Consider the following 54,764-nt stretch of genomic DNA (forward strand, 5'->3'; position numbering starts at 1 on the left):
AAGATGCTGGCGCTCGGCGAACAGAGGGTCGGCGAAACCATCAAGACGATCGGGCTCTGGCGCAACAAGGCCAAGAACGTCATCGCCCTGTCCGAGGCGCTGATCCGCGATCATGACGGGGAGGTGCCGGACGACCGCGACGCCCTCACGAAACTGCCCGGCGTCGGCCGCAAGACCGCCAATGTGGTGCTCAACATGGCCTTCGGCCAGCCGACCATGGCCGTCGACACGCACATCCTCAGGATCGGCAACCGGCTGGGGTTGGCTCCCGGCAAGACGCCCGAGGCGGTCGAGGACGAACTCGTGCGCATCATCCCGCAAGAATACATGCGCCATGCCCACCACTGGCTGATCCTGCACGGGCGCTATGTCTGCAGGGCCCGGAAGCCGGATTGCGGCGCTTGCGTGATCGCCGACATCTGCAAGGCGGCCGAAAAGACCAGCGGCATTCCGGCGCCACTGGTCGAGCTGGCGGCCGAACCGGGCTGACCGTCAGGCGCCGAAGCCGCGCGCCATGGCGGCGGCGAACACCAGCACCAGCGCGAGGAAGAAGACCTCGCCCTTGAGCCAGGAGCGGACGGCGAGGATTTCGGTGTCCGGGACGGCGTCCGCGCCGCTCCTGCGCCAGGTAAGGATGCGCATCGTCGGCTTGATCGAAAGCAGGCCGACGATGACGAAGGCGATCATCTTGCCCCAGAACGCATGGTTGGAGACATAGAACTCCCAGCCCTTGAGGCCGAAGATCACCCGGCAGACACCGACCACGATGACGGCCATGGCGACGCCGCCATAGGCGCCGTCCAGGCGCCCGACCAGGCCGAGATTGCGTCCAGAAAGCCCCGGACGGATGAGCGCCAGTTCCGCCGCGAGCAGGCCCGCCAGTGCGAAGACGAGGAAGTGGTGCAGGATGGCGAGAATCAGGTCGACGACGTCCATGTCCGATCCTTGTTCCGGTTCGCGCTGGCCCGCGGTTCAGGCCGCAGCCTCAACGTAGCCGCTTGGCCGCCGATGTCCATTCTGACAGTGGCTGTCAGTTGCCACGGCCGGTGCGCTGTCTAGAGTGGCCGGATGACAGGCTTGAGACGCGCGCTTCATCCGATGCCAGACGCCGTGCGCGCCGCGCTGAAGGCGCGCGGCCTGACGGCCGCCTACGAGGCGCGGCCGCCATACCAGCAAAACGACTATCTGGGCTGGATGGCGGCGGCGAAGCGCGAAGCGACCAGGGAAAAGCGTCTGGCTCAGATGCTGCGGGAACTGGAACGCGGTGGCGTCTACATGAACATGGCCTGGCGCGGCTGAGGCGCCCGCCCGCCTGTCATCGACGCAATTCCTGCCACCCGAAAGCGCCGCCGGTGGCCCTTGGCATCTTTCGCAGCCTACTGCAAAAGCCTCCCGGCACCGGGGATCTGCACATGACGACGCCACCGACCATCGAAACCGAGCGCACTGTCCTGCGGGCGCACAGGCTCGAAGACCTCGACGACTATGCTGCCCTCTGGGCCGACCCTGTCGTGACGCGGTTCATCGGCGGCGTGGCACGCACGCGCGAGGAAAGCTGGATCAGGATGCTGCGCTACGCCGGCATGTGGCAACTCGTCGGCTACGGCCTCTGGATCGTCGAGGAGAAGGCGACGGGCAGGCTGGTCGGCGAGGCCGGCTTCCACGAGATGAAGCGGGACATCGTCCCCAGCTTCGAGGGAACGCCGGAAGCCGGGTGGGCGTTCCTGCCGGCGGTCCATGGCCGCGGTATCGCCACCGAGGTGGTCCGGCGCATCCATGAGTGGGCACAGGACCGGCCCGGCTTCGCCAGCACGGTCTGCATCATCGATCCCGACAATGCGGCGTCGCTGGCGGTGGCGCACAAGGCCGGCTACCGCGAAAGGCAACGGACCGCGTACCATGGCGTCCCGACGATCCTGATGCAAAGGTAAGCAGTGGCTTACGCCTTGATGGCGCCGACCAGGATCTTGTTCTGCCTGCGGATCGCAGCGCGCAGCATCGCGATCGGCATCGCTTCGTCCTTCACGAACTCGGTGAACATCATGTTCATGTTGTTGAAGACGATCTCGCCGGCCGCGCGCACGTCGACCTCCTGCCTGACCAGTCCGAGCGCGCGCAACCGCTCGACCAGTTCGCAGGTCTGGTCGGTCAGGCCGCGGTCGAGCGCGGCATAGGTCTTGCCGAACGGGCTGTCGGGCTGCTGCGTCGAGGTTGCCATCGCCTGCCGCCACATCGCCTTCGACAGATAGATCAGCGAGTGGTCGATATAGATGCCGATCAGCGTGTCGATCGCGTCGGCGACGTTCGTCGGCGGCATCGCGACGACGCCACGCCCGGCGTTGAGAACCTCGTTGACCTCCATCGAGACGATGGCGACCAGGATGTCGCCCTTGTTGCGGTAGTAGTTGTAGATCGTGCCGACCGAGACCTCGGCTTCGGCGGCGATCGTCTCGATCTTGGCGCCCTCATAGCCCGACTGCCGGAACAGCACCGCCGCCGCCTCGATGATGCGGCGGTCCCTGTCGGCACGGTGTTTTTCGCGCAACCCGCTCATACGCCGAGACGATGCCCCTCCCAAACTGCAATTGACTCAAGTTTAGAACTGGTTCAGTTTTTTCGCAAACAGCCGGAACGGCAATGGGAGAACCGCAATGAACCGTCTCGTCCGCATGCATGCCCGCGCCGCCACATTCGCAGTCGCGGCGCTCGCCGTCGTCGCCGCGTCGCCGGCGCTCAGCCAGGAGCTCAACGCGCTGATCTGGTGCGACCACGCCGATCCGGCGCTCCTCCAGCCCTTCGAGGAGGCGAACGGCGTCAAGGTCAACGTCAAGGAATTCGAGGGCACGGGGGCCGGGCTCGCGCTGGTCGAGCAATCGCAGCCGGGCGACTGGGACGTCATGGTGATCGATTCCATCGACGTTCCGCGCGGCGTGGAGAAGGGGCTGTTCGAGCCGCTGCCCGAGGACCAGCTGCCCTTCGCCGACCTGTTCCCGGAGGTGAAGATGGACGCCTCGACGCTCGTCGATGGCAAGCGCTACGGCATCACCGAGAAGTTCGGCTACAATACGATCGGCTTCAACAACACCAAGGTGGACGTCGCCGACATGCAGTCGATGGCGTCGCTGACCGACCCCAAATACAAGAGCCGCATCGCCATCTACGACTACTACCTGCCGGTGATGGGCATGGCGGCGCTTTCGCTGGGCAAGAAGACCGCCGATCTCACGGAAGCCGACCTCCCGGCGCTGCGTGACGAGCTGATGAAGATGAAGGCCAACGCCAAGCTGGTCGGCGAGGTGGTGGCCAGCCAGACCGCGCTGGCAACCGGCGAGGTCGACATCCTCGTCGGCGGCGGCGAATGGGTGACGGCGGGACTGGCGAAGGAGAACCCCGCGCTCGACTTCTCGATCCCTAAGGAGGGCGCCGTTCTGTGGTCGCAGGCGCTCGCCATGTTCAAGGATTCGAAGAACAAGGATCTGGCGCTGAAGTTCATCCAGTATGTGATGAGCCCCGAAGGGCAGGCGCGCCTCGCCACATCCTCCTGCTACTGGGGCATGCCGGCGAACTCCAAGGCGGCGCTCAGCGACGACGAGAAGAAGACGCTGCGCTTCGACGAGCAGCCGGAATTCCTGGCGCGCGCGCAGGCCTATCCGGCGCCCGACGCCGACCTCGACAAGAAGATGCAGGATATCTGGACAGAAATGCTCCAGGCGCAATAATCGCGTTGTGAACGAATCGTCGCCCGGCCGGCTGGTGCCCTGGGCGCTGGTCACGCCAGCGCTGTTGTGGACGCTCGTTTTTTTCGTCCTTCCGTTCGTCGCCATGGTCGCGCTCAGCTTCCTCGACCACGGCGACGGTCGCGTCACCTTCGCCAACTACCGGCAGTTCTTCGAGAATCCGAGCTACTGGCGGGCACTGGTCAATTCGCTCGAGGTGACGCTGATCGTCACCGCGATCTCGGTCGTGCTCGCCTATCCCTTCGCCTGGATCCTCGCCGACATGGTGCCGGCGCGCCTGCAGCGGCTGGCGCTCGTGCTGGCGATCCTGCCGTTCTGGACCTCCTATGTCGTGCGCTCCTACAGCTGGCTGCTTGTGCTCGCCCAGAACGGGGTGGTCAACCAGGCGCTCACCGGTTCGGGCCTGGCCGACGCGCCGGTCCAGCTCGCCAACACGCGCACGGCCACCATCATCGGCTTCGTGCATTTCTTCGTCATGCTGCTGACGCTGACGATCTTCGCCAACCTGAAGCAACTGTCGCCGAGCTACCGCCGCGCCGCAGCCGACCTCGGCGCAGGCCCGGTGCGCACCTTCGTGCTTGTCATCCTGCCGCTGACGCTGCCGGGCATCATGGTCGGCGCCTTCCTGACCTTCGTGCTCGCCATCGGCGACTACATCACCCCGCAGATCCTCGGCGGCAACAACGAGCTCCTGATGCCGCAGCTGATCATGATGCAGATCGGCCGGCGCGGCGACTTCCCGCTGGCCTCGGCGCTCGCCATCGTCCTTATGGCCGTGGTGTCGATCGCCTATCTCTTCTGCGCCCGCTGGCTGAAGATCGAGCGGGCCTGATGCGCGCGCTGGTCAGGATACTCGCCTCGGTCTACGCGCTGGCCGTCTATGGCTTCATCTTCCTGCCGGTCATCGTGCTGGTGCTGTTCTCGCTGCAGGCGACCTCCTTCCCGATCCCGCCCTTCACCGGGCCGTCGCTGCGCTGGTACGAGGCGGTCCTCGGCGACGCGCGCCTGACGACGGCGCTGGTCAACTCGGTCGCGGTCGCGCTCCTGTCGTCCGCGCTCGCGGTGGCGCTCGGCTTCCTCGCCGCCTGGGGCCTGGCGCGGCACCACCTGCCGCGTTCCGGCCTGATGCGCGGGCTGATCACGCTGCCGCTGACGGTCAGCTACCTGATCATCGGCATGGGCCTGCTGATCCTGTTCAACACGGCCGGCATCCCGAAGTCGCTGAGCGTCGCCGGCATCGGCCATGTGGTGATCAACCTGCCGCTCTGCTTCGCCATCACCTACAGCCAGATGGGCGACCACCAGGTCAATCTCGAGCGCGCCGCGCGCGACCTTGGCGCTTCGGAATGGAAGGTCCTGCTGCTGGTCAGCGTGCCGGTACTGTGGCCGGCGATCTTCGCCGCCTTTTTCCTGTCGATGACCTTCTCCTGGGACGAATTCATCATCTCGTTCCTGCTCACCCGTTTCGACACGACGCTGCCGGTCGAGATCTGGAACCTGCTGCGCTCCGGCCTCAATCCGCGCACCAATGCGATCGGCTCGCTGGTCTTCGGCGTCTCCATCGTGCTCGCGCTCCTGCTCGAGCTCGCCTTTCTCAGGAGGAACCGAACATGACCGGCGGCCCCCTGGTCGAGATACGCAAGGTGTCGCACGCCTTTGGCGGCCACCGGGTGCTCGACGAGATTTCGCTGAACATCGAGCCCGGCAGCTACACCGTGCTGCTCGGACCCTCGGGCTCGGGCAAGACGACGCTGCTGTCGATCATCGGCGGCTTCCTGCATCCCGACGAGGGCAGCATCCTTATCCGCGGCGGCGACGTCACCAATGCGCCGCCGGCGCGCCGGCCGACCGCGACGGTGTTCCAGGACTATGCGCTGTTTCCCCATCTCACGGTCGGCAACAATGTCGGCTTCGGCCTCAGGATGCGGGGCATGCCGCGCGCCAGGCGCATGGCCCGCGTTCGCGAGGCGCTGGCCATGGTCGGACTCGCCGACGCGATCGGCAAGCGGCCGCACCAGCTTTCGGGCGGCCAGCGGCAGCGAGTGGCGCTGGCGCGCGCGCTGGTCGTGGAACCCGCCGTGCTGCTGCTCGACGAGCCGCTCGGCGCGCTCGACCTGAAGCTCCGGCGCCAGATGCAGGACGAGCTTAAGGCGTTGCAGAAGCGCGTCGGCACCGCCTTCATCCATGTCACTCACGACCAGGAGGAGGCGATGGCGCTGGCCGATCACTGCGTGGTGATGAACAACGGCCATATCGAGGATCAGGGGCCCGCCGAGCGCGTCTACGCGCGGCCGGCGTCGCGCTTCAGCGCCACCTTCATGGGCGAATCGACGCTGCTGTCGGGCAGGGTGCTGGATCTCGGCATGGACGAGATCAGGGTCGATACACAGGTCGGTCTCGTCTCGCTGGCGGCGGCCGGCGAGCCCGGCTTCGACGTCTCGCTGGCGATCCGCCCCGAGCACATAACGCTTGGCCCGCAAGCAGGCTCCGTGTCGCTCGGCGAGGCGACCGTCACGGATGTCGTCTTCCAGGGCAGCTTCAAGCGCGTCGCCGCGACCTCGGCAAAAGACCCGGAGGTCGCCTTCATCGCCAAGCTGCGGTCGAGCCAGCCCGTCACGGTCGGCGACAGCGTCGAGCTCTTCGCTTCGCCCGCCGACATGGTTCTGCTGTCGCGCTGATGCACAGGATCGCCGGACAGGACTGGTACGAGACCCTGCGCATGGGCGACGGCGTGACGCTCATCCACGAACCGTGGATCAAGCCGTTCTACCGCTGCAACATCTGGCATGTGCGCGGGCGCGACCGCGACCTTCTCTTCGACAGCGGGCTCGGCCATTTCAGCCTCAGGCGGCACGTGCCGCTGGTGTGCGAGCGGCGGCTCGTCTGCGTCGCCAGTCACACGCATTTCGACCATATCGGCTGCCATCACGAGTTTCCGGACCGATGCGTCCACAGGGCCGAAGCCGGCATCCTCGCCGATCCGCGCAACGAACTGACGCTCGCCGACCGCTACGCGACGGACGAGATGTTCATCGCGCAGCCCGAGGGCTGGGACGCCGCGCGCTACCGCGTCGACGCCGCGCCGGCCGGCCGCCTGCTTCAGGCCGGCGACGTCGTCGATCTTGGCGACCGCGCCTTCGAGGTGATCCACACGCCCGGTCATTCGCCGGGAGGCATTGCGCTGTTCGAGAAGGCGTCGGGCGTCCTGCTCTCCGGCGACATCGTCTACGACGGGCCGCTGATCGACGACGCCTACCATTCCGACGCCGGCGACTACCTGGCGACCATGGAGGCGATCCGCGACCTGCCGGTGTCGGTCGTGCATGGCGGGCACTTCCCGAGTTTCGGGCCGACGCGGTACCGCCAGCTGGTCGACGAATACCTGGCGCGGAAGCGCAGGCCCGGCTGTCATCTTTAGGGCGTTGATGCGCCGTGCGACATCGGCTATGAGACGCAAGCCCTCCGGCCCGCCCATATCGGCGGTGTGCACCCGTAGCTCAGCTGGATAGAGCGCTGCCCTCCGAAGGCAGAGGTCGTAGGTTCAAGTCCTACCGGGTGCGCCACTGGAAGCCCTTGAAACACAAGGGTTTCGAGCCGCGTTAATAGCCGTGGAAATACCCCTTTCCGCAGTCGGTGCCAATCTGGTGCCAACGGAAGGATTTTTCATGGCTTCCCTACAGAGACGAAACGACAAGTGGCAGGCCCGTGTTCGACGCCTTGGACACACGCCCCGAACAAAGAGCTTCATAAACCGAACCGATGCGCTGCGCTGGATACGGCAGACCGAACAGGAGCTAGACCGTGCCGCGCTTGCCTATGATCCATCCAGCTTGGAGCGCACGACCGTTGCGGACCTGTTGCGCCGCTACGTACGTGACGTGACACCGGGTAAGCGCGGTCATGCGTCAGAAGCCAAGCGGATCGAAGTGTTCCTACGCTACGACTGGGCGAACCTAACCTTGGCCCGGATTACGCCACAGGCATTCACCCGGCACAGGGACAAGCGGCTTAGGGAGGTTGAGGCCGGAACGGTGATACGGGAATTGGGTCTGCTGCGTACCGTGTTTGAAGTCGCACGGCGGGAATGGGATGTGCCCTTGCACGCGAACCCGCTTGCTAACGTACGCAAGCCGAAGGCCGCCAGCGGACGGAATAGGCGGCTTCATGCCGATGAACTCACGGCCCTGCTAGCTGCTTGTGCAGACAGCCGGAACGATTGGTTAGAGCCGGGCATCAGGCTTGCTATCGAAACCGGCATGCGTCGTGGCGAACTTCTCAACATGCGGCGTGCAGACCTCGACCTAGCCAACCATCTGTTGTCGATACCAGAAACAAAGACGGACATACCGCGCACCATTCCCTTGTCAGTGAACGCGGTTTCGATCCTGCGCAGCATGCAGGCCACCGGGACCGATGACCGATTGTTACCTGTCACGGCGAACGCTTTCCGTCTCGCATGGGAACGATGCAAGCACAGAGCCGCGAAGCAGATGCCGGGCATTGCTGATCTAAGGTTCCACGATCTTCGGCACGAGGCGGTAAGCCGGTTCTTTGAACTAGGTTTGAACGTGCCGGAGGTTGCAGCGATCAGCGGGCATCGGGACCCGAGGATGCTGTTCCGCTACACGCATCTTAAGCCGGAGGACATCGTAGCGAAACTACGGGGTTTGAATGCGAGGGCGGCAGCATGACCAATCGCAAGCTTCCAATGCCGGATTACGTCGCAGAGTTGGTACACATGCCGCTGACCAGAATGGGCCTGCTTCCAGTCAGAGGTGACAACTCGATTATGTGCCCGCTTTCTTACCAAGATGGCACTGACCTAGTTGTAGCTTTCATATGCGTATCGAAACGCAAATGGTTCCGAGAGAGGCCGGCGCTGTTGGTATCGTTAGTGCAAGTTCATCACGATACCGGAGCCATAACTACCTATACGAGGAACACCATTGATTGCCCTACGGGGCCGCACGATTTGGAGTTCATCGCGCTGCTCCCGAAGCTGGTCAGCATCATCGCTTGGACGCATGCCGCAAGGGGCGGGATGGGAGAGTGTGTGGACCTTCCAAGGCCGGAGAAATAGCAGCCTCGGCTAATTCCCGCCCTATTAGGAACTAGGTCGGCTTCGGTTTCTGGAGCCAGTCAAAAACTCCCGCATTTCTCCCATAATAATTCTTTGGGATAGCTGCGGGACTTTCACAAGCAGGGCCTGCCGGTGTGACAGCCGGTGGGCCTTTTCGCATTTCCAATCAGCAAGGATCAGATGCAGACTACGTTCACAGACCGAATGAACCGACACTGGACACAGACCCTTGGGCTAGCCAGTTCGGAAGCCCATATCGAGGGCTGGCAACAGCTAGAACAAGCAACAATCCGGCTCAATTCCAACCCGGGACACTGGCAGGTCTACCAGCTACCTACGGGGTCAGGAAAGACAGAAGCCCTGAAGGTGCTCTGCTCACTACAGCACCCGATAACTCACCCTGGCATCCTCATCGTGACGAAGTTCCAAGATGAGGCAGATAGGATTGCGAGAGACATCAACAGACTGGCGGGCTGGAATATGGCCCGGTCGGTGCACCGGAAGGCACCAGCCCAGGGTGCAGAGTTGGGTCTAGTTCCTGCTCTGGTAACTACGCATGCTGCCTACAGGCTCGCATTGCAAGAACTGGCCGACAACTGCGAACAAAGCCCCAAATGGGACCGGCTACTGACCTACTACGTTGGAAAGCGTAGGTGGGTATTCATCGACGAAGCCCTCGACTGGGTTGATGCCTACAGCGTCAATCTGGGCAATCTACGGGCTTTGTCAGGCGATCTGTGCGGTGCGTTACCGACTGAACTACGGACTATCGCCCGACGGTTGCAGACCTTCGCTATCGGCTTGGCCGATGTCGGGCCCGAATGCCTGTCAGACCGTACCCTGAACAAGGAACAGCTTTCGGTGCTTGAACCTACGGACCTCTCTCGCTTGCGTGAGGCCGTGGAAAAAATACCCGAGCACGTATTTGCGGAATGGGTTGATGCCGACCAGAAGCCGGACCAGCGTACCGACCGGAAGCCGGTTTCGTACAAGGCGAGCTACCTCGATCTGTTACGAACCTTGCATGCCGTCGCGAACATAGGGCACGGGTGGATTAGCTACCGGAAAGGCAAGGCCCTTCTACATAGCTCGCGATCGTTGCTTGGTATCGACGGCATACAGGGCATCATTCTTGATGCAACCGCAGACGTGGACCCGGCCTATGCACTTATGCCGCGTCATGTGGAGCTACTGCCCCGACCACAGGGCATCCGCAATTATAGCAACGCCACGCTGCATGTTTCGTACGGACATGCGGTAGGTAAGCGCTACCTGACCAATCACGCAGCAAAGGCATGGCCGTTCATCTGGGGCGATCTACAGAAGCGCTTGAACGGCAAGAACGTACTTGTGTGCGCGCATAAGGACGTGCTGCCGATCGTATCGGGTTACGCGTTGCGAAACGGTCATGTCCAGTTTGCGAACTGGGGCAAGCTCGACGGCAAGAACGATTGGAATGCGTGCGACGCACTCGTTCTGTTCGGATTGCCATACCTAGACGACATAGCCCCGGTACATAGCTTCATTGCACAAGTAGGGCCTCAACCTGATGACTGGTTTGCTGGCGTCCGCAACTACGGTGGACACCACGACATATGCAGCGCTCTTGGTACCGGCTTCATCGCCAGAAGCGTCGTACAGGCGATCAACCGTATCCGGTGCCGCAACAGCATCGACATTCAGGGAAACTGCTCACCCGTTGACCTCTACATGCTCCTGCCCAAGGGCAAGATTGCGGAGGTTGTCTTGCGGGCCATTGGGCAGCAAATGCCCAGAATACGGATTAAACAATGGGAAGCCGGAGCGGCGAAGCGCAAAGCGCTCAAGGTGCCCACAGAGGACAAACTGACGAGATACCTCGCGGATGCGGACCCTGGCATCTACACCAAAGCTGCGGTTCTTGCGGAGCTTGGTATGCACCCGGCTAGCTTGGATAGGCTAACGGCCAAGCTGCGTGACTGCCGGTCGCCCCTGACCCAAAAGCTCACCTCGCTTGCAGTTCAATATCTCTACCAAACAGGGCGCGGAAGGGAGGCTTGTTTTATCAAAGACTAGGAACACAGAATGTCGTTACAGAGTACCGGCACGCCTATCGTGCTGGACAGGAAAGAGGCCGCCAAGCGCGGCCTTTCGCGTTTCTATACGGGGCAGTTGTGCAGGGAAGGCCACCGGGCCGAACGATTTGTCGGCAATCGGCAGTGCGTCGTTTGCAATGCCCGGCAGGCTCGCCAGCGCGAGGTTCTAAGGGGCCTCTGGGAGCCGTCCTATCGCATGTACCGCAATACCCTCCGGCGCACCGGAATGGCCCTCCAAGGCCGCGCTAGCCCCGCGTATGCGGTCGGCTGCGATCACGTCAAGCTGCGCGATCACATTCACGCCCGGTTCCGTCCCGGCATGACATGGGGGCGGTACCGGCAATGGGAGGTTGACCACATTGAGCCGCTGGGGCTGGCATCCGATCTGGATGACCTGATCCGGCGCTGCCACTACACAAACCTGCAGCCTCTATGGAGGCGGGAGAACCGAATGAAGGGCGGGGCCTAGTGCCCCGTCTTCATCCGCGCATCTATCTTCGTTGTATCGATGGGAAAATGAAGAACGTGATGGTATTTGGTGAATAAGTAGCGAAATCCGGATCATTGTCCTAAGTTAATTAGCAACGTTCTCGGGGGGCGATTTCTACAAAAATGATAGATTGGCGTAGAGGGGGACCGGCTGGCAGTTTGAACAAGTGGGTGCGACGCGAAGTTCGCGAGCACATGGAGAAAAATGTTGCCATAAGGAAGGCGAGACCACCGCTGCTCCGTCGAATGATTAATTGGTTATTCGTCGGTCGCAGCTTTTCAGATTACTTACTAATTTACATAGCGATCAATCTGGTATGCGTACTAATTGAGTTTATCGCTGGACGATATTTCAACGATAGCATTCCAGTATGGAGTTTGACAAATCAAGACGACATAAATCTGAAGGCTTTCATCTTGGCCGTTGGTGGGTACCTAGTGACCGCACAGGTGGGCGTTCTAGGAGTAATATCGATTGCGATAGGTTTAGTATCTCTTATCGCACAGCGAGAAGATGCTAGCACGGACGTAAAATTGTATTATCACCAATCACTTTCTGTGGAAGTGGTGAGTAGCTGTATCGCATTGCTATTGGTAGTGTGCATACAGTTGGTATGGCCAGCGCAATTTGTACTGCATCGAATGGGCGCGGGAACTCACCTCCAATTTTTCAAAGTTGTATTGATGTGTGTGCATATAGGGTGGCTTTCGGTAAATCTTGTTGCACTTGCGAACTTTATATCGACTACATTCTTCTTTGTACAACGCGTGCACAGAGAACGGATACGAGAGCAGTACACCGCCTATTTTGTTATTCCCGCACAAATGACAAAGCGCCTCCGCGAACAGCTCTACCATTCAGCGGCAAACAGTCTGGCGAGCACCAGCGGTACGGAAGCCAAGCACGTGCAACTCAGTTTCGGCTATGACTTGGGGTCGCCGGAGACGGTTGAGGTGCAGCGGACTTTCAACACTACCGTCGCGCTCCACGACGTCCGCATGCTTTGGATCGGATGGGTCGTTAGGCGTTGGACAAAGCGGTGCCGCAGTGCGAGCCTCCCACAAGAGGCTGAACGAGGGGAGGATCAGAAGCCGCTATTGTCGTTCTGCATATTCCTGGATCAGGCTATGACCGGGACGTTTGCGATTTGTAAGCGCCGTGGTGGCGTACCTCTTACAGGCATTGAACGCTGGGTGTTAAAACGTGCGTTCATATTCCAGAGGCGCGTTCGCGATGAATGATCTGCCAAGCCCAAGCCAGATACTGGAAGAACTAGCTGACAAAGTAGCCGCTCAAATTCAGCGACTAGCACCAGTTTCGTTCGAGGCGGCCCTTGGCGAGTTGATTAGCTATCACCGCTTTCTGCTATCGGCCAACGCTTCTACAGGGCCTGACGGGGTTCCGTTCAACTACGCTGAAGTGGCTGGAATGGAATGGAACGCTCCACACCATCAGTGGAACCGTCAGTACAGACGACTGTACGAAAACGCCGTTGACCAATTGATGACTGATCAAAGCTTTTTCCGTTCGTTGACCCACGTCCCCAGCAGACTTTTGCCGCACCGGGGCGAACCGGCGCTGTCAGCGGCAGTTCTTCGTTCGATCCTCGACATTGGTCCGATGTATGCCCACAGGTTGGAGGCATGGGTAACGCGCCATGCGGTTTCCGAAGAAGGCCATAAGCGCCGCCCTTCGCTGCAGGGATTGCAGAGGAAGGTCTACAGCGACGTCGTGACAGATGTAGTGGGAACTTGGGAAAGCCTGCTTGACCACGCGCCTACGCTATTTGACTGGAGGGATCGAGAAGCCAAATCGGACCACGAACAATGGGAGAGGCTTCGTGCGAGTTGGCCGTACCTGTGGCAACATTTGACCAATACAGCATATCTACTGGCTGTGGCAGTTTGGAATGACGACGAGATTGGTTCAAAATTCTATAGAGATGCCCTCGTGCGTTGGGGGATGCACCTCGGGGAAGAGGGCCATAGCGCCTACCACCTAGCAAGACCTCGGCTGTTATTTCCGGACGTGTTTAGTCACAAGTGGAACGATGCGCTGCTGTCCATAGAGCCTCTCGTGCATCCACGTATGCCTCCTCCAACACCTTCGGGTCTGTTCAAGCTAGCAAAACGAAATGCGCACAACGACACAGTCCTAATTACGTCAGCTCTCGTTGCGTATTGGTCGATGGGCAAGAAGCAGGGCAGCGAGTTAGCCGCTAACACTTCGTGGGCATTGCTAAACCGTCAGGCAAGCGAGCCCGACGACGAAGACGATATGCCAGGAGTGGGCAAAACATCGTTTAGGCACATACTTTTGGACCTAATGAGATTGGAACAAGCTGGGCGTCGTTTTGAAAAGGATACATATGGCGCACAACTCGATGGCCTTGTTTCGTCCCTCGATAATATGACCGAACGCCGAGTAGTTGCAGGACGTGTATTTACGCCATCGACACTGCACGGTCGACACGGCCTTCTAACTGCCTTTGTAGCCTTCCTACTTGCCCTTGTACCTGCGTCGGGCGATGACGGCTTGGGCGATCAGATTGTGGGGATTTCCCAAAGCCCGGACGTGCTGCCGGAAGGCGACTTATCTCTCCGAAACGCAGTGCACGAGTTGCAAAGAATTGTAGGTGCGCTCAGTCCGCCAGCAGAGAGCGTTCAGCAGGCCGCTCGGTTTTTCAACGATCAGTTCGACAACAGCAAATCAGTTGCCGCCTTGGACCAAATCTTGAACACGTCAATTAATGCGATTGAGGCTGCTCGTTCCGCGCGGCTGGAGGCCGCGCCGATCGACGAAAGCAAAGTTGAAAGGATAAGGTCACGAGCCCAATCGAAGATATTAGCTCCGCGAGAGCAAATACGCTTGTTTCGCGACTTCAAGATAGAGAAGGCAGCGGCGGACCATACCGTCAAACCATTCGTGGCTCGTTTTACTGGTGTCGATAAGGCCCAATTTGTAGAGCCTCCAATGGATGATCCGTCAGCGTCGTATGATGAGATAGTCGTCAGTAGGATTGAGAACGCTGCCGGGGCACATCTGTGGGGGCTCTTTTGTCAAAAGGGCAAGGAAGGCTTCGCGATAGATCATAAAATCGAGGATGAGGCATTCTGGAATGGCATTCGCTCCGTTGCCGCAAAGGTTGGTCCAGAACCCATATTGCTTGTTTCGCGTCGAGCAGAAGGGCGTTCCCTACGGCGCTTTGTATATGCTGAAAGAGGTGACGTTCCGCCGCCAATGTCAATCTCAACTACCGGCTTTGGGAGCGGCCTTCCCTCGTATCTGGCTACAGTAGAGGGCATCCACGTTTGCGGTGCGGATTTTCCGGAAGGGACTGCTTGGCTGTTTTCCTCAAAGCACCTTAGCACCATTCGCTATCACGCATTGGATGAAGCAGAACATTACGTCTCAGTAGCCTACGAACCAGTGGCCAAAACCAAAGGCGAAATTGTTGCTAAATTTAGTCAGACAGCAGTGTGGAAGGAATTTCCTATTTTCGAGTTGCAAGTGACCGATCCGGAAGATGTCTAACTGCAGTCCAAAATCGACGAATTTTTTCGTGCGGGTATCTAACAAACATCGACCGCGCGTCTCCCCCGTGGCCTAGCCTAGGCAGAGGCTTCCCGTGCCTACCTGGTGCCAATTTGGACACAAAAAAGGGTTGACTAGCCAACTGGGATCAAAATACCAATGTGCCGCTAACCGACTGTATGAACGGGATTATTCGAAGAACCTATCGAGCTTTCATCAAGCTCTGACCTAGCTAAAGCTGCCCTCCGAAGGCAGAGGTCACAGGTTCGAATCCTGTCGGGTGCGCCATCTCTCTCGGCCGGCTGTGCGCGGCACTGAAGGTGCCAAATCGAGGCGCACCGCCAGACTGTCGGGACTGTCGCAGCCCTACAATCGGATGTCGTCGGCGCCGAACAACAATGCGCGCTGGAAACCCACGCCAAAGATTTGCGTCTTGCCAATCTCGAACGCACCTGCGTCACGGCTTTCGACGGTAATCATCGACCCGTTGGCGAGCAAGACATGCGCGTAGGTGACGCCGCCGAGGTGCTCGACAAGGGAAATCTTGCCGGAAAGCGTTCCAGCCGCACCTTCGGCAGGCACGAAATGCTCCGGACGAATGCCGAGGCTGACGGATGTTCCCGGTTTCGGCGCCTCGCCGCGCGTAGCCACGGCCAAGCCGGCGAGCCCGGCTTCCGGCGCCGCCACCACGGCGCGCCCGTCTTCGACAGCCGTGACCGTGGCCGGAACGAAATTCATGCGTGGTGAGCCGATGAAGCCTGCCACGAAACTGTTGTCGGGATTCTCGTAGAGTTCCAGCGGCGCGCCGACCTGCTCGATGCGGCCTGCGCGCAGCACCACGATGCGGCTCGCCAGCGTCATCGCCTCGACCTGATCGTGGGTGACATAGATCATCGTCGTGCCGAGTTCCTGATGCAGCCGCGCGATCTCGATGCGCATCTGCACGCGCAGTTCGGCATCGAGGTTGGACAGCGGCTCGTCGAACAGGAAGACGCCCGGCTGGCGCACGATTGCGCGCCCGATCGCCACGCGCTGGCGCTGGCCACCGGAAAGCTCGCGCGGCTTGCGTTGCAGATAGGGCTCGAGACGCAGGATCTTGGCAGCTTCCGCCACCTTGCGGTCGATCTCTTCCTTGGGCCGCTTCGACATTTCGAGCGGAAAGCCCATATTGGTCGCCACGGTCATATGCGGGTAGAGCGCATAGGTCTGGAACACCATGGCGATGCCACGCTTGGCGGGGTCTTCGCCGGTCACGTCCCGCCCGCCGATCTCGATGCGCCCGTCCGAGGTGGTTTCGAGCCCGGCGATCATGCGCAGCAGCGTGGACTTGCCGCAGCCGGACGGGCCGACGAAGACGACGAATTCACCATCCTTGACGTCGAGATCGACGCCGCCGATCACCTCGGCCTGGCCGAAGCGCTTCTTCACTTTCTGGAGCGACAGGCCCGCCATTTTTCTACCTTCGAACTATTTGACCGCGCCGTCGGTCAGGCCGGAAACGAACCAGCGGCCGACAAGGGCGAAGAGGGCGACGACCGGGATGATCGCGGCTGTGGCGCCGGCAAGCAGCAGGCCCCAGTCGATCTGATACTGGCCGATGATGCCGGCAAAGCCGACGGGAATGGTGCGCCGCGCGTCCGACACGATCAACACCGAGGCGAACAGATACTCGGTCCACGACGAGATGAAGGCGAAGATCGCGACGCTGGCGATGCCCGGCGCGATCAGGGGCATCAGTATGCGCACGAGAATGGTCGTCGGCGGCGCGCCGTCGACCACCGCCGCTTCCTCGATCTCGCGCGGGACCGTGGCGAGGAAGGAGCGCATCATCCAGATCGAGAAGGGCAACGCAAAGGCGACATTGACGAGGACCAGCGCCACGGGGCTGTCGATCAGCCCGACCTTGGCGAACAGGCCGTAAAGCGGGATCAGCACCACGACGCCGGGAAAGGCATAGGCAAGCAGTATGGTGCGGTAGAGCGCGTTGCGGCCGGGAAACTCCATGCGGAAGAAGGCGTAAGCGGCGGGCAAGGCGAGCAGCACCGTGAACGCCGTCGAGAACGAGGCGACGATCATGCTGTTGATGAGATAGACCGGGAAGTCGGACGCCTGCAGCAGCTTCTCGAAATGCTGCAGCGTGAAGCTCTCCGGGAACATCGTCGGGACGCGCTGGATGATTTCGCGCGGCAGCTTGATCGAGCCGGTGATCACCCACCAGAACGGCAGGCCGATCAGGAGTACGATCAGCAAAAGCCCGCCGTAGAGCGACAGCGCCTGTCCGAATGTGCGTTTCATCTGGCGGCCTCCTGCGCGGTCATGGCGCGCGTGGCGAGGAAGGCAAAGCCCATCAGGAGGATGCTGGTCAGCACCGAGATGGTTGCCGCCTCGCTCAACCGATAGCCCTTGAAGGCCGTGTCGTAGATCAGCACCGGAAGCGTCTGCGTCGCACCCGACGGTCCACCCGCCGTCAGCAGCCAGATCACGTCGAAGACGTTGAAGGAAAGCAGCGTGCCGACGACGCCAAGCACCAGCAGCGTCGGCTGCAGCAGTGGCCAGGTGATGCGCTTGAAGCGCTGGAAGGTTCCGGCCCCATCGATCCGGGCGGCCTCGTAAAGATCGCCCGGAATGCGCGTCAGCCCGGCCAGCATCATCAACGCGGTGAAAGGAAACCAGCGCCAGGAATTGATCAGGATGAGCGTGGTCATGGCGCTTTCGCGGGTGGCGAAGAAGCCGACCGGGCGCTCGATGATGCCGGCCTGAATGAGCAGCGGGTTGATCATGCCGCCCGACGAGGACAGCAGCCAGCGCCAGATGATGACGACGACCACGGTCGGCACGATCCAGGTGAGGATGACCCAGGTGCGGGCGATGCGGACGCCGGGAAATTTCTGATTGAGGATCAGCGCGGTTGCCAGCGCCAGCGCGGTCTGCACCACGGCGTTGCCCAGAACCCAGACGATGCTTCGCCCGAGCGCACGCCAGAAACCGGCGCCGCCGAGGATCGCTGAATAATTCGCAAGGCCGACGTATTGGCCTTGCGAGCCGATCACGCCGACATCCTGAAAGCTCAGGATGACGGCCTGAACCAGCGGCCAGCCGAGAATGGCCAGCAGGAACAGCAGGGCAGGCGACACGAACAGGAAGGCCAGCGTCGTGTTCTTCATTGGGTCCGTCCCCGCCCCGCCTGTCGCCTACTTCTTGGCGATTTCGGACATACGTGCCTGGCCGCCCTTGACGGCATCAGCCGCGCTCTGCCCGTCCACCACTATGTGCTGCAACGTCTCGGCGATCACGTTCTGCGCGGAAATGGCGCCGATCGACGGGAACACCTTGCCGGTGGTGAAGCCGAACAGCTTGCCGTGCTGCGAGTTCGAAATCATCGTCTCGACCTGGCCCTTGTACTTGGTCACGGTCTTGTCGCTCCAGAACGACTCAGCCTTGGCGCCGTCACCGGTCACCGGCAGGAACAGGCCGGGCTCCATGGTCAGGAAGCGGCCATAATTTGCCGGCTCCATCAGCCAGGCAAGGAACACCTTGGCGGCGGCCTGCTTGGCCTCGTCCTTGGTCGTCAGCATGATGGCGTTGGAGTAGGAAATGGTCGCCGATTCGCCCTGGTCGTCGGCATGCGGGACAGGCGCCACGCCAAGATCGGCGGCGTCGCCTTCGGCCTGCGTGTCATAGGTGTTGATGACGCCGAACTGCAGGATCATGCCGCAGGTATTGCTGGCGAAGCAGGCTTCGGCCTCTCCCCAGGTCCACGAGCCGTTGTCGGCCGGCGAAAGCTTGGCGAGCTTGCTGTAGAAGTCGTAGGCGTTGACCGTTGCCGGCTTGTCGAAGTCGATCGAGCCGTCGTCCTTGTAGATGTCGGCAGCGCCGCTGTTGACCATGAAGCTGTATACGGTCTGGTCGGTGTAGAGCTGCTTGTTGGCCGGCAGGCCGATGCCGTATTTGCCATCGGTGCTGAGCTTCTCGGCTGCGGCCAGCCACTCGCTCCAGGTCTTAGGCACTTCGACGCCGGCAGCCTTCAGCACGCTGTTGCGGTACCACAGCGAGATCGCCATGTTGTAGGCGGGCACCGCCCAGACGTGGTCATCATACTTGTAGGGCGCCAGCGTTGCCGGCACGAAGCCGTGCTTGGCATCGAGATCCTTGACCAGATCGTCGACCGGCACGACCGCGTCGATGCCCTTCAGGACCGTGGTGAAATCAGGAATGGTGAAAAGCAGGTCCGGGCCGTTGCCGGCGGCGAAGGCGGCGGGCGCCTTGGCGTAGACTTCGCCCCAGCTCTGCGGCTCCTGCTTGACCTGGATGTCGGGATGGGCGGCGTTGAATTCGTCGAGCAGTTCCTTCATGCGCTGCACCCGATGCGGCGGCTGCTCCATGTGCCACAGCGTCAGGTCGACCGGCGCGGCATAGGCGGTGCCGGTCAGAAGTGTTGCCGCAAAGCCGGCGATAGTCAGAAGTCTAGTAGTCCCCATCGTCATAGTCTCCCGTTGATCCGAGGCTCCCCTTGAGCCCTCGAAATTTCCTCAAAGATGCGGATTGCGCGGCCGATAGCGGGCGATCAGTGCTTCGTTGGCCTCCTTGGCGCCCGGCATGTTGGCACTGAGATAGATCGGCGCGCTGACGCCGCTGGATTGGAGCCGTACAGCGGCTTCCACGAACACCGCGTTCATCAGGGCGGCGCCGATCGAGGTCGATATCGGCCCGACGCGCAATTTGCTGCCCGGCACGCTCATCGTCGCGTCGCCGGGAGGCGCTCCATTGTCGAGTATGATGTCGGCGATGTCGGCCAACCGCGTGCGTCCATTTGCGGCCTGCTTCGAATAGATTTCGGAGGTGATGGCAATGACGGTCGCGCCCTTCGCCTTGCCGATCTGCGCGGCCTCCACCGTCGCGGTGTTGACGCCGCTGTTGGAGACGATGATCAGCACGTCGTTCGGCCCCATCGGGTAGCGCTCGAAGATCGGCGCGACGATGCCCGACATACGCTCGAAGACCGTTCCGGCAACAGCGCCTTCATGCACCATGGTGGTGGAGGACAGGATCGGCACGGTCAGCGCCAGCCCGCCGGCACGGTAATGCGCCTCCTCGGCCATTGTGTGGCTGTGGCCGGTGCCGAAGACATAGACCAGCCCGTCGGACTTGGCGGTTCGCTCCACCGCGTCCGCTGCCGCCGCGATCGACGCGGCGTTTTCCTCGATCAGCCGGCCGATGCGCGCGGTCAGGTCGGCGAGATAGGTGGCGGCGTGCGGGGTCTTGGTCATGCGTCTTTTCCGAGTGCCAGGTTGACCCGCATCACAAAACAGTCGCCGCGATAGACCGAGCGGACATATTCGATCGGTCGGCGTGTCGCGTCGAGCGTGCGACGGGTGAGGATGAGGACCGAGCTCTGCGTCGAGATGCCGAGCGCGGCAGCGCTCGAGGCATCTGGATGCGCCGACCACAGCCGCTGCTCTGCCTCGCTCGGATAGATGCCGTAGTCCTCACGAAGCACGCGGTAGAGCGAGTCCGTGGTGAAGTCGGCGCGGTCGAGCAGCTTCGGCGCAAGCGCGGCCGGGATTTCGGTGCGTTCGAGGCCGACCGGCTTGGCATCGGCAAGGCGCACGCGCACCAGCCGATGGACCGGCGCATGCTCGACGATACCGAGAGCGTTTGCCGCCTCCAGATCGGCGGCGCCTACGCCGGCGTCCAGTACGATCGAGGAGGCGACGCGGCCGTCGCGCTGCATGTCTTCGGTAAAGCCGCTTAATGTCGAAAGCCGCTGCTCGATCTGCGGATGGGCAACGAATGCCCCGCGGCCGGTGCGGGTTTCGACCAGCCCGCGCCGCTCGAGGACCTTCAGCGCTTGGCGCGCCGTCATGCGGCTGTAGCCAAGATCGTCGGCCATTTGACGTTCCGAAGGCAGCCTTTCGCCGACCTTCAGCGCGCCGGAAGCGATCTGCGCCGCAAAGTCATCCGCGATGCGCTGGTAGAGCGGTTGCTGGTCGGCGGTGATAGCCGTCATGGGTACTGGTATATTCCATTTCTATCGGTGGTATACACCACTCCGCGGCGCCCTGTAAAGTGCTTGCCGCCTATTTCCCCAAAGCGCTGTCGCGACGGTCGCGATAGGCAGCAAACGCGCTGTCCCAAGCGGGTTTGACGGCGCCGTCCGACTCATGCCGGCGCTGTATTTTCCGCGTTGAGACTGACGCCTCGCGGATCGATGAAAAGCGGCCGATGGCGGTGGCGGCAAGCAGGGCGGCACCGCGCGCGCCGAATTCGGTTCCTGCCGGCACCAGCACGGTCTTGCCGAGGCAATCGGCGATCATCTGCGTCCACGTCGGGCTGCGCGCGCCGCCGCCGGTCAGCATGATTTCGTGGCCCGTGCCTTCCAGATCCTGGAACAGGTCGCGCAGCGCCAGCGCCACGCCCTCATAAACGGCGCGGATCATATGCGGTCGTCCATGCCGGGGCGAAAGGCCGTGGAAACCAGCGCGCGCCTCGCGGTCCACCACCGGCGCTATGATGCCGCTTTCGCTGAGATAGGGGAGATAAACGACGCCCTCGCTGCCGATTGGGATCGGCGCTATCATCGTCTCCATGCGGGCATAGAGGTCTGGTTCCTTCGCCAAGTCGGGCAACAGTGTTTCCACAGCCCAATCGAGATTGAGCGTACCGGCAACGTTGACCATGGCGCGATACCAGGTTTCGCCCGGCAGCGTGAACAGCAGGCCGAGGTCGGGCGGGGTGAAGACCGGATGGTCCGAAACGACGCCGACCATGCAGGTCGTCCCAAGAACGGCCATAGCCTTCCCTGTTTCGAGCGCGCTGGCGCCGATGACCGTCGCCGGGACATCGCCAGCACCGATCGCCACGGGCGTGCCCTCGGCGAGGCCGGTGGCGGCCGCGGCGATGGCCGTGACGAAGCCGCCTATGCTTTCGGAATCAGCCACTGGCGGCAGCTTGTGCGCCAGATCGGCGACATCGAACAACGCAAGCATTTCGGGGCTGCGGTCGCGCAGCCGCGCGCTGCCTGGCGCCACGGCGGCTTCCGTTCGATCGGCGGCGACCCGCCCGGTCAGCTTCAGGCGCAGGAAATCCTTATAGCTGAAGACATGCGCTGCCCGATCCAGCACATCCGGCTCATGTTCCCGCAACCAGGCAAGGAGCGGCAACGTGCAGCCCTGCTGCACTACGCAGCCGTCCGACTGGAATATCCTTTTGTAGAAATCCGGAACTTCGGTCGCCCGTCGCTCCAGCAAGCCTTGAGCTCGGCTGTCTTCCCAAACAATACCAGGGCGCAAGGCGCTGCCACTGTCATCGACCAGCCATGCCCCCACCATGGCAGCCGACAGGCCCACAGCGGCAATGTTGCTTCCCATGACACCTGCATCGTCGAGAGCCGCACGGATCGCCGCGCTGACCGCACTCCATGCAAGGTCGGGATCGATCTCCGACCAGCCCGGATGCGGTCGTTGCAGACGGATGCGACGAAAGCCCATGCCGAGCTGCTGGCCATTTTCGTCAAACACCGCGACTTTGGTCACGGACGAGCCGGCGTCGATGCCTAGGAAATAGTTGGTCATGAATTGGTCTTGTCTCTGATTTGACATGCAATGCTGGCGATTCACGGACGCGCCTGCGTCGCCGGGGTGTCGATACTGTGCCCCCCAGACGTCAGTCCGCATTTTTCAGATATTCATGAAGGACCTTGCCGGTGTCGCCGGAAACGGCAGGCACCCTCCCGCACACGTTTCACCTGCCCAGCCCGAGCTCGGCAACAAAATCGTAGGCGTCGCCGCGAAAGATCGACCGACTGAATTCAACGACGGCCCCATCTTCCCTCCTGGTTGTCCGATAAATGTCGAGCGCAGGGGCGCCTCTAGGCACCCTGAGAAGGTGTGCGCTTTCATCGTCGAGGTTAATCGCCGAGAACCGTTGCACGGCCCTGGTTGGAACATGACCAAGGTCACGCAATGTCTGGTAGAGGGAGTCCTCGATCTGCTTCGGGTCGGGCAGCATCGCAGCCGGGATCAATGAGGTTTCCAACGCGATCGGCTCTTTGTCAGCCAGCCGCAGCCGGCTCATTCGAACGATAGACTCGCCGTTGGCGATTTCGAGCCGCCGCGCCTCGTCGGCATTGGCCACACTAAGCTCGCGTCCCAGCCACCACGTACCCGGGATGCGTCCGCGCGACGTCATGTCTTCGGAAAAGGAATAAAGTCGGCTCAGGCTTTGCACGACGCGCTCGGGCGTCCCGGACACAAAAGTCCCGCTGCCGTGTCGCTGGACAACGAGACCCTCTTGCACGAGTTCGGCCATCGCTCGGCGGACGGTAACCCGCGAAATACCAAGTTCAAGGGCCAGTTGACGCTCGGCGGGAAGCGCCGCCCCTGGCTTCAAGGCGCCTGAGGCGATCGCATCGCCCAAGGCTGCCTGCAAACGTCGATAGGCCGGTAAAGCACCACCCAAATTGCTCCTGGCCGCAGCGAAAATTTGTAGGAATGTCACGCCTGCAGTCCATCGCGAGAATAATACCAACACAATACCAATTTTCACGATGGCCGCAACAGTCGGCGTGGCATGCAGACTTTTCGCTGGGGCCGGAAACATGGTGAGCAATTTGCTGCCGTGGCGGCGATTGCAAGGGCCGTTGTCGAGGAGCTTCAATGGCTGGAGCCTTCGTCGCGAATCCCGTCCCCGTCTTGAGCGATGTGGCCGCCACCTGTCCGACAACAGAGACAAGAGCCGGCGCGCCAAGCCTGCGCCGCGGGGTGACATCAATGATCGATCAGACCCGTGCCGATGCCTGAGGCCGTTGGGCGACGACGGGGCCGGCCGGCAATGTTGGTTTCCCGCATCGACGGCTTCACGCGCGATGGCTGCGACTGCTATGGCTGGCGGATGAGACTGAAAGCAGACGGATGCGGCGAAGCGGGCGGTACGATGCCGCACGTCGCCGGCCACGAGGCGGCATAGGCAGCATGACCTCCGCCGCTCCGATCCTCGTGCTCTTCAGGAACGACCTGCGCGTCGCCGACAACCGGGCGCTCGCCGCGGCGACGGACAGCGGCAGGCCGGTCGTCCCCCTCTTCATCCTCGACGAAAACGGCTCCCGGCCGGCCGGCGCGGCCAGCCGTTGGTGGCTGCACCATTCGCTCGCCGCATTGGGCGCGTCGCTGGAACGGCTTGGCGCGGGGCTGGTGCTGCGGCGGGGCGGGACGCACGAAATCGTCGCCGAAATATTGAAGGCTACCGGCGCGACGAGCGTGTTCTGGAACCGCCGCTATGCGCCGCCGCATGTCGAAGTGGATCGCGCGCTGAAGGCAGGTCTGCGCGAGGAAGGGGTGGAAGCCGAGAGCTTCGACGGTTTCCTCCTGCACGAACCGACGCGCCTGGCTACGGGCGCGGGCGCCTTCTACAAGGTGTTCACGCCATTCTATCGCAGGCTCGCCGCCGAGGGGGACCCGCGCGACCCGGTCGATGCGCCGACCGGCCTGACCGGTTGGAAGGGCAGGCTGCCGGCAGGCGACCTTGCCGCGTTCGGCCTGCTTCCCGACAAACCCGACTGGTCGGGCGGCCTCGCGGAACGCTGGCGGCCCGGCGAGGCTGGCGCGGCCGCGCGGCTGGACGACTTTCTCGAAGAGCACCTCGACGGCTATGCCGACAGCCGCGACAGACCTGCCGAGGCCGGCACGTCTGGCCTGTCGCCGCACCTTGCCCATGGCGAGATCTCGCCGTTCCAGATCATGGCGGCCCTGCGCGCCAAGCAGGGCCGCGACGCCGAGACCTTCCGCAAGGAACTGGCGTGGCGCGAATTTTCCTACCACCTGCTGTTCCGTCGGCCCGAACTTCACCACGCAAGCTTCCGGCCCGACTTCGATGGCTTCGGATGGCGACGCGATCCGGGCGGGCTGAAAGCCTGGCAAGGCGGGCAGACCGGCTATCCGATCGTCGATGCCGGCATGCGCGAACTGTGGCAGACCGGCTGGATGCACAATCGCGTCCGCATGATCGCGGCCTCGTTCCTGATCAAGGACCTGCTGATCGACTGGCGCGAGGGCGAGGCATGGTTCTGGGATACGCTGGTCGACGCGGACGCCGCGAACAATCCGGCCAGCTGGCAATGGGTGGCCGGGTCGGGTGCGGATGCCGCGCCGTATTTCCGCATCTTCAACCCGGTCCTGCAGGGCGAAAAGTTCGATCCCGACGGCCGCTATGTCCGGTGCTACGTGCCGGAACTCGCCGAACTGCCCGACCGCTATATCCACCGACCCTGGGATGCCCCCCGGTCGGTCCTTGCCGGTTGCGGAATCGAACTCGGCAGGGACTACCCCCTGCCGGTCGTGGATCACGCGAAGGCCCGGGATCGCGCGATGGACGCCTACCGGGCGATCCGCGGCTGACGTGTCGTCGGCTACGCAATTCCGTTGCTTGGCCGGCCCGCCGTATTTCGTTGCATATATGGGTTTCTGAAAACGTTGCGCGCTTCTCATGATCGAGCGCCAAAAAAGTCAAAATTTGCAATTCATCCGTGATTTTCTTGTTCGGATCGACGACACCTTGACAATTCTTTTGAATTTGCCGCTCTTGGCCAGCCTCTTGAAGAAAACGCGGAGGCTCTTCCATGAAACATTTCTCATATACAGGGGCCGGCCCCTACTGCTATTCGAATTCCCTGGCGATGATGCTCGGCCGCGAGGCGCCGGCGATTGAAGTCATCGAATTCGCGACGGGAAGCCCCTTCGGGATGCAGCTCGTCGGCGGCGTCATGCCGTTCTTCGATCCTTACGGATGGACCCCGGAAGCCGGCGTCGAAGCCGCCCTGGAGGCGATGGGGTGGGAATCCGCCGTCGCCCGGGGCGGGGATGTCCAGGATGCCCTTTGCCGGCTCAGGGCCGCACTGGGCGACGGCCCTGTCTGGATCGGCCCCGTCGAGATGGGCTGGCTTCGCCACCAGCCCGGCAGGAACGGACCGATCGGAGCCGACCACTACCTCGTCGTGCTCGGCCTCGAGGACGACAAGGTCCACATGCATGATCCCGAAGGCCACCCCTTTGCGCGGCTGCCCCTGGACGACTTCCTGTCCGCCTGGGGCGCGGAGACGGTCGACTATGGCGGAAGCTACACCATGCGGAGCGATTTCCGGCGGGTCCGCGCGGTCGACGAGGAGGAGATCATCCAGGCCTCCGTCTCCTATGCCGCAAGCCTGCTGTCGATGGAATGCGGCCGGCACCTGCCCGACGGCACCATCGGCAACGAAGAGGCCGCCGAGGCCCTCGCCAGGATGATCGAGGCAGGTTGCAGCGAGGATCTGCGCGGTCACCTCATTCATTTCGGGGTGCGCGTCGGCGCCCGGCGACTGGCGGATGCCGCCGCATGCCTCGATCGTATCGGTCTGGCGGCCGCGTCGCGCATCGCCAGCGACCAGGCGCAACTGGTAGGGGCGCTGCAATATTCGCTGGTGGCCGGACACGACGCCGAGGCGGCCGCCCTTCTGAGGGAACTCGCCCCGACCTATCGGCAACTGCTCTCGTGTCTTGCCGCGCGATGAACACCCTGGGCCGCCAATCGAGCGGCGTTCTGGAGCGGGGGCGGATGTTCGCCCCGGAACCGCTTGCGCATCCGAAAGGACAAAAGATGCGAATTTCGATCCATACGCTGGGCACGCGAGGCGACACGCAACCCTATCTCGCGCTCGCCCGCGGGCTCAGGCGGAGCGGCCACGATGTCCTGCTCGTAGCGCCGGACCAGTTCGCCGCAATGGCGGCAGCGGAGGACATCGACTTTGCGCCGCTGCCACAGGAGTTTCTTGCAATCCTCGACTCGCCGGAGGCGAAGGCCATCCTCGGGCGATCGGGCGCCGGCTTCGGCGCCGGACTGAAGCTCCTGAAATTCTATCGCGAGATTGGCCCTCGCCTCCTCGACGCCGAGTGGGACGCGGCGCGCGTGTTCGGCCCGGACGCCATCATCTTTCACCCGAAGGCGCTTGGTGCGCCCCACATCGCGGCGAAGCTTGGCATCCCGCTGTTTCTGGCGTCGCCGCTTCCGGGCTTCACGCCGACATCGGCCTTTGCGTCGCCGGTGCTGCCCGTCTGTTCGCTCGGCCCGCTCAACCGCTTGAGCCACGCCTTGATGATCCACGGTGGCGGCGTGCTGTTTGCCAAGTCGATACGCGCATGGCGCACCGACGTGCTCGCGCTGCCGGCCCGCGGCAACGCCGCTTCCCTTTCCGGCACGCTCTATGCGTATAGCCCGCATGTGCTGGCCAGGCCGCGCGACTGGGGGCCGGACGTTGCGGTGACGGGCTACTGGTTTCTCGAAAAGGGAGACTGGACGCCGCCGGTCGGTCTCGCCGAATTCCTTGCGGCTGGCGAGCCGCCGATCTACGTGGGCTTCGGAAGCATGCCCGGTTCCGATCCGGAAAGGCTGACGGGGCTTGTGCTCGACGGGCTGCGTCAGGCCGGCAAGCGCGGCCTGCTCGCCACGGCCGGCGGCGCGCTGACGACGGATGTTTCGGACGACCGCGTGCATGTGATACGCGAGGCGCCGCACGACCGGCTGTTCCCATTCGTCGGCGCCACGCTGCACCACGGCGGGGCCGGCACCACTGGCGCTGCGCTGCGCGCCGGCAAGCCGACGGCGATCTGCCCCTTCCTGGGCGACCAGCCCTTCTGGGCGCGCCGCGTTGCCGCGCTAGGCGTGGGGCCGCAACCGCTCGATAAGCGTGCGATGTCGGCCGACGACATTGCTGCCGCCTTGCTTGCGATGGACGACCCCGGCATGCGTTCGCGCGCAGCCGACCTCGGCAGGGCTGTCCGCGCCGAGGACGGGGTATCCGACGCGGTCAGGTTCATCGAGGACCGGCTTGCCCGGACCCTCCACATTCATACAAATTTTGCATGAAGTAAGGCGAGATCATTGTAATTCAGTGCCGATCGCCGGCGCTATAGGGAGTTCTGCGCATCAAGTTGCCCAGCCACTGACGTGATCGGAAAGCCCATGCCAGCCAGTCCCCTGATGTCCAGCGACGCCATCCGCGACGCTTTTTCGGCGGCGATGTCAGCGATGTATCGGCAGGAAGTGCCGGCCTACGGAACGTTGATGGAGCTTGTCGCCGACGTGAACGAGGCGACGCTCCGCCGCGACCCGACGCTGCGCGCCAGCCTTCAGGCTACGGAAACCCTGGACCGCATCTCGCAGGAAAGGCATGGCGCCATCCGCCTCGGCACCGAAGCCGAACTTGCCATGATGCGCAGGGTGTTTGCCGTGATGGGTATGTTTCCCGTCGGCTACTACGATCTGAGCGAGGCCGGCGTACCGGTCCACTCGACTGCCTTTCGGGCCGTCGACGCGGCGGCGCTGACGGTCAACCCGTTCCGCGTGTTCACCTCGCTGCTCCGGCTCGACCTGATCGCAGATCCGGACCTGCGCGAAGCGGCGCGAGAGACGCTTTCGGCGCGCTGCATCTTTTCCGGGGGCGCCGTTGCCCTGGTGGAGAAGGCCGAGCGCGACGGTGGGCTTTCGCACACGGACGCCGCGCGCTTTGTCGCCGAGGTGCTCGACACCTTCCGCTGGCACGAGGTGGCGAGCGTCAACCTCGCAATGTATCAGCGCCTGCACGCGGCCCACCGCCTGATCGCGGATGTCGTCTCGTTCAAGGGGCCGCACATCAACCATCTGACGCCGCGCACGCTGGACATCGACGCCGTGCAGGAAGGCATGCCGGGCCGCGGCATCACGCCGAAGGCCGTGGTCGAGGGACCGCCAAGCCGTGCCTGCCCGATCCTGCTGCGCCAGACGTCGTTCAAGGCAATCGAGGAACGCGTCTCGTTCCCCGATGACGCAGGCGCGCTGGCGACCGGTTCGCATACCGCCCGCTTCGGTGAGATCGAGCAGAGGGGCATCGCGCTCACGCCGAAGGGCCGCGCCCTCTACGACCGCCTTCTCGGCGAGGCGCGCGCCCATGTCCGCCCTGCCGCCGACGGCTCCAATGCCGAGGCCTATCGCAGCGCGCTGGAGCACAGTTTCGCGGCGTTTCCCGACGATTGGGACGCACTCCGCCTGGCCGGTCTCGGCTATTTCCACTATTCGGTCGCGCCGGACGCCGATCTCTCGAATCTCGGGGCGGCCGATATCGAGACGCTCATTAAAGTCGGCGTCGTCAGGTTCGACCCGATCGTCTACGAGGATTTCCTGCCGGTCTCGGCCGCCGGCATCTTCCAATCCAACCTCGGCGACCAGTCGGTTCAGGACTTCGCGGCGAGCCCCAACCAGAAGCTGTTCGAAACGGCGCTCGGCGCAACCGTCCTCAACGAATTCGATCACTACGCCAGGATCGAGCGGGCGTCGATCGAGCGGTGCCTCGCCGCCGTCAGGGTGCTGGCCGCCTGATGGCGCTCGCCAGCCACCATATCGAGGCGCTCGGCGCCATTCTCGGGCCGCAGGGCCTGCTGACGGCCGCCGACGAGATGGCGCCCTATGAAAGCGGCGCCCGCTACGACCGCGGGCGCGCCGCCTTCGTCGCGCGGCCGCGCACAACCGCAGCGGTGTCCGAGGTCGTCGCCTATTGCACCGGCAATGCGATCGCGCTGGTGCCTCAGTCGGGCAACACCGGCCTAGTCGGCGGCTCGACGCCGGACGAGAGCGGCGAGCAGGGCATCCTCAGCCTCGACCGGCTGCGCGCCACTTTCGACCTCGACATGGACAACCGCAGCCTGCGTGTCGACGCCGGCTTCAGGCTGTCCGAGATCAACGCGCGGCTCGAACCGCACGGGCTGTTCTTTCCCGTCGACCTCGGCGCCGACCCGATGGCCGGCGGCATGGCGGCGACCAACACCGGCGGGGCGCGGTTCCTGCGGTTCGGCGACGTGCGCCGCAACACGCTCGGCCTCAAGCTGGTGCTCTCCGACGAAGCCGGAACCGTGATCGAGTGCGGCTCGGGCCTGCGCAAGGACAACACCGGGCCGGACTGGAAGCAGCTCTTCATCGGCACCGGGGGCGCCTTCGGCATCGTCACCGAATGCACTTTCAGCCTCGAGCGCCTGCCGAGGCAGATCGCCACCGCCTTCCTGGTGCCGCGCGACGGGGCCGCCGTTGCTGTTCTGCTCGCCGAAATGGAGGAGCGGGCCGGCGCCTATCTCAGCGCCTTCGAGGGCATGTCCGGCGTCGCGATCCGCCACGCGCTTGCGCATGCGCCATCGCTGCGCAATCCGTTTCCGGGCGGCGATGTTCCCGGCTATGTCATCCTCGTCGAACTGTCCCGCTCCTGGCCGAGGCGCAAGTCTGAGCAGCCGCTAGACGCAGTGCTCGAGGAACTGCTCGGCGACATCTGGGAACAGCCCGGCGGGCCGCTCCACGACGCCTTCGTCGGCGCGGCCCCCGAGATGTGGGCGCTCAGGCATGCGCTGTCCGAAGGCGCAAAGTCGGCCGGCTACGTTGTCGGGCTCGATCTCTCCTTCCGGCGCGGCCGAGTGATGCGGTTCCGCGACGAGATGGCGGCGGTGCTGGCAGCCGAATTCCCCGAGGTGGAGATCTGCGACTTCGGGCATGTCGGCGACGGCGGCGTTCACTTCAACCTTGTCATGCCGCGCGACCCCGACGGCGGCGTCGACCTCGATCTGGCCGCGCGGCTGCGCTCGCGCGTCACCGACGTGGCGGTGGAACGGTACGGCGGCAGCTTCAGCGCCGAGCACGGCCTCGGTCGCCGCAACCAGCATATCTATGACCGCCTTACGCCGGCAAAATTCAGGCATATGGCGACGAGTTTCAAACTGGCGACGTCTCCGGCCGCGACCGGCGCCGTGAGGCTCTGACCGAGCTGCCGCCTCCGAAATCCAAACTGAAAGGTGAAGTCATGACGCTCGTGAACGAAACTTCGGCGCTGCTTTCCAAGCTCGGCGTGTCCGCGGCAGCCCTGTCCGCCGGCGACCTCGCCGTCTCAAGCCCGGTGACCGGCGAGACGATCGCCACGGTGGCCCAGGTCTCGGCCGCCACCGCCGCCAATGCCATCGACGAGGCGCATGCGGCGTTCCTCGAGTGGCGCAAGGTGCCGGCGCCGCGCCGCGGCGAACTCGTGCGGCTGCTCGGCGAGGAACTGCGCGCTCACAAGGACGAACTCGGCCGGCTGGTGTCGATCGAGGTGGGCAAGATCCCGTCCGAGGGTCTGGGCGAAGTGCAGGAAATGATTGACATCTGCGATTTTGCGGTCGGGCTCTCCCGGCAGCTCTACGGCCTGACCATCGCCACCGAGCGGCCCGGCCACCGCATGATGGAAACCTGGCACCCGCTCGGCGTGGTCGGCGTAATCTCGGCCTTCAACTTCCCGGTCGCCGTTTGGTCCTGGAACGCGGCGCTCGCGCTCGTCTGCGGCGACAGCGTGGTGTGGAAGCCGTCCGAAAAGACGCCGCTCACGGCGCTGGCCTGCGAGGCGATCTTCGCCCGCGCCGTAAAGCGCTTCGGCGACGACGCGCCCCACGGCCTGCTCAAGGTGCTGGTCGGCGGCGCTGACGTCGGCGAGGCACTGGTCGACCACCCGAGGGTGCCGCTCGTCTCGGCGACCGGCTCGACCCGCATGGGCCGGGCGGTTGGCCCGCGCCTTGCCGGCCGGTTTGCCCGCGCCGTGCTGGAGCTCGGCGGCAACAATGCAGGCATCGTGTGCCCGTCGGCCGATCTCGACATGGCGCTCAGGGCGATCGCTTTCGGCGCCATGGGAACCGCCGGCCAGCGCTGCACCACGATGCGCCGGCTGTTCGTCCATGAAAGCGTCTACGACCAGATCGTGCCGCGCCTGAAGAAGGCCTATGAAAGCGTGACTGTCGGCAATCCTCTTGAGGGCAAGGCGCTGATCGGACCGCTGATCGACAAGGCCGCGTTCGACGGCATGCAGAAGGCGCTTGAAGAGGCCAAGGCCGCCGGCGGCTCGGTGACGGGCGGCGTGCGCGTCGATGCGGGCCATGCCGAGGCCTTCTATGTCCGCCCGGCCATCGTCGAGATGCCGTCCCAGACCGGCCCAGTGATGGAAGAGACCTTCGCGCCGATCCTTTACGTGATGAAGTATTCCGACTTCGACGCGGTGATCGCCGAGCACAACGCGGTCGGGGCCGGCCTCTCCTCCTCGATCTTCACCCGCGACATCCAGGAGGCGGAACGCTTCCTGTCGGCGGAAGGGTCGGATTGCGGCATCGCCAACGTCAACATCGGCACGTCCGGCGCCGAGATCGGCGGCGCGTTCGGCGGCGAGAAGGAGACCGGCGGCGGCCGCGAGAGCGGCTCCGACGCCTGGAAGGCCTATATGCGCCGCGCAACCAACACCGTGAACTACTCGAAGGCCTTGCCGCTCGCGCAGGGCGTGTCCTTCGACATCGATTGAGCGCAGGCATGCTCGCGAGCCTCGCCAGGACAGAAGCCGCCGAGCCGTTCAGGCCGGCGGCACGCATCGCCGAAATCGGCGTCTCCGAGATCCTGCAGATCGGCGCGCGCGCGGCTGCCATGCGCAGGGACGGCCAGGACGTCATCGTCCTCGGAGCCGGCGAGCCCGACTTCGACACGCCGGACAACGTGAAGGATGCCGCCGCCGCGGCGATGCGGCGCGGCGACACCAAATATACCGCGCTCGACGGATCGCCCGCGATGAAGGAGGCGGTGCGCGAGAAGTTCAGGCGCGACAACGGCATCGAATTCTCGACCGCCGAGATCAGCGTCGCGGCGGGCGCCAAGCAGGTTATCTACAACGCCTTCATGGCGACGCTCGGCACCGGCGACGAGGTCATCGTGCCGACACCCTACTGGACCTCATACGCCGACATCATCCGCATCGCCGGCGGGACGCCGGTCCTGGTCGACTGCGGTCCCGCCAACCGTTTTCGCCTGACCGCGGCGCAGCTTGAAGCCGCCATCACCCCTGCGACCCGCTGGCTGATGCTGAACTCGCCGTCAAACCCAACGGGCTCCGCGTATTCAGAAGCCGACTACCGACCACTGCTAGACGTGCTCAGGCGACACCCTCATGTCTGGCTTCTGGCCGACGACATCTACGAGCACATCGTCTATGATGGGTTCCGCTTCGTCACGCCAGCCGCGCTGGAGCCTGCGCTGCGCGAGCGCATCCTGACCGTCAACGGCGTCTCCAAGGCCTATGCGATGACGGGCTGGCGCATCGGCTACGGCGCCGGGCCGGAGGCGCTGATCAGGGCGATGGCGGTGGTCCAGAGCCAATCGACTTCCAACCCGTCGTCGATATCGCAGGCCGCCGCAATCGAGGCGCTGACCGGGCCGCAGGACGTGCTGGCGGCGCGCCGCGAAAGCTTTCGGGCGCGCCGCGACCTGGTGGTGGATGGCCTCAACGCCATCGACGGCATCGACTGCTCGCGACCCGAGGGCGCCTTCTACACCTTCGCCGGTTGCGCCGGGCTGCTCGGGCGCGTGACGCCGGATGGGCGACGGCTTGCAAGCGACCGTGACTTCTGCGCCTATCTGCTGGACGAGGCGAAGGTTGCCGTGGTGCCGGGATCGGCTTTCGGGGCTTCCCCCTTCTTCCGAATCTCCTACGCAACATCGCAAGACGAGTTGCGCGAGGCGCTGGCGCGTATAGCCATGGCCTGTGACGCGCTCAGGAACTGAAAGCCCGAAAGGTGGACGCGACATGCTGAACGACCCTCGCTCGCACGGCCTGTGGGAAGCGTCGGCGCCGCGCGCGCCCGCGACGCGCCCGCTCGAGGGCAGGGCGAACGCCGATGTCGTCATCGTCGGCGGCGGCTACACGGGCCTTTCCTGCGCGCTCTATCTCGCCGAAGCCGGGAAGTCGGTGATCGTGCTGGAGGCGCATGAGATCGGTTTCGGGGGCGCTGGCCGCAATGTCGGCCTCATCAACGCCGGCCTGTGGCTGATGCCGGACGACGTCTCGGCCGCGGTCGGCCCGGTCCATGGCGAGCGCCTGCTCGCGGCGCTGGGCGACGGCCCGGCCCTGGTCATGTCGCTGATCAGCCGCCACGCCATCGACTGCGAACTCGAGGACAACGGCACGCTGCATTGCGCCTCCGACGCCGCCGGGCTCGACGAGTTGAAGCAGCGCGAGGCGCAATGGCTGAAGCGCGGCGCGCCGGTCCGCCTGCTCGACGCGAGTGAGACGGCCGAGCGCATCGGCACCAGCGCCTATCGCGGCGCTCTGCTCGACCGCAGGGCGGGCACCCTGCAGCCGCTCGCCTATGCGCGCGGCCTCGCCGATGCCGCAATCGCCGCAGGCGCAACGATCCACACGGCGAGCCAAGCGACGTCGGTTGAACGGCGCGACGCAGGGTGGACGATCGCCACCGCGGGCGGGCAGGTTGACGCCGACTGGCTGGTGGTGGCGACGGACGCCTATGGAACGGGCCCCTGGCGCGGCACCCAGGAGGCGCAGGTGCGGCTTCCCTACTTCAATCTCGCCACGCAGCCTCTGGATTCTGCCCTGCTGGAGTCCATCCTGCCCGGCAAGGAGGGCGTCTGGGATACGAAGACCATCCTGTCCTCGTTCCGGCTCGACCGCAGCGGCCGGCTGGTGTTCGGTTCGGTCGGAGCCCTGCGCGGCGGCGGGGCCGGCGTCCACAAGGCCTGGGCGCGGCGCGCGCTCGCGCGGCTTTTCCCGCAACTGGGCCGGGTCGATTTCGAGTACGAATGGTACGGGCAGATCGGTATGACCGACGATGCCGTGCCGCGCCTGCACAGCTTCGGGCCCAACGCCATCGGAGTGTTCGGCTACAACGGCCGCGGCATCTCGCCCGGCACCGTGTTCGGCCGCGAAATGGCGCTCCTGATCCTCGGTGAGAAGACGGCCAACGACCTGCCGCTGCCGATGGTCGGCATGTCGCCGGCGCCGATGCGCGGGATCAAGGAACTCTACTACGAGGCCGGCGCCCAGATCGCGCACCTGGTCGGCGACCGGCTCTAGACTGGCAAGTCAGGAGGCCGCGAGCAGCTTTTGCATCGTTGCCTCGGTGCGGCCCGAGAGGGACCGGACAAGGGCCGCGAGGTCAGGCTCGTCGACGAGCGATGCCGCGTCCTCCGGCGGTAGCCATGCACGGGCTCGTTTTCCCGACTCTTCCCAGTCGGCCAGGATCTTTTCGACCGCCAGCAGGTACACCTTGACGTTTACCTGCACGAAGCTGTCGGACAGCCGCTTCCAGTAGGAATAGGCCCCAAAGGCTTTCCCGGACGGCGTTCCGGCGACGCCGGCTTCCTCTCGCGCTTCCTGCACGGCCGTCGACTTGCCGCTCTTGCGTTTCATCGGCCAGCCCTTGGGCACGATGAAGCGGCGCGTCGTGCGCGATGTCACCAGCAGAACCTCGACTTTGCCATCGTCGCCAATCCGAAAGGGAATCGCCGCGACCTGCCTGATCGGCTTGTTCTTGCGCGCGCGGCTGACGAGGCGCTTTTCCCTAGGCATGAGCGACAATTCCCGGACTGCTGCGCGGCCGAGGCGCAAAGCGACCGTCCGAGCCTCATCTGCATACTACGTCCGTCTGCGATTCGTCTTGCGACAGCGCAGCTGACCCGCAGGTACACGCGTCGGGCTCTTGCAAAATATCCCCATATGTGAAAATACTATTTATAAAAGAAGATCGGGAGGACGTCATGCCGTGTTTCGAGGCGCGGGCCAGGCTGCGCGAAGAAGGGCGCCGGAGGCGCGGCCGGCCGTGACCACGCACGCCCCGACCGTTGGCGTCTCCTCGACCAATCCGTCCGACATGCCGGCGGAGCACGCCGCCATCCCGGTGTGGAATGCCGAGAACTGGTTCTACGAGGACTGGCCGGCCGGCCAGAAGATCCGCTCGCTGCGCCGGACCATGGCCGAAGGCGACAGCCACCTGTTCAACCTGCTGGTGACCGACATCCACCCCTATGTGCAGGACCAGATGTTCGCCGAACGCGAGGGCGTCTTCGGCAGGCGGCTGGTGGCTGGCGCCTTCGTGTTCTCCGCCGGCCTCGGACTGGTCGCCACCAACTGCGTGAACGCCTTTTCCTACGGCTACGACCGGCTGCGCTTCATCAAGCCGGTCTTCGTCGGCGACACCATCTACACCGTCCGCACCAACCTCGACAAAAAGCCGCGCTATCGCGACATGGGCCTGATCCGCGCGAGCTACGAGGTGTTCAAGGGCGAGGGCGAACTGGTGCTCTACTGCGAGCATCTGCAGACAGTGAAATACAGGAACCCGGCCGATTTTGCCGGACAGACGGAGAAGTAGCAGGCAATGAGCGACGATACCGCACCACCGCTTTCCGGCCTTGTCGTGCTCGACATGAGCCAGTTCCTGTCCGGTCCCTATTGTTCGCTAAGGCTGCTCGATCTCGGCGCACGCGTCATCAAGGTCGAACGGCCTGACGGCGGCGACCTCTCGCGCCGGCTCTATCTCAGCGACACCGAGATCGGCGGCGATTCTACGATCTTCCACGCCATCAACCGCGGCAAGGAGAGCTTTGCGGCCGACCTCAAGGATGCGGCCGACATGGCCGCGCTGAAAAGCCTGATCGCCAAGGCCGACGTGCTGATCCAGAATTTTCGGCCGGGCGTGATCGAGCGGCTAGGCCTCGACTATGCGCGGGTGAAGGAGATCAACCCGCGGCTCGTCTATGCCTCGATCAGCGGCTATGGCGAAGAGGGTCCATGGGTCAAGCGGCCCGGCCAGGACCTGCTCGCGCAGGCGCGTTCCGGCGTCATGTGGCTGAACGGCGACGAGGACCAGGGTCCCGTGCCGTTCGGCCTGGCGGTTGCCGACATGCTGGCTGGCGCCGCCGCCTGCCAGGGCATCCTCGCCGCGCTGGTCAGGCGCGGCGTCACCGGCAAAGGCGGCCTGGTCGAGACCAGCCTGCTCGAGGCGCTGGTCGACTTCCAGTTCGAGGTTCTGACGACGCATCTCAACGACAGCCGGCGGCTGCCCAGGCGTTCGAGCTTCCGCAGCGCGCACGCCTATCTGTCGGCGCCCTACGGCGTCTATCCGGCAGAGGACGGGTTCCTGGCGCTGGCCATGACGCCCATCCCGAAGCTCGCGCCGCTGCTCGGTCTCGACGTGGAACTGGCCGGCTACGCCGATGACCCGTCGAGCTGGTTCAGCGCGCGCGACGACATCAAGGCGATCATCGCGAAACGCATCGCCACCCAACCGGTCGACCACTGGCTGTCGATCCTGGAACCCGCCGACATCTGGTGCGCCAAGGTGCTGACCTGGCCGGAACTGATGGAGCACGACGGATTCCGGCTGCTCGACATGCTGCAGACGGTGACGCGCGACGACGACGTTTCCATCGAGACGACGCGCTCGCCGCTGCGCATCGACGGCAGGCGCGGCAAGGCTGGCAGCGCGGCGCCGCGCATCGGCGAGCACAGCGACCGGATCCGCGCGGAGTTCGACCTGTGAGCGGGGCGGTTCTGAAGGGCATGACCTGGAGCCATCCGCGCGGCTACGACCCGATGGTCGCCTGCTCGGCCGCCTGGAAGGTGCGAACCGGCGTCACGATCGAATGGGACAAGCGTTCGCTGCAGGACTTCGAATCCTATCCCGTCGAGGATCTGGCGCGCGCCTACGACCTGATCGTGATCGACCATCCGCATGTCGGACAGATCACCGCCGAAGGCTGCCTCGAGCCGCTCGACGTGGCTGGTCGCGAAGGCGAGCGCAGCGCTTTGGCCGCCGGCTCGGTCGGGCGATCCTACCCGAGCTACACGTGGCAGGGCCGGCAGTGGGCGTTTCCGATAGATGCGGCGACCCAGGTGCAGGCCTATCGGCCCGACAGGCTGGCCGGACCCGTGGCGACCTGGGACGCGGTGATGGCGCTGGCGAAAGATGGCGGCGTCCTGCTCTCGCTGCGCCCGCCGCATTCGCTGATGTCCTTCTATTCGCTGTGCGGCAATCTCGGACAACTCTGCGCGGCAACCGGACCGGGCGACCTGATTTCCGTGGCGCATGGCGGGCGCGCCTTCGACATGCTGCGGGCGATCGCCGCGCTCGTCGGCCCCGACTGCTTCGACATGGACCCGATCGCCGTGTCCGAACGGATGGCGGAGGCTGGATCGCCGGTCCTCTGCTCGCCTCTGATCTACGGCTATGTCAGCTATGCGACGGACGGATTCCGGCCGCACCGGCTCGCATTCGCCGACATGCCGGTCGCCGGCAGCCAGGGGCCGGTCGGCTCGGCGCTCGGGGGAACCGGCATCGCGGTCTCGGCCTTCTCCAGGCACAAGGATGCGGCGATCGACTTCGCCTACTGGGTGGCGGGCAGCGAGGCGCAGGGCGGCCTCTACTCTGCATCCGGCGGCCAGCCCGGCCATGACGCCGGATGGACCGACGCGGCCGTCAACGCCGCGACCGGCGATTTCTACCGCAATACGCGGGCGACGCTGGAGGGTGCCTGGGTTCGTCCGCGCCACAATGGGTACATGGCCTTCCAGCAGGAGGCGTCGGACCGCATCAACGCCGGGCTGAGGCGCGGCGAGGAGAGCCGCTCGGTGGTCGCCGACATCAACCGGCTTTTCCGGACGAGCTTCTCGGCCCATCCGGCGTGAGCCGTGGGCGGCTGCGCATCAGGGCGGGCCGGACGCGCTGAGCAGCGCCTGCGCCACGTCCGAGCCTGCGAGGTGCGACAGCTTCTCTGCGGTCTCGAGGATCAGCTGGATGGTGCGGGTGATGTCGGGCGCCCCCGGCGCGTTGACCAGCGTGATGTACGGCACGGTCAGGGCGGCGATGGCGCGCCCGTCGGCGCCGAGCACCGGTGCCGACAGGTTGTAGACCCCGGCCGTCTGCAGGCTGGACATCATCTCGTAGCCGCGCTCGCGCACCTGGTCGAGGCGCGCGAAGAACTCGTTCACCGGCTTGGGGATGTCGACGTCGCGTACCTGCTCGGCGATCATCATCTCGCGCTCGGGCTGCGGCCGGAACGCCAGCAGCACATGCCCGGAGCCGGTGTCGAACAGGCTGATATGCGAGCCGACGCGGATCGAGATGCCCCAGTAGCCGGGCGCCTCCTGCTGCGCGATCACCACCGCCGCGCCGCGGTCGAAGACGACGAGCTGGTTGGCCTGCAGCGACTTCTCCGCCAGTTCCCGCATCAGTGGCGTGGCGTAGGAGACCAGTCGCCGCACCGGCGCATGAAGCTGTGCAAGACCGAAGAGTTTGAGCGTCAGTGAATAACGGTCGCCTTCGAGCCGGGTGACATAGCCCCGCCGAACCAGCCGGTCGAGCATGCGGTAGAACTCGTTCGGGCTGCGTTTCAGGCGCTTGGCGATCTCCGCCTGGGTCAGGCCGCCGTCGACGCCTGCAAGCAGTTCGAGAATGTCCAGGCCCTTGTCCAGCGCGGGCGCGCGGTATCGCTCGGCGTCCGACTCCGTCTCGCTGTCCGACAAGCATGCCTCCCCTGTGAATTTCGGCCTGCATATACGCATGGGCGCATCCGAATTGGAAGCGCTGCGCGCTGCCCGGCGCTCGCTTGACTGAATAGTGAAGATGTGATTTACATATGAATGACGCGCACGGGCGCGGTCGGAAGCCGATGGCGCGTGCCCTCGGCGTAGGGAGGAAACTCATGAACGGATTGCGATCCGGCGTCTGCGCCGGTGCATTGCTGCTGGCGCTTGGTACAGGCGCGGCTTTCGCCCAGGATCTTCCGGGCAAGTTCGAGGGCGTCACAATCGACGCCAAGCTGATCGGTGGGCAGCAGTACGAGGCCCTCTACGCACGCATCCCCGAATGGGAAGCGGCGACCGGCGCCAAGGTCAACGTGATCTCCAAGAAGAACCACTTCGATCTCGACAAGGAGATCAAGTCGGACATCGCATCGAACAGCATCACCTGGTGCGTGGCGTCGAACCATTCGTCCTTCGCGCCGCAGTACCCGGGCATCTACACCGACCTCAACGCCCTTCTGCCGAAGGCCGAGGTCGAGGCGTTCGTGCCCGCCAACGTCGCGGCGTCGACGCTCGGCGGCAAGCTGGTCATGCTGCCGCGCGCGCAGTTCGACGTGTCGGCGCTCTACTACCAGAAGAGCCTCTATGCCGACGAGGCCAAGAAGGCCGCCTACAAGGAGAAGACCGGCAACGATCTCGTGCCGCCCGATACCTGGGAAGAACTGGCCCGCCAGGCCGAATTCTTCGCCTCGCCGCCCGACTTCTACGGCACGCAGTTCGCCGGCAAGGAAGAAGCGATCAACGGTCGCTTCTACGAGATGCTGGTGGCCGAGGGCGGCGAATATCTCGACGCCGACGGCAAGCCCGCCTTCAACTCCGAGGCCGGAGTGCGCGCGCTCGACTGGTTCGTCAACCTCTACAAGGCGAAGGCGGTTCCCGCCGGCACCACTAACTACCTGTGGGACGATCTCGGCCAGGGCTTCGCGTCGGGCACCGTCGCGCTTAACCTCGACTGGCCGGGCTGGGCCGGCTTCTTCAACGACCCGGCCTCGTCGAAGGTCGCGGGCAATGTCGGCGTCAAGGTCCAGCCGATGGGCTCGTCGGGCAAGCGTACCGGCTGGTCCGGCCACCACGGGTTCTCGGTGACCGAGGCCTGCGCCGACAAGGAGGCCGCCGCCTCGCTCGTCTGGTTCCTCACCAACGAGGACAGCCAGAAGCTCGAAGCCGCCGCCGGCCCGCTGCCGACGCGCACCGCGGTCTGGGCCTGGGACATCGAGCAGGCCAAGGACGATCCGTACAAGGCCGAAGTGCTGACGGCCTTCCAGGAAGCGGCGGCGAACGCCTTCGCGGTGCCACAGACCGCGTCGTGGATCGAGATTTCCAACGCGGTCTATCCGGAACTGCAGGCAGCCATCCTCGGCGACAAGACGAGCAAGCAGGCGCTCGACGACGCCGCCGCCAAGGCGACGCAGATTCTCGAGGACGCCGGCGAACTCTGAGCCGGCGCATCGCGGCCGGGCGATAGCGTCGCCCGGCCATCGCCCCTTTCCACCCCTCGGGTCCTTGAGCCCGAGGGGCAAGAACCAGCGCGCGACACCATGAAAAACTGGAAGCCCTCGGCGCCGACGCTGCTGCTCATGCCGGCCATCATCGTCCTGGCCGCCGTGGTCATCGTGCCGCTCGCGCTTTCCTTCTATTCCAGCTTCACGCCGTTCCGGCTGACGCGGCCCGAGACGTTCTACGTCTTCGTTGGGTTCCGCAACTACGCCAACCTGTTGTCCAACTGGGACTTCTGGATTGCCTTCGGGCGCACCGTGCTCCTGCTGACCGTCGCGCTCAACCTCGAGATGCTCCTCGGCCTCGGGCTCGCCATGCTGGTCGAGAAGGCGACGCGCGGCCAGCGGCTGCTGCGCACGCTGATGATGTTCCCGATGATGTTCTCGCCGATCCTGGTCGGCTTCCAGTTCAAGTTCATGTTCAACGACAATATCGGCCTGGTGAACAACGCGCTGCAGTCGCTCGGGCTCGCCAGCGACGCCATCCCGTGGCTGATTGACGGCCGCCTCGCCTTCATCGCCATCACCACCGCCGAGGTCTGGTCGTCGACCTCCGTCTTTGCGATCCTGATCCTGGCCGGGCTTCTGGCCATGCCGAAGGAGCCGATCGAGGCGGCCCGCGTCGACGGCTGCACGCCGTGGCAGACCTTCCGCTATGTGACGCTGCCCTTCGTCATGCCGTTCGCCTATATCGCCATGACCATCCGCTCGCTCGATGTTGCGCGCGCCTACGACATCGTGAAGATCATGACCGACGGCGGCCCGGCCGGCCGCACCGAACTGTTGTGGACGCTGGTCGCCCGCACCTCCTACAGCGATGCGCGCATGGGCCTCGCCAATGCGATGGCCTACTTCTCGATCCTGCTGTCGATCCTGTTCACGGTCTACTTCTTCAGGAAGCTCGCGGCTGCGCGCAACCAGATCGGCGCGGAGTGGTAGGGATGTCGAGAATGGACGAAAACGCGACCGCCCGCCTCAAGCGCCAGATCCTGCGCCTCGCCTACTGGGTCGGCCTCTTCCTAGCGATGCTGACGATCTGCCTGCCCGGCCTCTGGATCGTGCTGTCGTCGCTGAGGCCGACCGTCGAGATCATGGCCAAGCCGCCGGTCTGGATTCCGAACGAACTGTCGTTCGACGCCTATGTCGCGATGTTCTCGGGCATCGGCAAGGGCGGCATCCCTGTCATCGACTATTTCCGCAACTCGCTGATCATCTCGGTCACCTCGACCGTGATCGCCATCGTCATCGGCATGTCCGGTGGCTACGCCTTCGCGCGCTACCGATTCCGCGGCAAGTCCGGCTGGTTCCTCGGCCTGATGCTGACGCGCACCGTGCCAGGCATCGCGCTGTCGCTGCCGCTGTTCTTCGTCTATGCGCGGCTCGGCATCATCGACACGCATTTCGGCCTCATCCTCGCCTATGTGGCGCTCAACATCCCGTTCACCATCTGGCTCATCGACGGCTTCTTCCGCCAGGTGCCGCGCGACCTCGCCGAGGCCGCGCAGATCGATGGCTGCACGCGCTGGCAGGCGTTCTGGCAGGTCGAGTTCCCGCTCGCCGGGCCCGGCATCGCCTCGGCCGGCATCTTCGCGTTCCTGACGTGCTGGAACGAATTCGCGCTGGCTTCGCAGCTCACGCGATCGGTCAATTCGAAGACGCTTCCCGTCGGGCTGCTCGACTACACCGCGGAATTCACCATCGACTGGCGCGGCATGTGCGCTCTCGCCGTCGTGATGATCGTCCCCGCGCTGACCCTCACCTTCATCGTCCAGAAGCATCTCGTCGGCGGCCTGACCTCCGGCGCGGTGAAAGGATAGGCCATGGCTACCGTATCCCTGAAAAAGCTTGAGAAGCGCTACGGCCCGGTCGCCGTCGTGCACGGCATCGATCTCGAGGTCGCCGACCGCGAATTCATCGCGCTGGTCGGCCCCTCAGGCTGCGGCAAGTCGACGACGCTGCGCATGATCGCCGGCCTCGAGGACATCTCGGGCGGTGAAATCAGCATCGGCGACCGCGTCGTCAACGACCTGCCGCCGCGCTCGCGCAACATCTCCATGGTGTTCCAGTCCTACGCGCTCTACCCGCACATGACGGTCCGGGAGAACATGGGATTCTCGCTGAAGATCGCCGGCCGCCCGCAGGACGAGATCGAAAGGCGCGTGGCCGAAGCGGCGCGCATCCTCGACCTCGACCAGCTCATGGACCGCCGCCCTTCGCAGCTTTCCGGCGGCCAGCGCCAGCGCGTGGCGATGGGCCGCGCCATCGTCAGGAGTCCCGACGTCTTCCTGTTCGACGAGCCGCTGTCCAACCTCGACGCGAAGTTGCGCACCCAGATGCGCACCGAGATCAAGAAGCTGCATGCCAAGGTGCAGTCGACCGTCATCTACGTGACGCACGATCAGGTCGAGGCGATGACGCTGTCGGACCGCATCGTCATCATGCGCGACGGGCATATCGAGCAGGTCGGCACGCCTGACGAGGTGTTCCGGAAGCCTGCGACCCGCTTCGTCGCCGGGTTCATCGGATCGCCGCCGATGAACCTTGTGGAAGCAACTGTCGACGACGGCGCCCTGCGTTTCGAAGGCGGCCAGGGCCTGCCGGTGCCGCGCCGGTTCAGGGATCATGTGAGTGCCGGCCAGAAAGTGGTGTTCGGACTGCGTCCGGATGATATCTATCCGAGCGGGCACGGCATCCATGCCGGCGAGGCGCAGGACCTGCACGAGATCGACCTGCCGGTGTCGATCACCGAGCCGCTCGGCAACGAGACGCTGGTCTTCGTCGAGTTCAACGGGCGGGACTGGGTGTCGCGCATGCTCAACCCGAAGCCGCTTCGCTCGGGCGAGCGGGTCGGCATGACATTCGACTTGTCGCAGGCACACCTGTTCGCCGCCGATACGGGCAAGACGCTGAGGAAGGACTGACGCCATGGCGAGGATCGAACGGGTCGAGCTCAGGATGGTGGACCTGAAGCCTAAGGTCCGCCGCACCGACGCGATCCAGAGCTTCGTGTCGCAGGAGACCCCGATCGTCACCATCACAGATTCGGACGGCGCGACCGGCACCGGCTACTCCTACACGATCGGGACCGGCGGTTCCTCGGTCATGCGGCTGCTCGCCGACCATCTGGCGCCGCGCATCGTCGGTGACGACGCCGACATGATCGAGGCGATCTGGCACAAGCTCGAATTCGCCACCCACGCCACAACGATCGGCGCGATCACGGCGATTGCGCTTTGCGCGATCGACACCGCGCTGTGGGACCTGCGGGCCAAGAAAAAGGGGCTGCCGCTCTGGAAGCTGGCCGGCGGCGCCAGGGAGAAGGCGCCGCTCTACACCACCGAAGGCGGCTGGCTGCACATCGAGCCGCAGGCGCTTGTCGATGATGCCCTCCAGGCCAGGGCGAAAGGGTTCCGGGGTTCCAAGGTCAAGATCGGCAAGCCGACCGGCGCGGAGGACTTTGCGCGGCTGGCGGCAGTGCGCAAGGCGCTTGGCGACGACTACGAGATCATGACCGACTGCAACCAGGGTTTTGCGGTGGACGAGGCGATCCGCCGCGCCGGACGGCTGCGCGAACTCGACCTCGCCTGGATCGAGGAACCGCTGCCGGCCGACGACATCGACGGCCATGTCCGGCTGTCCAACTCGACCTCAACGCCGATCGCTGTCGGCGAGTCGCTCTATTCGATCCGCCATTTCCGCGAGTACATGGCGCGCGGCGCCTGCAACATCGTGCAGGTCGACGTCGGCCGTATCGGCGGCATCACGCCGTGGCTCAAGGTCGCCCATGCCGCCGAAGCCTTCGACATCCCGGTCTGCCCGCACTTCCTGATGGAACTGCATGTCAGCCTCGTCTGCGCCGTGCAGAACGGCAAGTATGTCGAGTACATTCCGCAGCTCGACGACCTGACAGGCAAGCGCATGAAGATCGCCGACGGCCATGGTTACGCGCCGGACGAGCCCGGCATCGGCATCGACTGGGACTGGGACAGGGTCAACAAGGCCGCGATCGCCGAGTTCGACACGACGATATCAGCGTAGGGAGGCAGGCATGCAGCGGATGGGAAACGTACTCGGCATCAAGCCGGAAGCGATCGTCGAATACAAGCGCATCCACGCCGCCGTCTGGCCCGAGGTTCTGGCCATGATCGCGGCCTGCAATATCCGCAACTACACGATTTTCCTGAAGGAGCCAGAAAACCTTCTGTTCTCCTATTTCGAGTATCACGGCAGCGATTTCGCCGCCGATGCCGCGAAGATGGCGGCCGATCCGAAGACGCAGGAATGGTGGGCGATCTGCATGCCCATGCAAGCGCCGCTTGAGACCCGCAAGGAAGGCGAATGGTGGGCGGCAATGGAAGACGTGTTCCATGTCGACTAGCACGGCCTTCGATCCCACTTCGCTGGCCCAGTCGTGGCCGGCGCCATCCAGGCCGTGCTCGGTCGTGACGTTTGGCGCGGGATCGATCGTCGGCGACGCGCACTACCCCGCCTACAGGAAGAGCGGCGTTCCGATTGCCGGCCTCTACGATCCCGATCGCGACAAGGCGCGCCGGCTGGCGGACGCATGGGGAACCGTCGCCTTCGCGAGCGTCGAGCAGGCAGCGTCGGTGAAGGGCGCGATCTTCGATCTCGCCACGCCGCCCGCGGCGCATGCGAAAGTGCTCGAGGCGCTGCCCGACGGGGCGGCTGTGCTGATCCAGAAGCCGATGGGCGGAGACCTCGACGCGGCGACGGAGATCCTTCAGATCTGCCGGCGCAAGAACCTCAAGGCCGCCGTCAACTTCCAGCTTCGCTTCGCGCCGATGATGCTGGCGCTGAAGGACGCCATCGCCAGGGGCTGGCTCGGCGAGGTCGTCGACGTCGACGTGCTCCTTGCGCTGTCGACGCCCTGGAGCCTCTGGGAGTTCGTCGCCCGCGAACCGCGCGTCGAGATCGCACTTCATTCGATCCACTATCTCGACTTGATCCGCCAGCTTCTCGGCGATCCCCGGGGCGTCCACGCCAAGACGCTCGGCCACCCCAATCACAGGATCGCGCAGACGCGCACCAGCGCCATCCTCGACTATGGCGATGTCGTGCGCTGCAACCTTTCGATCAACCACGACCACGCCTTCGGCCGCAGGTACCAGGCCTGCGAGTTCCGTGTCTGCGGCACCGAAGGCGCCGCCTACCTGAAGCTCGGCGTCAATCTCGACTATCCCAGGGGCGAACCCGACATCCTCGAGATCCATCCGAAGGGCGGCGACGGCTGGGTCGAGGTGCCGCTGAAGGGAACCTGGTTCCCCGACGGCTTCGCGGGGCGCATGGCCAATCTCCAGCGCTACGTCGCCGGCGAGGACGCCGAGCTCGTCGGCTCGGTCGAGGACGCCTGGAACACCATGGCGCTGGTCGAGGCCGCCTACCGGTCGAGCGCGTCGCCGGCCACGCCGATTGCCCCGAAACCCTGAACCCCAGAGCCTGCGATGGAACAGACAACCTATTTCGAGGACTACGAGATCGGCGCGGGCCGCACCACCTTCGGGCGCACCATCACCGAGACCGACTTCGTCGTCCACGCCGGCCACACCGGCGACTTCTTCCCGCACCACATGGACGTCGAGTTCATGAAGACGACCCCGTTCGGCCAGCGCATCGCGCACGGCACGATGGTGTTCGCCATCGGCGTCGGGCTGACGGCGAGCGTGGTCAATCCGGTCGCCTTCTCCTACGGCTATGACCGGCTGCGCTTCATCAAGCCGGTCTTCATCGGCGACACGATCAGGACCAGGACCAGCATCGCCGCCAAGGGGGACGATCCGAAGCGACCGGGCCACGGACGCGTCGTCGAGCGCGTCGAGGTCGTCAACCAGCGCGACGAGGTCGTGCTGGCCGCGGACCACATCTACATTGTCGAGCGTCGCCCGAAGACATAGGACGGATGCCGTCCCGAAGCGGCGCGCCGTCTTCGTCGACTTGCAAGGAACAAAAGCAGGAAAGACCATGAGCGATCTCACCGGAAAAACCGTTCTCGTCACGGCGGCGGCGCAAGGCATCGGCCGCGCAACCGCGCTGGCCTTCGCCGCAAGCGGCGCCAAGGTCGTGGCCACCGACATCAATATCGACCGGCTCGCCGATCTCGACGGCAAGGGCAACATCACGACCGGCAAGCTCGACGTGCTCTCGGATGAGGCCGTGAAGAGCTTCATCGGCGGGATCGGCCGCATTGACGTGCTGGCCAACTGCGCCGGCTTCGTGCATGCCGGCACCATCCTCGACATGAAGGACGAGGACTTCGACTTCGCCATCGACCTCAATGTCCGCTCGATGGTCCGCACCATCCGCGCGGTGCTGCCCGGCATGCTCGAGCGGGCCGACGGCGCCATCGTCAACATCGCCTCCGTCGCCGGCAGCATCAAGGGCGTGCCCAACCGCTTCGCCTACGGCGTCTCCAAGGCGGCCGTCATCGGCCTGACAAAGGCGGTGGCCGCCGACTATGTCGCGCAGGGCGTGCGCTGCAACTGCATCTGCCCCGGAACCGTCGAAAGCCCGTCGCTGGACGACCGCCTGCGCGCGCAGGGCGACTACGAGGCGGCCCGCAAGGCGTTCATCGCGCGCCAGCCGATCGGGCGGATAGGTACCCCCGAGGAGATCGCCGACCTCGCCGTCTATCTGGCCGGCGCGACCTACACGACCGGCCAGGCCTACGCCATCGACGGCGGCTGGACCATCTGATCCCCCGCGCTGCAATCCGCACAGAGACATACGCCATGACCCGAGTAACCGGCCTCCGCGTCTTCGATCTCCGCTTCCCGACGTCGCAGCATCTCGACGGTTCGGACGCGATGAATCCGGATCCGGACTACTCGGCGGCGTATGTCATTCTCGACACCGACCGTGACGGCCTTGCGGGCCACGGCCTGACCTTCACCATCGGCCGCGGCAACGACATCTGCTGCGCCGCCATCGAGGCGATGCGCCATCTCGTCGTCGGCCAGAACCTGGAGGACATGAAGGCCAATCCGGGCCGCTTCTGGCGGCATCTGACCGGCGACAGCCAGCTGCGCTGGATCGGACCGGACAAGGGCGCCATGCACCTTGCCGTCGGCGCCGTGGTCAACGCGTTCTGGGACCTCTGGGCCAAGGAGGCCGGCAAGCCGGTGTGGCGACTGGTCGCCGACATGTCGCCGGAGGAAATCGTCGACATCGTCGACTTCCGCTATCTCACCGACGCCATCACGCCCGACGAGGCGCTGGCGATCCTCAAGCGGGCCGCGCCCGGCAAGGCCGAGCGCATCGCCATCCTCGAGAAGGAGGGCTATCCCTGCTACACGACGTCCGCGGGCTGGCTCGGCTATGACGACGACAAGCTGCGCCGCCTCTGCAAGGAGGCGATCGACGCCGGCTTCGACCATGTGAAGATGAAGGTCGGCCGCGACCTCGCCGACGATATCCGCCGCCTCACCATCGCGCGCGAGGTGATCGGGCCCGACCGCTACCTGATGATCGACGCCAACCAGGTCTGGGAGGTTGGACAGGCGGTCGACTGGCTGAAGGAACTGGCGTTCTGCAAGCCCTTCTTCATCGAAGAGCCGACCAGCCCCGACGACGTCGCCGGCCACAGGGCCATCCGCCAGGCGGTCGCGCCGATCAAGGTGGCGACCGGCGAGATGTGCCAGAACCGCATCATGTTCAAGCAGTTCATCGCCGGCGGCGCGATCGACATCGTGCAGATCGACTCCTGCCGCATGGGCGGGCTGAACGAGGTGCTGTCGGTGCTGCTGCTGGCGGCGAAATACGACCTGCCGGTGTGGCCGCATGCCGGGGGCGTGGGCCTGTGCGAGTACGTCCAGCACCTGTCGATGATCGACTACGTCGCCGTCTCGGGCACGAAGGAGGGCAGGGTGATCGAGTATGTCGACCACCTGCACGAGCATTTCCTCGAGCCCTGCGTCATCGACAGCGCGGCCTATATGCCGCCGAAGGCGCCGGGCTTCTCCATCGAGATGAAGCCGGCCTCGATCGCCGCCAACACCTTCGGCGGCTGACGAGGCCGGACGTTCAGCGCTGGATGGCGTCCAGCCCGTCGCGCATCGCGTGCATGATCTCGTGTGCCGCTTCCGGATCGCCCAACATCGGCACCGTCGGCACCAGGCTGCCGCGCCGCGCGTCGGTTTCCGCGTCGTAGACCACCTTGTCGTCCTTGATGGTCGCCAGAACCTTGAGATCGGCAAGCGTTTCTGGGTCGACCGACGTAGGATCCGCCGACAGGAGGACGAAGTCGGCGATCTTGCCCACTTCGATCGAACCCTTGTCCTTCTCCTCGAAATGCTGCCAGGCCGGCCAGATGGTCATCGCCTTCAGCGCCGTCATGACGTCGACCCGCTGGCTCGGTCCCAGGATGTCGCCCGACCTGGTGCGCCGGGTCACGGTCGCCGAGAGGATGCGCATGCTGTCGGGGAAAGCCACCGGCGCATCGTGGTGCGATCCGAACATCATGTCCCGTTCCCTCACCCAGCCGGTCGGCGAAATGTTCTCCGCGTTGACGGGCCCGACCGTGTGGTCGCGGTGCCAGTCGCCCCAGTAGAACGTGTGCATCGGGAAGAGCGACATGAAGACGCCGAGCCGCTTGTAGCTGTCGACCTGGTCCTCGCGCAGGAACTGGCCGTGCACCAGCACCGGGCGGTTGCCCGGGTCGCCGTACTTTTCCTGGGCTGCGCCGAGCGCGGCGATCAGCATGTCTGAAGCGCCTTCGCCATTCGCATGGGTGAGGATCTGCATGCCGTTCCCGTAGCACCAGTTCACCGCGTCCTGGACCTGTTGCGCTGTGACGGCGGCGTAGCCCGCATAGCCTGGAGGATAGCTGCCGACCGGATCGTAGTAGGGCCGGTCCCTCAGCGCCGTGAAGCCCTGCGGCGAGCCGTCGATGGTGAGCTTGCAGCCGCCGACCCGGACATGGCCGGTGTACTTCTTGGAGACATGATCCTTGATGTAGTCCCGGCTTTCGAGCACGTCGGGAAAGGCGACGACGTCGATCGGCAGATCGCCTTTGGAATCGACCACCTTCAGCGCCTCGACGAACCCGCCGGACGATCGGCCGTCCTGCGCTGTGGTGTAGCCGAACCGTGCCCACAGCTCGGCGCCGGCCTTGGCGAAGGTCTGGATTCCCTCGGGGCCGAGACCGGACAGGAGCGGGACCAGGGTCCGGAAGAAGGCGTACTCCTCAAGCACGCCGTTCGGTTCCCCATCGGCGTCGCGCCGGATCACGCCACCCTCGGGATTCTCGCTGGCGGCATTGATGCCGGCCATTTCGAGCGCCTTGGAATTGGCGACCCCGAGGTGGGCGGACTGGTGGACGATGACGATCGGGATATCCGTCGAGACGGCGTCGAGATCCTGGCGCGTCGGATGACGCAGTTCAGCAAGCTGCGCGTTGTCATAGCCGAAGCCGATGATCACGTTGACCTTTTCGACCGCCGTCCGGTTGGCTTCCAGCCATGATCTGAGCGAGGCCTGCAGGCTCGCAATGTCGGTCACCTCGCCGTCGGGCGGCGCCAGCAGGTTGGCCGAAAGCGCCTGAATGCCGCCGAGGACGACATGTCCGTGGCTGTCGACAAAGCCCGGCAGCATGGCGCGACCCTCGAGGTCGAACATCCGGGTCTGCTCACCCTTGCGGGCGTTGACGTCGGCCAGCGATCCGATCGCGACAATCCGGCCGTCCTTGACGGCGACCGCTTCCGCGGTCGGAGACGAATCGTCGATCGTGAGGATGGGGCCGCCGGAATAGATCGTATCGGCGATCTCCTGGGCGCATGCCAGGCCGGGCATCATCAGAAGCGCCGATGCAGCCGCAATGAAGCTGTGTCTCACGATAGTCCTCCATCGATTGTCGCGGAAATCACCGTTGAGAAAGACGCGCGGCAAGTATTTTGCGCTGGCCGTTTCAAGCATGAACGACGAGGTTGCAATGGCGCGCTTCATGCCAGGCTCTCAACATAAACCCAATACAAGCGCGGACTATCCCGCCCTTGCGCATAGCAACGCCCCATTCGGTCGCCAAAAGCGACGCCCACCCCAAGCCATCGTTTAGATATGCCGCCAAGCTGTCAAGACGATCGGCTCAGAGGTCAAGGTTCGGCGAAGGTGGAAGAGGCTCTCGACGACTTCGAAGCCGCAGGCGGGATCAGCAATTCAGGCGGTTCGAAACTCAAACCACTCTGCGTGAAAAAGCGGGCCGGATGCGATTTGAGGGAGGATTTGGTGGGTCGAGCAGTCCACGGCTAACAAGTCTCTGCTCACGCTTTCCCTGATAACAGGAAAAAAAACAGGGAAAATCCGCATCTTTTGAGTGGATGGCGCTGTCAGCGCCAGATATTTCCGCGTTATATCAACTGGTTACGATGAAATTCCCTGCACAGGCTATCAGGGAATTTTGTCGGAAAAGCAAGGAAACGCGCCGGCAAAACAGGGAAAATAGCCTCGAAAAGTTGCCGGAAGCCGGGAACGGATTGTCGGTATCCGGGATTTGATTGCCGACAGGTGGGATCGGAGTGCCCACCGCCGATTGCGCGTTGTTGTCGCGCGGTTGCGAAATGATCCAGGCCGGGATGCGATTGCTCGTGTGTGGGACGAGATTGTCGAAAGCTCGGTCCTGCGGCACGCGCTCTCGATCGCCGGAGGCGGCAGAAAAGTTCGCTGAGTTCGCGTTGCTCGACGGGGCGATGAGCCTCGTGACGGCTTGTCCCATCAGCCCGAGGCGATCGAAGCGCTCGATCGCATGGCGGCCTATCTCCGAACCTTGTCGCAGTTCCAACTGACCGCCGACTTCACGGTCGACGAGGTCACCGAGGACGGCCAGAAGATCCAGACCGCCGGCGTCAGCACCTATTATGTGCGCCCACCGGATCGGCTGAGGCTCGAATTGCGCTCCGATGGAGCGGCGCCCTTGACCTCTGGCTTTGTCTCTCCTTCAAGCACTGAACTCNTCGGCTGAGGCTCGAATTGCGCTCCGATGGAGCGGCGCCCTTGACCTCTGGCTTTGTCTCTCCTTCAAGCACTGAACTCAACGTCACGCCGCCTCCGACTATAGAGGCCAGTTTGGCGCAACGGTTGTAGCGGAAATCGAACTCGGCAAGGTAGCGGTGCAGATGCGCTTCGCCGCAGTGCTGATAGACGCCGACCATGCCGCGCTTGAACACCGAGAACACGTTCTCAATTGTGTCGGAATGGATCGACTCGGCGCCTTCGTAGCGAACATATTCGCCAGCCGCTTGGTTGGCTGTCATGTGCGAAGCGGATTCTTCGCCCATCAGCGCTGACGTCGGACAAACGCCTTGACTCCGGCATTTTTTACGGGCCTGCTTCGGTGCCCCAATCCGCACGATCTAAGTCTGAATGGATCAAGCCAGCTAATTTTCTGAGCGAGCTTACTCAAGACCTATCAAATGACATCTACGAATTCCATTTTAAGACTGGTCATCAACCTCGACAGCTCTCTGGATCGCTTGGAATGGATGAAAGATGCCTTCGAAGATCTTGGGCTCGATTTCGTCAGGGTTCCGGCGTCCAGCCCGGAAACGTTTGGCGACATTGATGACTGCGTCCTAATGCCGAATGGACTTGGAGTTGAATGGACCGCCGGAGAAATCGGTTGTTTCCTAAGCCACAGGCAATGCTGGAAACGAGCTGCGGTAGCAGAGGAGGATTTCACAGCAATCTTTGAGGATGATCTCCACTTTGCACCTGGCGCCAAGAAACTCTTGCGGACGGCAGAATGGATACCCGGTGGCATCGAATTGTTGCGGTTCGAAACCACCCTCCAGAAGGTAATGTTGTCAACAACGGCAAAAAAAGTCGACGAATTCAATATCCATGAACTCAGATCCAAGCATTGGGGCACAGGCGGTTACCTGATTTCCCGGTCCGGCGCGATCAAACTAATTTCCCGGTCTCATGAAATAAGGTGGCCGGTTGACATATTCATGTTTGATCCGGTGCGAGTAAAGAATGATCTCACGTCTTGGCAGATCAACCCGGCAATTTGTATACAGGATAGTGTTCTCTTTTCGGAAGCGGCGCGCTTTAGTCCCACTATCGTCCGCCCCGGAAAGGTGGCTCGGCGGCTTGAGAAACCAAGGGGCAAAGCTAAATTCCAGTCTGAGATTAGCCGGCCGTTTCGCAGGTTTGCGGAAAAGCTTGGGCGAATTGTCAGACGTGAAAGCCAACATGTCGTACCACTTAAGAACCAACAAAATCTGGCTTCCGATAAGCGCCGTCAAACATCCTTGTGTCCTCCCCATCGCAAAATCGCGCCTTGCTCCCAGAAGGACTAAAAATCGTCCGCGAAAACGAAACCGAGATAACTTTATGAAAATGCGCCTGTTATGGCACTGGAGCCTTTTTCAGACCGATTGCGAGGCGTTAATCGAGCTCGGTGCAAATGAAATGGGCGTGTGTTCGGCGAAAAATGGGGTCACGATTGGAACGCGAAGGGATGCAGGTTGGGTTTCAAAATAGCAGTCGTGGTGGATGAGTTTGACAAGCCAGGACAGACGTTCGTCAATCGTCATATCAACTCTCTTTTTCAGGGAAACACAGTTGTCATCAGTAGAAGACCGGTTGGTTCCAATGATCCGATCAAGCCGGTATTCGTTTACGATAAACCCCGTCTACGCTTAAAGACGGTGTTGCGCCCAATGTCTCTTATTTCAAAGGTGTGGCAGTCTGCAGGTCTCGAGGATTTTCTCCGCGGCAACAATGTTGAAGTCATACTGGCCGAATTTGGATATTGCGGCGTCAATTTGTATCGCGAGGCCGAAAAATTCGGTATTCCAATGTTTTGTTACTTTCGCGGGGCAGACGCATCTCGTTGGCTAAACTATCCTAAATATGTCGGCAGATTGCGCGAGATGATAGGCAGCGTCGAAGGCATATTCTCCGTTTCTCAGTTCCTGCTTGACCAACTTGCAAGCAGGGGGATCGTACACTCGAACGCAGTCGTTATTCCGAGCGGAGTAGATACAGAACTTTTCGCCCCCGGCATGAAAGATCCCAATTTGCTTTGCTCTGTCGGGCGCCTCATCGAAAAAAAAGGCCACTTGGCCACGCTCGAGGCGTTCCGGCGCGTTGCATCGGAATTTCCCAATGTTTGCCTGGAAATAGTAGGTGATGGGGAATTGCTCGGCCGATGCCAATCTTTTGTTAAAACGAACGGATTGGCGGAACGAGTGCGTCTTCACGGATATCGCGACCATGAATTTGTCCGCGAGTTGTTGTCTCGCTCAAGCGTGTTTTTGCAACATTCTGTCACAGATGAACACGGCGAGACTGAAGGGATGCCAACTTCAGTGCAGGAGGCGATGGCTGCGGGAAATGCAATCATCGCGACCGCGCATGCCGGTATTCCTGAACATGTGACTGATCATGTGAATGGCTTTCTAACGCCAGAAAATGATGTTGAGGCTTACTGCGACAGATTGCGGACCGTTCTCGCTTCCCGGGCCTTGTTGTCGCAATTGGCAAACAACGCCCGTACCTATGCAGTTGAAATCCTCGATTGCCGGATTGGCCTGCAACGCCTTGAGTCCCAATTGCTGAAGGCATTATACGATCGGAAATCATAGTTCCGGGGTTCATTGGTTTGATCGGTTGAATTTTGAAGGGCTCGGCGAACTGCAGCGATGGCAGACAACCCTCAGCCGTCTGCCCTCCGGCGTCAGAACTGTTTGGACGAAAGTGGCTTAACTGAGAACGGAGGATTTCTAGCCTATCGTAGCCTTTCATGGACGGGGCCAGCGTCGCCAGGGCGCTGGAACGGCTGGAGGCGATCATGAACGGCGCGATTGCCGAAGAATTGCGCAGCCGGCCATAGGGCGCTAGGGAATGGTTTCGCCGCCGATCGCAAGCGCCTGGTTCGCCCCGCCGCCCTTTTCGGACGGATTCAGCTTTAGGTTTTC

General features: G+C 63.6%; 51 protein-coding genes, 1 tRNA gene and 1 pseudogene (1 of these 53 only partly in view). 38 read left to right on the top strand and 15 right to left on the bottom strand.

Translation table 11 applies throughout. The features are described from left to right. Window positions 1–489 carry the 3' portion of an endonuclease III gene (gene nth, locus ABUE31_RS10660; protein ID WP_367723506.1) on the top strand. The gene continues 279 nt to the left of window position 1, outside the view, so only the last 489 of its 768 coding nucleotides appear in the window; its start codon lies off the left edge, out of view; its stop codon occupies window positions 487–489. Window positions 490–492: 3 nt separating this feature from the next. On the opposite strand, the gene ABUE31_RS10665 is transcribed toward nth, so the two are convergent. Next, a complete protein-coding gene (locus ABUE31_RS10665) occupies window positions 493–936 on the bottom strand; it encodes a DUF2214 family protein (RefSeq protein ID WP_367723507.1) in 444 nt (147 codons plus the stop codon). Between the two features lie 132 nt (window positions 937–1,068). On the opposite strand from ABUE31_RS10665, the gene ABUE31_RS10670 reads away from it, so the two are divergent. Both ABUE31_RS10670 and ABUE31_RS10675 read left to right on the top strand, forming a co-directional pair. Then, complete coding sequence (locus ABUE31_RS10670) at window positions 1,069–1,299, top strand: YdeI/OmpD-associated family protein (protein WP_367723508.1); 231 nt, start codon at window positions 1,069–1,071, stop codon at window positions 1,297–1,299. 113 nt (window positions 1,300–1,412) lie between these two features. Next, on the top strand, window positions 1,413–1,931 hold the full coding sequence (locus tag ABUE31_RS10675) for a GNAT family N-acetyltransferase (protein WP_367723509.1): 519 nt from the start codon (window positions 1,413–1,415) through the stop codon (window positions 1,929–1,931). Window positions 1,932–1,939: 8 nt separating this feature from the next. Here the strand turns inward: ABUE31_RS10675 and ABUE31_RS10680 are convergent, their stop codons facing one another. Continuing rightward, window positions 1,940–2,554: a TetR/AcrR family transcriptional regulator gene (locus tag ABUE31_RS10680; RefSeq protein WP_367723510.1), complete on the bottom strand. Its 615-nt coding sequence runs from the start codon at window positions 2,552–2,554 to the stop codon at window positions 1,940–1,942. A gap of 97 nt (window positions 2,555–2,651) precedes the next feature. Between ABUE31_RS10680 and ABUE31_RS10685 the strand changes: the two genes are divergently transcribed. The 11 genes from ABUE31_RS10685 to ABUE31_RS10735 all read left to right on the top strand — a co-directional run bounded on the left by ABUE31_RS10685 (window position 2,652) and on the right by ABUE31_RS10735 (window position 14,916). After that, window positions 2,652–3,719 (top strand): polyamine ABC transporter substrate-binding protein, encoded by a 1,068-nt coding sequence (locus ABUE31_RS10685; protein ID WP_367723511.1) that lies wholly within the window; start codon window positions 2,652–2,654, stop codon window positions 3,717–3,719. A 7-nt stretch (window positions 3,720–3,726) separates the two neighbouring features. Next, on the top strand, window positions 3,727–4,569 hold the full coding sequence (locus ABUE31_RS10690) for an ABC transporter permease (RefSeq protein ID WP_367723512.1): 843 nt from the start codon (window positions 3,727–3,729) through the stop codon (window positions 4,567–4,569). Further along, entirely contained in the window at window positions 4,569–5,351 is a 783-nt protein-coding gene (locus ABUE31_RS10695) for an ABC transporter permease (RefSeq protein ID WP_367723513.1), read from the top strand. The genes ABUE31_RS10690 and ABUE31_RS10695 overlap by 1 nt, the downstream gene beginning before the upstream one ends. Next, window positions 5,348–6,415: an ABC transporter ATP-binding protein gene (locus ABUE31_RS10700; RefSeq protein ID WP_367723514.1), complete on the top strand. Its 1,068-nt coding sequence runs from the start codon at window positions 5,348–5,350 to the stop codon at window positions 6,413–6,415. Before ABUE31_RS10695 ends, ABUE31_RS10700 begins: the two co-directional genes overlap by 4 nt. After that, window positions 6,415–7,155, top strand: coding sequence for an MBL fold metallo-hydrolase (locus ABUE31_RS10705; RefSeq protein ID WP_367723515.1), 741 nt, complete (start codon window positions 6,415–6,417; stop codon window positions 7,153–7,155). The genes ABUE31_RS10700 and ABUE31_RS10705 overlap by 1 nt, the downstream gene beginning before the upstream one ends. 68 nt (window positions 7,156–7,223) lie before the next feature. Continuing rightward, window positions 7,224–7,300, top strand: a tRNA-Arg gene (locus tag ABUE31_RS10710). Between the two features lie 102 nt (window positions 7,301–7,402). Further along, a complete protein-coding gene (locus ABUE31_RS10715; protein ID WP_367723516.1) occupies window positions 7,403–8,428 on the top strand; it encodes a site-specific integrase in 1,026 nt (341 codons plus the stop codon). A 569-nt stretch (window positions 8,429–8,997) separates the two neighbouring features. Next, window positions 8,998–10,872, top strand: a complete 1,875-nt coding sequence (locus ABUE31_RS10720) for a hypothetical protein (protein ID WP_367723517.1) — start codon at window positions 8,998–9,000, stop codon at window positions 10,870–10,872. A gap of 9 nt (window positions 10,873–10,881) precedes the next feature. Next, window positions 10,882–11,361, top strand: coding sequence for a hypothetical protein (locus ABUE31_RS10725; RefSeq protein ID WP_367723518.1), 480 nt, complete (start codon window positions 10,882–10,884; stop codon window positions 11,359–11,361). Between the two features lie 179 nt (window positions 11,362–11,540). Further along, window positions 11,541–12,623: a hypothetical protein gene (locus tag ABUE31_RS10730; RefSeq protein WP_367723519.1), complete on the top strand. Its 1,083-nt coding sequence runs from the start codon at window positions 11,541–11,543 to the stop codon at window positions 12,621–12,623. After that, a complete protein-coding gene (locus ABUE31_RS10735) occupies window positions 12,616–14,916 on the top strand; it encodes a hypothetical protein (protein WP_367723520.1) in 2,301 nt (766 codons plus the stop codon). The genes ABUE31_RS10730 and ABUE31_RS10735 overlap by 8 nt, the downstream gene beginning before the upstream one ends. Window positions 14,917–15,282: 366 nt before the next feature. Here the strand turns inward: ABUE31_RS10735 and ABUE31_RS10740 are convergent, their stop codons facing one another. The 8 genes from ABUE31_RS10740 to ABUE31_RS10775 all read right to left on the bottom strand — a co-directional run bounded on the left by ABUE31_RS10740 (window position 15,283) and on the right by ABUE31_RS10775 (window position 23,571). Then, window positions 15,283–16,368 carry an ABC transporter ATP-binding protein gene (locus ABUE31_RS10740; RefSeq protein WP_367723521.1) on the bottom strand — a complete coding sequence of 362 codons (1,086 nt, stop codon included), beginning with the start codon at window positions 16,366–16,368 and terminating at the stop codon, window positions 15,283–15,285. 15 nt (window positions 16,369–16,383) lie between these two features. After that, window positions 16,384–17,211 (bottom strand): carbohydrate ABC transporter permease, encoded by an 828-nt coding sequence (locus ABUE31_RS10745; protein WP_367723522.1) that lies wholly within the window; start codon window positions 17,209–17,211, stop codon window positions 16,384–16,386. Then, entirely contained in the window at window positions 17,208–18,080 is an 873-nt protein-coding gene (locus ABUE31_RS10750) for a carbohydrate ABC transporter permease (protein WP_367723523.1), read from the bottom strand. Before ABUE31_RS10750 ends, ABUE31_RS10745 begins: the two co-directional genes overlap by 4 nt. 27 nt (window positions 18,081–18,107) lie before the next feature. Further along, on the bottom strand, window positions 18,108–19,394 hold the full coding sequence (locus ABUE31_RS10755; RefSeq protein WP_367723524.1) for an ABC transporter substrate-binding protein: 1,287 nt from the start codon (window positions 19,392–19,394) through the stop codon (window positions 18,108–18,110). A 51-nt stretch (window positions 19,395–19,445) separates the two neighbouring features. Beyond that, window positions 19,446–20,183 carry an SIS domain-containing protein gene (locus tag ABUE31_RS10760; protein ID WP_367723525.1) on the bottom strand — a complete coding sequence of 246 codons (738 nt, stop codon included), beginning with the start codon at window positions 20,181–20,183 and terminating at the stop codon, window positions 19,446–19,448. Then, window positions 20,180–20,923, bottom strand: coding sequence for a GntR family transcriptional regulator (locus tag ABUE31_RS10765; RefSeq protein ID WP_367723526.1), 744 nt, complete (start codon window positions 20,921–20,923; stop codon window positions 20,180–20,182). The genes ABUE31_RS10760 and ABUE31_RS10765 overlap by 4 nt, the downstream gene beginning before the upstream one ends. Before the next feature lie 70 nt (window positions 20,924–20,993). After that, entirely contained in the window at window positions 20,994–22,487 is a 1,494-nt protein-coding gene (locus tag ABUE31_RS10770; RefSeq protein WP_367723527.1) for an FGGY-family carbohydrate kinase, read from the bottom strand. Window positions 22,488–22,656: 169 nt separating this feature from the next. Continuing rightward, window positions 22,657–23,571, bottom strand: a complete 915-nt coding sequence (locus ABUE31_RS10775) for a GntR family transcriptional regulator (protein ID WP_367723528.1) — start codon at window positions 23,569–23,571, stop codon at window positions 22,657–22,659. Window positions 23,572–23,885: 314 nt separating this feature from the next. Between ABUE31_RS10775 and ABUE31_RS10780 the strand changes: the two genes are divergently transcribed. From ABUE31_RS10780 to ABUE31_RS10815, 8 genes are all read left to right on the top strand, one after another. Further along, the gene (locus ABUE31_RS10780; protein WP_367723529.1) at window positions 23,886–25,307 is read left to right on the top strand and encodes a cryptochrome/photolyase family protein; all 1,422 of its coding nucleotides are present in this window, start codon (window positions 23,886–23,888) and stop codon (window positions 25,305–25,307) included. 221 nt (window positions 25,308–25,528) lie between these two features. Continuing rightward, window positions 25,529–26,455 (top strand): YobF C-terminal domain-containing protein, encoded by a 927-nt coding sequence (locus tag ABUE31_RS10785; RefSeq protein ID WP_367723530.1) that lies wholly within the window; start codon window positions 25,529–25,531, stop codon window positions 26,453–26,455. A gap of 86 nt (window positions 26,456–26,541) precedes the next feature. Then, window positions 26,542–27,807 (top strand): glycosyltransferase, encoded by a 1,266-nt coding sequence (locus tag ABUE31_RS10790; protein ID WP_367723531.1) that lies wholly within the window; start codon window positions 26,542–26,544, stop codon window positions 27,805–27,807. A 96-nt stretch (window positions 27,808–27,903) separates the two neighbouring features. After that, on the top strand, window positions 27,904–29,295 hold the full coding sequence (gene hglS / locus ABUE31_RS10795; protein WP_367723532.1) for a 2-oxoadipate dioxygenase/decarboxylase HglS: 1,392 nt from the start codon (window positions 27,904–27,906) through the stop codon (window positions 29,293–29,295). Continuing rightward, on the top strand, window positions 29,295–30,716 hold the full coding sequence (locus ABUE31_RS10800) for an FAD-binding oxidoreductase (RefSeq protein ID WP_367723533.1): 1,422 nt from the start codon (window positions 29,295–29,297) through the stop codon (window positions 30,714–30,716). The genes hglS and ABUE31_RS10800 overlap by 1 nt, the downstream gene beginning before the upstream one ends. A gap of 41 nt (window positions 30,717–30,757) precedes the next feature. Continuing rightward, the gene (gene amaB, locus ABUE31_RS10805; RefSeq protein ID WP_367723534.1) at window positions 30,758–32,272 is read left to right on the top strand and encodes an L-piperidine-6-carboxylate dehydrogenase; all 1,515 of its coding nucleotides are present in this window, start codon (window positions 30,758–30,760) and stop codon (window positions 32,270–32,272) included. Window positions 32,273–32,280: 8 nt separating this feature from the next. Beyond that, window positions 32,281–33,522, top strand: a complete 1,242-nt coding sequence (locus ABUE31_RS10810; protein ID WP_367723535.1) for a pyridoxal phosphate-dependent aminotransferase — start codon at window positions 32,281–32,283, stop codon at window positions 33,520–33,522. A 22-nt stretch (window positions 33,523–33,544) separates the two neighbouring features. Beyond that, on the top strand, window positions 33,545–34,828 hold the full coding sequence (locus tag ABUE31_RS10815) for an NAD(P)/FAD-dependent oxidoreductase (RefSeq protein WP_367723536.1): 1,284 nt from the start codon (window positions 33,545–33,547) through the stop codon (window positions 34,826–34,828). Between the two features lie 9 nt (window positions 34,829–34,837). Here ABUE31_RS10815 and ABUE31_RS10820 read toward each other — a convergent pair whose 3' ends face one another. After that, window positions 34,838–35,323, bottom strand: coding sequence for an NUDIX hydrolase (locus ABUE31_RS10820; RefSeq protein WP_437344109.1), 486 nt, complete (start codon window positions 35,321–35,323; stop codon window positions 34,838–34,840). A gap of 301 nt (window positions 35,324–35,624) precedes the next feature. Between ABUE31_RS10820 and ABUE31_RS10825 the strand changes: the two genes are divergently transcribed. The 3 genes from ABUE31_RS10825 to ABUE31_RS10835 are packed head-to-tail and all read left to right on the top strand — an operon-like array spanning window position 35,625 to window position 38,440. After that, window positions 35,625–36,125 (top strand): MaoC family dehydratase, encoded by a 501-nt coding sequence (locus ABUE31_RS10825; RefSeq protein ID WP_367723629.1) that lies wholly within the window; start codon window positions 35,625–35,627, stop codon window positions 36,123–36,125. A gap of 6 nt (window positions 36,126–36,131) precedes the next feature. Beyond that, window positions 36,132–37,295, top strand: a complete 1,164-nt coding sequence (locus ABUE31_RS10830; RefSeq protein WP_367723538.1) for a CaiB/BaiF CoA transferase family protein — start codon at window positions 36,132–36,134, stop codon at window positions 37,293–37,295. A gap of 20 nt (window positions 37,296–37,315) precedes the next feature. Beyond that, window positions 37,316–38,440 (top strand): extracellular solute-binding protein, encoded by a 1,125-nt coding sequence (locus ABUE31_RS10835; RefSeq protein ID WP_367723630.1) that lies wholly within the window; start codon window positions 37,316–37,318, stop codon window positions 38,438–38,440. An 18-nt stretch (window positions 38,441–38,458) separates the two neighbouring features. On the opposite strand, the gene ABUE31_RS10840 is transcribed toward ABUE31_RS10835, so the two are convergent. Beyond that, window positions 38,459–39,277, bottom strand: coding sequence for an IclR family transcriptional regulator (locus tag ABUE31_RS10840; protein ID WP_367723539.1), 819 nt, complete (start codon window positions 39,275–39,277; stop codon window positions 38,459–38,461). Between the two features lie 179 nt (window positions 39,278–39,456). On the opposite strand from ABUE31_RS10840, the gene ABUE31_RS10845 reads away from it, so the two are divergent. From ABUE31_RS10845 to ABUE31_RS10890, 10 genes are all read left to right on the top strand, one after another. After that, a complete protein-coding gene (locus ABUE31_RS10845; RefSeq protein WP_367723540.1) occupies window positions 39,457–40,776 on the top strand; it encodes a type 2 periplasmic-binding domain-containing protein in 1,320 nt (439 codons plus the stop codon). A gap of 99 nt (window positions 40,777–40,875) precedes the next feature. Then, window positions 40,876–41,772, top strand: a complete 897-nt coding sequence (locus tag ABUE31_RS10850; RefSeq protein ID WP_367723541.1) for a carbohydrate ABC transporter permease — start codon at window positions 40,876–40,878, stop codon at window positions 41,770–41,772. 11 nt (window positions 41,773–41,783) lie between these two features. After that, complete coding sequence (locus tag ABUE31_RS10855) at window positions 41,784–42,650, top strand: carbohydrate ABC transporter permease (RefSeq protein WP_437344102.1); 867 nt, start codon at window positions 41,784–41,786, stop codon at window positions 42,648–42,650. A 3-nt stretch (window positions 42,651–42,653) separates the two neighbouring features. Continuing rightward, window positions 42,654–43,754 (top strand): ABC transporter ATP-binding protein, encoded by a 1,101-nt coding sequence (locus tag ABUE31_RS10860; RefSeq protein ID WP_367723543.1) that lies wholly within the window; start codon window positions 42,654–42,656, stop codon window positions 43,752–43,754. A gap of 4 nt (window positions 43,755–43,758) precedes the next feature. Continuing rightward, window positions 43,759–44,871 carry a mandelate racemase/muconate lactonizing enzyme family protein gene (locus tag ABUE31_RS10865; protein WP_367723544.1) on the top strand — a complete coding sequence of 371 codons (1,113 nt, stop codon included), beginning with the start codon at window positions 43,759–43,761 and terminating at the stop codon, window positions 44,869–44,871. Window positions 44,872–44,881: 10 nt separating this feature from the next. Continuing rightward, window positions 44,882–45,211: an L-rhamnose mutarotase gene (locus ABUE31_RS10870; protein WP_367723545.1), complete on the top strand. Its 330-nt coding sequence runs from the start codon at window positions 44,882–44,884 to the stop codon at window positions 45,209–45,211. Further along, complete coding sequence (locus ABUE31_RS10875) at window positions 45,201–46,280, top strand: Gfo/Idh/MocA family protein (RefSeq protein ID WP_367723546.1); 1,080 nt, start codon at window positions 45,201–45,203, stop codon at window positions 46,278–46,280. Before ABUE31_RS10870 ends, ABUE31_RS10875 begins: the two co-directional genes overlap by 11 nt. Window positions 46,281–46,295: 15 nt before the next feature. Beyond that, a complete protein-coding gene (locus ABUE31_RS10880; protein ID WP_367723547.1) occupies window positions 46,296–46,745 on the top strand; it encodes a MaoC/PaaZ C-terminal domain-containing protein in 450 nt (149 codons plus the stop codon). A gap of 67 nt (window positions 46,746–46,812) precedes the next feature. After that, window positions 46,813–47,544 (top strand): SDR family oxidoreductase, encoded by a 732-nt coding sequence (locus ABUE31_RS10885; protein ID WP_367723548.1) that lies wholly within the window; start codon window positions 46,813–46,815, stop codon window positions 47,542–47,544. A 35-nt stretch (window positions 47,545–47,579) separates the two neighbouring features. After that, on the top strand, window positions 47,580–48,857 hold the full coding sequence (locus ABUE31_RS10890; protein ID WP_367723549.1) for an L-fuconate dehydratase: 1,278 nt from the start codon (window positions 47,580–47,582) through the stop codon (window positions 48,855–48,857). Window positions 48,858–48,870: 13 nt separating this feature from the next. On the opposite strand, the gene ABUE31_RS10895 is transcribed toward ABUE31_RS10890, so the two are convergent. Together ABUE31_RS10895 and ABUE31_RS10900 are read right to left on the bottom strand one after the other, a co-directional pair. Further along, window positions 48,871–50,679, bottom strand: coding sequence for an amidohydrolase (locus tag ABUE31_RS10895; protein ID WP_367723550.1), 1,809 nt, complete (start codon window positions 50,677–50,679; stop codon window positions 48,871–48,873). 517 nt (window positions 50,680–51,196) lie between these two features. Further along, window positions 51,197–51,622: a hypothetical protein gene (locus tag ABUE31_RS10900; protein WP_367723632.1), complete on the bottom strand. Its 426-nt coding sequence runs from the start codon at window positions 51,620–51,622 to the stop codon at window positions 51,197–51,199. On the opposite strand from ABUE31_RS10900, the gene ABUE31_RS10905 reads away from it, so the two are divergent. After that, window positions 51,587–51,802: a DUF2092 domain-containing protein gene (locus ABUE31_RS10905; RefSeq protein WP_367723631.1), complete on the top strand. Its 216-nt coding sequence runs from the start codon at window positions 51,587–51,589 to the stop codon at window positions 51,800–51,802. The genes ABUE31_RS10900 and ABUE31_RS10905 overlap by 36 nt on opposite strands. Window positions 51,803–51,914: 112 nt before the next feature. Here the strand turns inward: ABUE31_RS10905 and ABUE31_RS10910 are convergent. Beyond that, a pseudogene (locus ABUE31_RS10910) lies at window positions 51,915–52,115 on the bottom strand (transposase); the annotation flags it as partial. Window positions 52,116–52,253: 138 nt separating this feature from the next. Between ABUE31_RS10910 and ABUE31_RS10915 the strand changes: the two are divergent. Further along, window positions 52,254–53,141, top strand: a complete 888-nt coding sequence (locus ABUE31_RS10915; protein ID WP_367723551.1) for a glycosyltransferase family 25 protein — start codon at window positions 52,254–52,256, stop codon at window positions 53,139–53,141. A gap of 168 nt (window positions 53,142–53,309) precedes the next feature. Beyond that, window positions 53,310–54,431, top strand: a complete 1,122-nt coding sequence (locus tag ABUE31_RS10920; protein ID WP_367723553.1) for a glycosyltransferase — start codon at window positions 53,310–53,312, stop codon at window positions 54,429–54,431. The last annotated feature ends 333 nt before the right edge of the window (window positions 54,432–54,764 follow it).

Source organism: Mesorhizobium marinum (assembly GCF_040813675.1).
GTDB classification, from domain to species: Bacteria; Pseudomonadota; Alphaproteobacteria; order Rhizobiales; family Rhizobiaceae; genus Mesorhizobium_K; species Mesorhizobium_K marinum.

Excerpts from the sequence above, each read along its gene's own strand:
- ABUE31_RS10665 (WP_367723507.1), bottom strand. The coding sequence starts at position 936 with ATGGACGTCGTCGACCTGATTCTCGCCATCCTGCACCACTTCCTCGTC.
- ABUE31_RS10670 (WP_367723508.1), top strand. The coding sequence starts at position 1,069 with ATGACAGGCTTGAGACGCGCGCTTCATCCGATGCCAGACGCCGTGCGC.
- ABUE31_RS10675 (WP_367723509.1), top strand. The coding sequence starts at position 1,413 with ATGACGACGCCACCGACCATCGAAACCGAGCGCACTGTCCTGCGGGCG.
- ABUE31_RS10680 (WP_367723510.1), bottom strand. The coding sequence starts at position 2,554 with ATGAGCGGGTTGCGCGAAAAACACCGTGCCGACAGGGACCGCCGCATC.
- ABUE31_RS10685 (WP_367723511.1), top strand. The coding sequence starts at position 2,652 with ATGAACCGTCTCGTCCGCATGCATGCCCGCGCCGCCACATTCGCAGTC.
- ABUE31_RS10695 (WP_367723513.1), top strand. The coding sequence starts at position 4,569 with ATGCGCGCGCTGGTCAGGATACTCGCCTCGGTCTACGCGCTGGCCGTC.
- ABUE31_RS10700 (WP_367723514.1), top strand. The coding sequence starts at position 5,348 with ATGACCGGCGGCCCCCTGGTCGAGATACGCAAGGTGTCGCACGCCTTT.
- ABUE31_RS10705 (WP_367723515.1), top strand. The coding sequence starts at position 6,415 with ATGCACAGGATCGCCGGACAGGACTGGTACGAGACCCTGCGCATGGGC.
- ABUE31_RS10715 (WP_367723516.1), top strand. The coding sequence starts at position 7,403 with ATGGCTTCCCTACAGAGACGAAACGACAAGTGGCAGGCCCGTGTTCGA.
- ABUE31_RS10720 (WP_367723517.1), top strand. The coding sequence starts at position 8,998 with ATGCAGACTACGTTCACAGACCGAATGAACCGACACTGGACACAGACC.
- ABUE31_RS10725 (WP_367723518.1), top strand. The coding sequence starts at position 10,882 with ATGTCGTTACAGAGTACCGGCACGCCTATCGTGCTGGACAGGAAAGAG.
- ABUE31_RS10735 (WP_367723520.1), top strand. The coding sequence starts at position 12,616 with ATGAATGATCTGCCAAGCCCAAGCCAGATACTGGAAGAACTAGCTGAC.
- ABUE31_RS10740 (WP_367723521.1), bottom strand. The coding sequence starts at position 16,368 with ATGGCGGGCCTGTCGCTCCAGAAAGTGAAGAAGCGCTTCGGCCAGGCC.
- ABUE31_RS10745 (WP_367723522.1), bottom strand. The coding sequence starts at position 17,211 with ATGAAACGCACATTCGGACAGGCGCTGTCGCTCTACGGCGGGCTTTTG.
- ABUE31_RS10750 (WP_367723523.1), bottom strand. The coding sequence starts at position 18,080 with ATGAAGAACACGACGCTGGCCTTCCTGTTCGTGTCGCCTGCCCTGCTG.
- ABUE31_RS10755 (WP_367723524.1), bottom strand. The coding sequence starts at position 19,394 with ATGGGGACTACTAGACTTCTGACTATCGCCGGCTTTGCGGCAACACTT.
- ABUE31_RS10760 (WP_367723525.1), bottom strand. The coding sequence starts at position 20,183 with ATGACCAAGACCCCGCACGCCGCCACCTATCTCGCCGACCTGACCGCG.
- ABUE31_RS10765 (WP_367723526.1), bottom strand. The coding sequence starts at position 20,923 with ATGACGGCTATCACCGCCGACCAGCAACCGCTCTACCAGCGCATCGCG.
- ABUE31_RS10770 (WP_367723527.1), bottom strand. The coding sequence starts at position 22,487 with ATGACCAACTATTTCCTAGGCATCGACGCCGGCTCGTCCGTGACCAAA.
- ABUE31_RS10780 (WP_367723529.1), top strand. The coding sequence starts at position 23,886 with ATGACCTCCGCCGCTCCGATCCTCGTGCTCTTCAGGAACGACCTGCGC.
- ABUE31_RS10785 (WP_367723530.1), top strand. The coding sequence starts at position 25,529 with ATGAAACATTTCTCATATACAGGGGCCGGCCCCTACTGCTATTCGAAT.
- ABUE31_RS10790 (WP_367723531.1), top strand. The coding sequence starts at position 26,542 with ATGCGAATTTCGATCCATACGCTGGGCACGCGAGGCGACACGCAACCC.
- hglS (WP_367723532.1), top strand. The coding sequence starts at position 27,904 with ATGCCAGCCAGTCCCCTGATGTCCAGCGACGCCATCCGCGACGCTTTT.
- ABUE31_RS10800 (WP_367723533.1), top strand. The coding sequence starts at position 29,295 with ATGGCGCTCGCCAGCCACCATATCGAGGCGCTCGGCGCCATTCTCGGG.
- amaB (WP_367723534.1), top strand. The coding sequence starts at position 30,758 with ATGACGCTCGTGAACGAAACTTCGGCGCTGCTTTCCAAGCTCGGCGTG.
- ABUE31_RS10810 (WP_367723535.1), top strand. The coding sequence starts at position 32,281 with ATGCTCGCGAGCCTCGCCAGGACAGAAGCCGCCGAGCCGTTCAGGCCG.
- ABUE31_RS10815 (WP_367723536.1), top strand. The coding sequence starts at position 33,545 with ATGCTGAACGACCCTCGCTCGCACGGCCTGTGGGAAGCGTCGGCGCCG.
- ABUE31_RS10820 (WP_437344109.1), bottom strand. The coding sequence starts at position 35,323 with ATGCCTAGGGAAAAGCGCCTCGTCAGCCGCGCGCGCAAGAACAAGCCG.
- ABUE31_RS10825 (WP_367723629.1), top strand. The coding sequence starts at position 35,625 with ATGCCGGCGGAGCACGCCGCCATCCCGGTGTGGAATGCCGAGAACTGG.
- ABUE31_RS10830 (WP_367723538.1), top strand. The coding sequence starts at position 36,132 with ATGAGCGACGATACCGCACCACCGCTTTCCGGCCTTGTCGTGCTCGAC.
- ABUE31_RS10835 (WP_367723630.1), top strand. The coding sequence starts at position 37,316 with ATGACCTGGAGCCATCCGCGCGGCTACGACCCGATGGTCGCCTGCTCG.
- ABUE31_RS10845 (WP_367723540.1), top strand. The coding sequence starts at position 39,457 with ATGAACGGATTGCGATCCGGCGTCTGCGCCGGTGCATTGCTGCTGGCG.
- ABUE31_RS10850 (WP_367723541.1), top strand. The coding sequence starts at position 40,876 with ATGAAAAACTGGAAGCCCTCGGCGCCGACGCTGCTGCTCATGCCGGCC.
- ABUE31_RS10855 (WP_437344102.1), top strand. The coding sequence starts at position 41,784 with ATGGACGAAAACGCGACCGCCCGCCTCAAGCGCCAGATCCTGCGCCTC.
- ABUE31_RS10860 (WP_367723543.1), top strand. The coding sequence starts at position 42,654 with ATGGCTACCGTATCCCTGAAAAAGCTTGAGAAGCGCTACGGCCCGGTC.
- ABUE31_RS10865 (WP_367723544.1), top strand. The coding sequence starts at position 43,759 with ATGGCGAGGATCGAACGGGTCGAGCTCAGGATGGTGGACCTGAAGCCT.
- ABUE31_RS10870 (WP_367723545.1), top strand. The coding sequence starts at position 44,882 with ATGCAGCGGATGGGAAACGTACTCGGCATCAAGCCGGAAGCGATCGTC.
- ABUE31_RS10875 (WP_367723546.1), top strand. The coding sequence starts at position 45,201 with ATGTCGACTAGCACGGCCTTCGATCCCACTTCGCTGGCCCAGTCGTGG.
- ABUE31_RS10880 (WP_367723547.1), top strand. The coding sequence starts at position 46,296 with ATGGAACAGACAACCTATTTCGAGGACTACGAGATCGGCGCGGGCCGC.
- ABUE31_RS10885 (WP_367723548.1), top strand. The coding sequence starts at position 46,813 with ATGAGCGATCTCACCGGAAAAACCGTTCTCGTCACGGCGGCGGCGCAA.
- ABUE31_RS10890 (WP_367723549.1), top strand. The coding sequence starts at position 47,580 with ATGACCCGAGTAACCGGCCTCCGCGTCTTCGATCTCCGCTTCCCGACG.
- ABUE31_RS10915 (WP_367723551.1), top strand. The coding sequence starts at position 52,254 with ATGACATCTACGAATTCCATTTTAAGACTGGTCATCAACCTCGACAGC.